This is a genomic window from Cypionkella sp. (assembly GCF_028290025.1).
Classification (GTDB): Bacteria; Pseudomonadota; Alphaproteobacteria; order Rhodobacterales; family Rhodobacteraceae; genus Cypionkella.
This window is the reverse complement of sequence record NZ_JAQGKQ010000099.1, coordinates 1-54,452: the sequence shown is the minus strand read 5'-3', so window position 1 is coordinate 54,452 and position 54,452 is coordinate 1. Positions and strand designations below refer to the sequence as shown.

Below are 54,452 nucleotides of genomic sequence, written 5' to 3'. Positions count from 1 at the left end.
ACGCCATCCATGCCTGGCATATTGATGTCCAGCAAAAGGCAATCGAAGGAGTCGTCACTGTTTGCCAGCGCGTCAAGTGCGCGTTGGCCCGACGGTGCTGTAGTGACATCAGGAAACCCTGATATGGCCACAAGCAAGGGCATCAACTCAAGTATGCACGGGTCGTCGTCGACAGCGAGAATTCGCATGCTTGCCTCTAGGTGGGTTATGACGGTCAATCTTTAAGGAGCTCAACCTTTGGTAGAATATCTGGTTCCAAATGTGAAGCCAACCACCGGATGGCGCGAGGCGCGACATCCTTCAGTCTAAGCGGCTGATGTGAGGAGGACAGTGACCCGCATGGGCAAATGATCGATCAGATCGGGGTTGGGAAAACCAGGGGCGTGCAAAGAGCCACGAGCTCGGAATTTTGATCTGAACCCGACCTGCGCATCACCATACCGGCCCGCGGCATGTGAAAAGCCGCACCATGAGGCCTGACACATGAACGCACCCGATCACATGTCAGAAAGTCAGAAAAGTCATTGCATCATAGGGGGCATCCACACATGCACGCCGAAGCACATGCTGTAGAAGTGGCCTTGAAGCCCTCGATCCAAAGCTCTCGGGCTTTGCCGTTGGCCTCCTGAACCACGGGGCCCGGGTATTTGAGCACTCCTTGCGCGTCCAGAAGGCCGTTGACCTCACCCTTTGAGGTGTCGTCGTCGGGATCGTTGCCGGCGTCGCGGGTCTGGGTCAGGACGTATCCGCCACGGACGAAGGCGAACGTTCCCATAAGGGTGATGAGTTCGGCGAGCTCCGCTGCCCAGACCTCTGGGTCTGTATGGGTTTTGCCATAGGCAAAAACGCCTTTGGAGGGGCGGTTGAGAAGCGCGCGACCGCCGATCTCGGACATCATAATGGGAGTTTGTCCATCGTAGCCATAGCCGTGTGAGTGGAAGACGTGACGAGGGTTTTCGCCCCAGGTGTCACGATCGGGCCAACACTCGATCCTACCGTAGATATGCTTAAGAAGGCTATTTTCGGCGTAATCATGGATGTTCAGCATGAGCCTTTCGCGAGCAAGCGTTTCCACTGGCATGCCAAACTTTCGAGATGTGATGACACGCCACCCGTCGTTGGCTGCGTAGGGCATTCCGGGCGGAGCGATCTCCTCCGTGACGAGCCCGAGCTCGATCTGGAAGGCCTCCCGGTCTGTGTCGGTGGCCTTGACCTCGTGATGCCTGTGCTCGAGCATGCCCCAGTCTTCGTTGATGGGAACCAGAAAAAACACACAAGGGTGGTTCCAGGCATACGCGCGAATAATCCGGCCCCATTCCGCGATGGCGTTGGCCCGGGAGCCTAGCTTGAGAAGGTCGCGGGCCGATGGCAACTCGATCGAAAGCCAATAGCCCATCTTGTCAGCGAACCAAAGATCGCGATGCCTTGGGGTAGTCTGATGGCGCCGTTCCCCATTGAAGCCCTGCTCAAGCGTGTGCTCGAAGTCGGTCAAGGTGTGCTGGTCCGTGGGCGTGTAGAGCGTGTCTGGGTAGATAGCCTGATTGAGAAGGCCCTGGAAGTAGAAGGGCTGACCGTTGAGGCGGTAGTAGCCGGAATCCCAGTCCATGACGAAAGTGCGGAAGCCGACGTAGGTCTCAATGGAGTCCACGAGACGGCGGTCGTGGTCGAGAAGCGTAAGAGTTCCAAAGTAGAGGTTGGGGTCTTGGAGCGACCAGGCCCGGACATCGTCGATATGTTTCTTGAGGACGGCCCGACCGCCCTCTACCGCGCCGGAGACAGAGAAAGTCAGCCCCTCATGAGCAAGGGTCAAAAGCACGTTCTGGCCGTCCTGGGGCGATGCGACGTCGATGGTAGCTGTCAGATCTCCGGTGCCGCTGGCAACAATCTTGAAGTCATTGATATGGCTGGTCTGGGCCCGCTCGATCCAGACAGACTTCCAGAGACCGGACATGTTGCCGTAGAAAATGACCCCTTCGCTCGTTTGGCGCTCCTGCTTGCCCGAGATGATCGAACGACGCCCGGAATAGTCGCGAACGGCCACCGTTAAGGAGTGGAGTTTGGTGCTGTCGCCGTCGACACCCAAAGCAAGGACACTGGCTGGCACGAAGATCCCGATGGGGTCATAGGCGCCCTTGTGGCGGCAGAGCTTGACGCCATTCATCAGGACGTCGGCCTCATGGTCGGCACCCTCGATGTGGAGCATCCCGCCCTCCCAGTCGAAGGGAAGCTCGACGGTGCGGTCATAGCGAAGATCGGCCTTTCCCCTCGGGACTGTGATTCCGTTGACCTTCGACTGAGGGGCAAAAGGAACGACGACAGGTTCGGACGGGCCGCCGCAGACTGACAGATTCCACACCCCGTCGAGGGGCAGGGTTTCACGACGAATCCGCGCCGGGTTCGGAGCTGTGTCGCGCGTCAGGATCGGCAAGGCCGCAGGGTAAGCAATATCGGCAGTGAACAGCATGTGAAACCTGTCAAGGCTTGAGGAGACTGATGCCGGTCGGAGAGGTTTTTCTTCGAGGTCCGGCCTGAAAATGATTCGTTCGTCTTTGTGTCCTATTGGTGGTTTTTTTTCGACCTCGGCATGGTTGCTGGCCTTCTTTGTTAAAGGCGGCTAGTGATTGAGGTCTTCGGTGAGGCCCGCCTTTTCCTGGATATTAGAAACGCGGCTCCGGCCTGGTCCCATAGCCCGTCGACCGGATCCTCGGTCTCTCCGGGGCCTTGATCTAATCGGAAATCTCTTAGGGGCCGCGACGCCCCGGTGATTAAGATATCGCGGCGGGGACGTGATCCTCGATGCGGAACCGGTAAAACAGCGCCTCCTGAACCTCTTGCCGACCCATCATCGCCTGATCCTCCAGCCCGTCTGAACCAGTTGAATCAGTCCGTTAGGCCCAGATCAAGCGAAGAGTTTTTCACCACCATCGACCGTTTTGACCCCCTGCCCCGCCCTACCAAAAATCAGGGACTTACTAGGGACAAAATGCCGTGGCAATACCTTTGCGGTTTCGGGAGGTTTCGTCACAATGAAGCATGATCATGGCTACACCCCTGTGTCGGCGAACGACCAGACACTTGGTCCCCGAAAAGTGGCAGGTGCGCTGCACATCTTGTCCGACAATATCAGTGGCTCGCTGCGCAAGCGTCCTGAGCTCAATCGCATGCTCGATCAGTTCCACAACGGCATGTCGTTGTCGTCACAACGTAGAATAAAAGATGGCGCAATCTGTCAGAAACTGCGCAGCTGTCTAGGGTAACACGAATACCATAAAGCCGGGGGCTGCAGTACAGAAGCGGCCGTGATTTCGGCCGTTTTTGCATTATTGCACGGCTGATCAGCTCAACTGTCTTCACGCTTTGCTGGACCTATTTTCTTCGACGTTCAATATGCCATAGGAAACCGATCGTGAGACCAGCCCATGCGCGGTGACTGTCAGTTCAACTGCTAAAACTTTGCCGAGAACTACCCCGTCGATCTTGACGCGCGCCTCGACATCGCCTTCAACTTGCGCCGCAGCCTAAATCGAAACGTCATCAGCTGCGACATTTCCTCTGGATTTTTGCCTCGATCACGATCTGACCCGTGCATCTCACGTCGCCTGTAATTTCGAGGTCTGCTGCGAGAACCGAAGTCTTGGCGCGTTGCGCAATTAGGGATATCATAGGTGCTGGCCTTTTCACCTCGACCGATGCGCCGTTGAGAACGATCGAGGTGATTCTATGTGTGATTCTCGCCCCAGCTCGGAAAGCAACGCGCTTTTATGCTGATCGCAAATTCCACGACCGAGAGCGGGCAGCATCTCATGGAGCCGACAGGCCCGCATCGGCGAGTTGTTCCGGATCGGCCAGATCCCGCAAGCCCTCCAACCCGAAAGCAGCAAAGAACGTCTCGGTAGTAACAAGCGTATAGAGCCCGCCCCGAAGGGGGGCGCGGGGGCCTGTGGTGATCAGCGCGCGTTCGGCCGGCCGTCCGATCAAATCCCGGCTGATCTCGCGCCCGAATATCTCCTTCAATCCGTCACGGCTGATCGGCTGGTGGTAAGCAATGGCGGCCAGCACGGGGAGGTCGAATGCGTTCAAATCCAGCGCCTGTCCGCTCAGATCTGCTGCAGCCCGGATTGCCGGTGCATAGACTGCCTTGGTGCGCAGCATCCAACCCGACCCAATCCGCGCCACCTCATAGGGCCGGTCGGCCAGATCAGCGGCAAGATCCGCAATCAACACATCGGCCGAAGCCCCCTGCCCCACCACCCGTGCCGATCGTCACGCGCAACTGGCGTCGCGGAGGCAAAAAGCACTGCCTCGATCCGCAGCATCTATTCACGCCAACGCAGATTTATCGGCAATGCTGGATCAGACCCTAACTCTGGGTAACTCTATTCCGCTGCGTGAAGCGTGGAAATAGATCACACATCAACAGCGCGCTCCGCCTGCCATGCGTCGAAAGCCCGGTGCAACCGAACCTCCGGGGTATTAGCGTAAAACGTTTGGGTCGTGCTATCGCTGAACAGCCGCTCCATCGTCGCCGCCTTCTCGGATTTCTTCATCTTGGCAAAGGCTTTTACACAAGCGTCGCTCGCTTCGGCAGAAAGCAGATCGGCAAGCAAGGCGTCCAGATAGCTGCCAGACACGCGGCCAAAGAAGCTCGCGGCGGTCGGGGTCCAGACGGTGCGAATAGATGCGCCTGCCACTTCCTCGATGTGATCAAACAGGTTTGAGGGTCTTGAACAGGTGCTGAAACCATAGTGCAGACCGCGCGCCAAAGCTTCGGTGATTGACGCATTTCGGGCCTTCTTGCCCTGACCCTGAAACCCGACAAACGCCTCGGCCTGATCCTGCACCATATTGTGCGGCTGCGGTTCGGACAGGCGCGCATCAACCGCAAAGCCCTCCTCAACGCTCGGCGTGTTGGTCGGGTTGCCAAGGCGCATATCGAAGATTGTGGCGTAGGCGCCGCTCGCCGATGAGAGCGAGAAAGCCATCAGGTCCGACACCAGTTCGAGCTTAGCCAGCAAAGCTTGCTGTAACGCGGCAAGGCGCATCGCGTGAATATCTACCACCAAAGCCGCAGAGTACGGGGATTTCGGGGCAGCTTCGCCGGGTACCGCGCCGCGCTGTTGAGGCGGTCGGCTGCAATCACGCCCTATTCAACAGCCTCAGCGCGATCCTCTGGGCGAACAACGCCCATTTCAAATTGCAACTCGCCATCGTGCCCGACAAAAACAAACCCACCTGCCGCTCCGCGTTGCTCAGGGCTTAAGACTGGCGCGCGCTTCGCGTCGAAGATGTCCAGCTTGGCGTGGCCTTCTTCGTGCAGCCCGTCCGCGTTGGCAAGTTCGCACAAGGCATCGTATTCCTCGGCTTCATCCTCGGACAAATCCGGCACTTGCGGATAAAGCCGGGTCAGTTTGTCCTTCTCGGACCAGTCCACACAGTGATCAAGACGCGACACTGCCACGTTCGCACAGCTCTACGCCATCCATGCCCGGCATATGATGTGCAGTAAAAGACAATCGAAGGAGGCGTCACGGTTTGCCAGCGCGTCAAGTGCGCGTTGTTACGACGATGCTGTAGTGACATCAGGAAACCCTGATATGGCCACAAGCAACGGTATCAACTCAAGAATTCACGGCTCGTCGTCGACAGCGAGAGTTCTCCTCCAGGCTGGGTAATAACGGTCAATCTTTAAGGGACTCAACCTTTGGTAGAATATCTGATTCCAAATCATGCGGACCTATCGCAGTCTACTCTACCGCAGGCGCGGAACAAGCAATCGCGCAATTCTCGCAGTGCTGCGAACGCCCACTTCATCCCGCATAGCTGGCGACCGGGAAAAAGGTCGTTTTAACCCGACACCCGAGGATGTGCATCCTTAGATTGACTTATCGACCGCGCAATGCAACTTAGGATAAGCGCGCAAAATTACTATTGTTGTACCGCAGCGTAAATGAGATTGCTGTTGTGCCCAATCTGCCGAGTAGCACCGAAAGTTGGAGGACTGTGTGGTGGATATCGTTAAGAACGACAAATTTTCCGTCCCTGTGCGAATGACACTTGTCGGCGGAATACAAGTATATGGCGTCGTCTTTTTAGAAAGAGATCAGCGCATCCTCGAAATGGTATGCGGAGAAGCGAAATTCTTTCCCTTCAAATCTAGCAGCTCACTGAGTTTAATGAATAAGGACAATGTCTTGCAAATCGACATCCTGTCTGTTGACGATATGAAGCAGCTTGTGAACCAATTTCCGAGAGTTGATTTCCAGTATATCGCCAATAATCAGTGGTAGTCCTAATCGGCGTGCTTTCCCTGATTGTTAAGCCAGGTGTCGTGAACGCAGATTATATCATTCACAAACCTTCTAGGACCGGTCAATGATGCTCGAACTCGGCGCTTTATTTCGTAGCAATCTTGGTAATTCTGAGAAATAAACCGTGGGAGGTAGTGTCAATGCCGCAAAGACTTTCTAAAGGCGGGGTCGCAGACAAGGTGCTTATGATCGGTTTGGACGCAAATCAACATCGGAGTTTGGGAAGGATTGATCACGATGGTCTGAATGCCGCGTCGGATGTGCAGCAGAGGCGGATCGCCACGCTCGAAGCTGAAGCAACACGGCTCGCGATGGTCATTGACAACATCTCGCAGGGCGTCTGCTTATTCGGCGCCGACGAGCGCCTGATGCTTTTTAATCGTCGCTACGCCGAAATCTACCGCGTGGCACCAGAGAGCTTGCTCGTGGGAATGACTCTCGGGGAAATCGTCGAGCGCCGCCTTTCCGCCGGGACGGCACCGATGGAAAGCGAGGCTTATATGGATTTGGCCCGCTCGATCAATTTGAAGTCCGTATCGCGAAATTGGTCCGTCGAGCTCAAAGATGGTCGCACGATCCAGATAGTTCATCACCCGATGCCCGAGGGGGGGTGGCTCGCAACCCACGAGGACATCACCGAAATCGCTGCCAGTCGCGTTATCGCCAGCGAACGTGTGTCGCTGCAGACGCTGATTGACTGGGTACCTGATTATCTGTGGGTCAAGGATACCGAAAGCCGCTTTTTGGTCGTCAACAAGGCCCTTGCCGACGACTGCGGCCGCCAGACAGGAGATATGATTGGCCTGACCGATTTTGATTTGCATGGTCACGAACTCGGACAAAAATTTCGCGTAAGCGAGCAGGACGTGCTGCTCAGCGGTCAACCGATGATTGGCAAAGAAGAGTTTGTTGTAGGAACCTTTGGCGCCGACAAGTGGCTCGCCTCGACCAAAATTCCTGTCCGAAACGCCCAGAATGAAATTTTTGGCCTTGTGGGTATTGCCCGTGATATCACCGAGCGCAAGCGAGCCGACGATCTTCGCATCGGGCAGGCGATCATACTGGAAATGATCGCCACAAGCGCGCCGCTTCACGATGTGCTTGACCGCACGATGCGCCTCATAGAGTCACAATTGACAGCGATATTCGGCTCAGTCATGCTTCTGGACAAAGACAGTGTCCATTTGCACCATGGCGCAGCGCCGAGCTTGGCGAAAGCCTATACAGATGCCATCGACGGCATGCGCGTCGGTCCGTGCGCGGGTTCTTGTGGTACGGCTGCCTATAGGCGTCAGTCCGTCATTGTCGCGGACGTAATGACTGATCCTCTTTGGGATGATTATCGCAATTTGGCGAGCGCTTACGGCTATCGGTCATGTTGGTCAACTCCGATCTTATCTCACTCGGGCGAAGTGCTGGGCGTCTTTGCAATGTATTCCATGACTGTACGCACACCGACGGAGGATGAGAGCAATCTCATAGATTTCACGGCCCGCCTCGCAGGCATTGCAATTGAGCGCAAGCTCGCTGAAGACCGCATCCATTTCATGGCCAACCATGATGCGTTGACGGGACTTCCCAATCGTGCCTTGCTCAGAGACCGCCTTTCGCAAGCGATCCTTTTTGCGCAACGAAATGAGCGCTGGGTAAGCGTGGTGTTCATTGACCTAGACTATTTCAAGCTCGTCAACGACACCCTTGGTCACAACGCTGGAGACGTCCTGCTGAAAACCATCGCTGGCCGGATGGTGGAATGCGTGAGAACGACCGACACCGTCGTGCGGCTTGGTGGAGACGAATTTGTGATCCTCCTCTTTGACCAAGCCCCGGACGTCGATCACGTGGCCGAGACCGTGCAAAAGATCCGAACGGTGATTGGCTACCCGGTTGATCTTGGCGAGCATCATTTGAAAACCACAGCCAGCATGGGCGTTGCAAATTACCCACGGGACGGTGCGGATGTTGAATCGCTGCTGGCCAATGCCGATGCTGCCATGTACCGCGCCAAAGAGCTCGGCCGAGACAAGTTCCTGTTCTACGCGCCCGAGTTTAACGCAATGGTTCGGGAAAAATTTCTGCTGCAGGAGGAGTTGCGTAACGCACTCGCTCGCGCTGAATTTACGTTGCTATATCAGCCTCAAGTTGACCTGCGCTCAGGTAAGGTCCTCGGCGTCGAGGCGTTGATCCGCTGGAATCATCCGCGCTTGGGCTTAGTCGCGCCGATCAGCTTCATTCCGATGGCCGAGGAGAACGGCTTGATCGTGCCGATCGGCGATTGGGTGCTGCGGGAAGCGTGCCGGCAAAACAAGGCTTGGCAGGCCGCGGGCTTGCCGTCGATGGTGGTAAGCGTCAACGTCTCAGCCAGGCAGTTCAAGGAAACCAACTTCGTCAACCACGTTACTGACGCCCTAACCAAAAGCGGTCTCGAGGGCCGATACCTTGAACTCGAACTTACCGAAAGCCTGATCATGCAGGATGTGGACCGGGCGATCGACACAATGAATGTGTTGCAAAAAGTGGGCGTTCAGATAGCAATCGACGACTTTGGAACAGGCTATTCGAGCTTAACCGCACTGAAAACGTTTCCCGTGGCTCGGCTAAAGATCGACAAGTCTTTTATACGCAATCTGGCGACGGACGCGAACGATCAGGCGGTTGCAAGTGCCGTCATATCGCTAGGTCAAAAGCTTAATATGCGAGTGATTGCCGAAGGCGTTGAAACCGACGATCAGATCGCGTTCCTCCGAAAAAACCATTGCGATGAGATGCAAGGCTACCATTTCAGCGAGCCAGTCTCGTCGTTAGAGATCGTACAGTTCCTTTACACATCTTGCACAAAGGATGAATCGGGCTCAGTCAGAGAAATGTCGACCGCCAGCGTTGACATGGCCGACATGGGTTAGGCTATGGTTGGCGCAGTATTTTTACTGCTTCAAAAGTCGTAACCTATTTTCGGATCGGGGCTGCTGTTCAGACACTGTTGCCGCGACGAGCGAGCACGTTATGCGGCAGCGATCGGTTCGGGGCGGACAGGGGACGAAGCAATAGTCGATCATCAGCTCAGCATCGGCCGAAGGCCGACCTGCAGCTGTTGTCTGTGAACAAATTGACCTGTTATTAACTGACATCGGCTGGCCGACATTGCTGTCGCCGTCCTGGCCGAAAGGCTTACCAAATTATGCGCGCATTGCCCGTTTTTTTCGCCACTGGCCGGATGGATCTGCGAAGTTTGGTTCAAAATGTTACTTGCGCGGTGACGTTGCCCCTAACTTTTATCCAGCGTGAGCGAGACTCTGGGTTTGAGTTTTGCCCATTTGGGCGGGTTGGGCAACGGGGGCTGGCGCGGAGCTTTGCGAGTCGCGCAGCGTCAGGCCCTGTTGCGGGGCGAATGCCTGGGCGATCTCGGAGGCGTTGCCAGCCCAGCCGGGAGTGGGCCGTTCGGTGTTGTAGGCTTTTGCGTCAAGCGGCCAGCGTGACGCGGGCGTGGTGTAGTGAAGGGAACAGGGTTTCGTTCATGAGCTCATCGCGAAGTCGACCGCTAACGCGAACGCATCCGGTGCAGGAAATAAAAAAACCCGCGAAGAAGCGCGCCGCGAGGTGTTCGATTACGTTGAGTTCTTCTACAACGCACAACGCAAACACGTTAGGAACGCGATGCTGTTGCCAATCAACTTCGGGCAGCAACAGAAACGGAAGCTGCAGAGCGTCTAGCAAACCAGGGGCTTTTCACTCACGCCAATTTATGCTCTTTTTGTCTCTCAAGTAATGCTAACAAAGGACAACATCCCATGAAGCTGCGCACTCTGTTCCTGCCCCTCGTCGCATTTTTGACATTGACCGCTTGCGAGACGATCCAAGGTGCCGGTCGCGACATTGAGGGCGCCGGTGAAGCGATCACAGATCAAAGTCAAGAAACCCAGGCTCAGATGTAAGAGGGTGACCGGCGGCAATTCAGCGCGACCAGAGCCCGCTGACATGAGGCCCGGCCCCGACATCCCGATAGGGATCACCATAGGGGAAATCCTTGTTCGAGAAATGCACTTGGCTGAATGAGCCGCGTAACTGGGCGATAACCGAGGAAGTGCTGGACATGAAAACCGACAAGGGGTCGGATTTCTGGCTAAACACCTATTATGGTTTCACCCGCGACTCTGGGCATTTTTTCGGGGCTCGCCGGGAGGGCGATTTTACGGCTTCGTTGTGCATCAAGGGCGACTATACCGATCTATATGACCAAGCCGGACTCATGGTGCGCGTGGACGAGACAGCGTGGGTTAAGGCAGGGATCGAACTCTCGGACGGCGAGGCTTGTCTTGGAAGCGTCCTGACGGTCGGTCAGTCGGATTGGGCAACCTCAGTTCACCACGGACCTGCCTCTATACTCCATCTGCGGATTACTGTTGAAAAGGGCGTCTTGCGAATACAGTGGTCACAAGACGGAATGCGCTGGCCGCTGTTGCGTCTCTGCCGTTTTCCAAAGGCATCGACTTACCTTGTCGGCCCCGTAGCCTGCAGCCCCGAGCGGGAGGGCTTGAAAGTGCAGTTCTCAGAATTTCAGCTCGGGGCACCGAATGGCAAGGCTCTTCATGATCTGACCTGACCCAGCTCTAGATGTTGAATGCCCGCGTGAACAAAGCCGTTGAGGCTGCCAAACTGCGAATAGGGCGCGGTCGTCGAGATCAGGATGGTGGCTGCCATCGAGGCAAACTGATCCGAGCGGCCACTTTGCGCTTGCCGCATCACAATGCCGAGCGGCATCATGATGACGCGCCGTTCACCATCGAAGTATTCGCAGTTGTGATCTCGTAGGCCTGATAGAAATCGCAACATGGTGCGACGGGGTCGTTACGCCAACCGGCCGCTTTCCTGGATCATGCTCCCACTACCGCGCGGTTCACTGACCGCTTTCCGCCCCTTTTTGACCCTTGTCTTCAACCTAGTCTCTCGAGCAAGTTCCTCATATTAGAAACCTGCCACTGCCCGCCGCGTCGCGTAAGCATGCCTCGGGCCGTCAGCGCCCTTGCTATTGCCCTGAGGCTGATTGCGCCACTAGTTCGTATATCGGAAACCACCTTCGCCAGATCAGCCTCGTGCTGGTCCGCGTTGGCCGCAGCCGCCTCACGCAGCGCGGATCCTCCCTTCCCCGCCCGCCTGAGTGCGGCAGCCCCATTCGGGTTGCCCAGCTTAGTGCCCCGGGCCTGGGCCACCGCCGGAGCATCTTTGGTGCGCGGGGATATGGCCTCCCGTTCCGCTTGGGCGACCAACGCCATGATACCACCGTCAGGTCGTTCGCCTCCGGCATGTCGACGGCAAGGAATCGCACGCCACTGTCCCGCAAGGTTAGCAGGAAGGCCGCGTTACACGACAGCCTGTCCAATTTGGCAATGACAAGCGTGGCACCGGTGAGCCTCGCCAGGTGAATCGCTGTCGTCAGTTTGGTTCGTTCGCCGTGCTTGTTGTCCGCCAGCACGTAAGCGCACTTCTGAGACGCGCTGAGATGACTGAGTTCGATTAGCGGCACTTGGGGCAGCCCCAACAGCCACGCCGCCATCACCAGGCCATGGCCCGCAATGATACCGTTCTCGCCGTCGACCAGCTCCTGATTGGTAAAGCCGAACTCTCAAATTTAGCCTGCGATCAGCGCCACCTAAGCTTCGTCATGCGTCCGCGCATCGCGCGCATAGGGGATCAAATCGCCTATAAGCCGATATGCGGTTGCCGGTCGCTGGGCGCCGTCCATCATTGCCTCAGAACAGCCCCAGCGGCCGTGCGGCCAGCTGCGCGCGAGCGGACGATCTGATCACCTTCTGGAGCCGTCGCAATCCTAACACTTCAACGCTTCAACCTCGGCCATCGCCGAGCGTAGCTGCCGGGTAGTATCGTCAAAATTGAGGGCACATAGCGCCGCGATGAAGTCGGCTTCGATGCGCGCCAGCGCGAAGATACGGCTGCCGTTATCCGCCATACTATCGCGGTACAGTTCGAACGACTTGTGTACCCAAGTGATAGGATCCCGGACAGGCGTGTGCGCCGTTCCCGACGATACCAGCCCGCAGGCTGGCAACGGCACAGCGACGGCGCGCAAGGCACTCGAGGTTCCACGCAACGTTTGGGAAGGCTTCGATCCGCGCCATGCTCAACTCCTGAGTACTGACAACATATGGCGAACATTAGCCTTTGTCAGTATGGCCTTTCAAGTCGGAGAATTCAGTCGATTGTGAGAACTGGGGATAATGCGCTACGAGGGAAAATGCTGATATGCCATAAGGATCTAACTAGAAGCGCCGTCGCGGCCTGCCAGCCCCGACGGCTACTGATACGAATTGCTCAACCACCACACCGGCAAGATCACACGGCAATAGGTCGCGGATGTGTCGAGGGGGTGGCAAGAAAATGTAGTGTCCCTGAAGAACTCCAATGCGCTTCCGGGCATCTGTACGTCCGCAGAACGCTTGGCGACAGAAGCAGGAAAAACCCGTTATCACGGCCGCACCAGAGCGCACGGTAACGCCTTAATTATTTCAGTCACGCAGGCCGAGCGCGTTGTGGCGCTTAGATTTGCGCCAGATCAAACTTGAGCCTAACCGCCAAAAGCCAGCCCAAGTGCGATCGCCCACATCGTCGCGCCGACAACAATCTCCAGCACCACCCAAGCTTTCGGATTGGCAAACACCGGAGCCAGCAACCGCGCGCCGTAGCCCAAAGCCGTAAAGAAGCTGAAACTACCTGCAGCTGCAGCCACCCCAAAAGCCAAGCGATGCCCCGGATACTGCGCCGAGATCGAACCGAGCAGCACCACCGTATCAAGATAAACATGCGGGTTGGCCCAAGTCAGCACCATCACTGTCGTAAGCACCTTCGCCACACTGGCTACCGATCCATCACCGGGCTGCAAAGCCTCTCCCCCCGCCAGCGCCGCCTTGAACCGCAGCGCGCCGTAAACCAGCAAAAACACCATCCCACCCCAGCGCATCGCCTCGCCGATCCAAGGCACCATCACCGAGACCGCGCCGAAGCCGCTGACGCCCGCCGCAATCAAAATCGCATCCGAAACAGCGCAGGCCAGAACAACGATGCCAACATGCTCGCGTCGCAGTCCCTGCCGCAGCACGAATGCGTTCTGCGCGCCAATCGCGAGGATCAGGCTGAGCGATAGCAAATAGCCATGCAGCGCGGCCTCATACACCGCTCAGCCCCCGCAAAGCCGCTATTGCATCCTCGCGGCGCTCCCACTGCACAAAAACGTGGTCATGGTAGAACCCGGCGACCACGTTGGCGCTAATCCCTTGCGCCGCCAAAGCCTGCGCAATCGCAGCCGTCAGGCCAACCGCCGCCAAATCAGAATGCACCGTCAGGCTAATACGCGCCCAAGCGGAGTCGGTAGGGATGCCATGCGCCGCCAGAACCGCCAGCGTTGCGATCACTGTCATCCCCTCAGGCTCCACAATCTGCGCAAAGGCTCCCGCAACAGCACGATCGCTCACCGCATAGCCGTATGGCTGCGCGTGCAGCTTCGGCCGCATCGTGCGCAACAACACCGTTAAATCCGCCTCGCCCGCCATTGTCTTCCCCTGTTTGCACTTGACCTAGCAGGTTGCCGCCAGCTTAATCAAATTAATCCTTCTGCCATCAGGTAAGCCCGGCTAATGTTTGACCCCGCCCAATTGGCAGCCCTTGCCGCTGTCCACCGCCGCGGGTCGTTCGACCTCGCGGCGGCCGAACTGCACGTCACACCTTCCGCGATCTCGCAGCGGTTGAAGGCGCTAGAGGAAACCGCAGGCGCTCTGCTGATCCGACGCGGCCAACCCTGCACCGCCACTCCGGCGGGCCTTCGGCTGATCCGCCACCATGACGAGCTGACGCTGCTGGAGCGCACCCTTGCCACCGACCTGCCGTGGCTGTCACCGCGCCCTGCCACGCTGCGGATCGCGGTAAATGCTGACAGTCTGGCGACTTGGGTGATCCCGGCACTCGCCGCCACCGATGGCTTTCTGTTTGATCTGGTGATTGACGATCAGGATGTCAGTCAGGATTGGCTGAAACGAGGTGAGGTCGCAGCCGCAATCACCGCACATCCCGGCCCGTTGCAGGGCTGCGATACCATCCCGCTTGGCGCGCTTCGATACCGCGCCACCGCCTCGCCCGCCTATATGGCGCGGTGGATGCCAGATGGGGTGACGGCGGCGGCTTTGGCTGCCGCCCCGGCGTTGCGGTTCTCGGACAAGGATCGCTTGCAGGATATTTGGGTGGAGCAGCAGATCGGCGCAAAGGCCAAGCGCGCGGCGTTCCCGAGCCACCGCCTCGCCTCCTCGCAGGCGTTCGTCGATGGCTGCCTCGCGGGCTTAGGCTGGGCGATGAACCCCGAGGTGCTGGCCGCCCCCTATCTCGCCTCGGGCGCGCTGGTCGAGATGGTGCCAAACACCCCGCTAGACGTCGCCCTGCACTGGCAATTCAGCCGCCTGACTGCCCCGGCTTTGGCTTCGCTGACCCGAGAGATCCGGGCCGCTGCGGGGAGAGTTTTGGTTGGGGGATAGGGGGGCTCCCAACTTGGGAGGTTTTTTTGTTGAGGTATATCAAAGGGATGCGGTGGGTAATTTAAGGGATTTTTAACGTTTTGACGGTGAAGCGCGGCAACAGAGCGTGATGTCGCTGCCCGTCGACCTGCCAAATCGGCACACTGCTTGGTTGGGAACCGAGCTGACGCGCGATTGTCATTTAGAGCCCGTTGTGTCGAAGTCCGATTGGCCGCTCTCAGGCGTTTGCATAGAGCCCCTCAATGAACCTCGCTCGTTGTTCGGGTCGAAAGTCGAGAATTAGAATGTCGTCCAGCTTCACATCCGAATATTGTGTGCAGTTCTTTGCGAATTCTATTGTTTCTTGGAGCGTGTTATTTTCATGCCATGTAGTTATGACGTATTTGTCGTCCGGGTATTCGCCGTAACCATAGTGCTCAAGAAATGCCCAATCGACGCTATCGTCCCATGTCGTGCAGTCAATGCCCCAAGCCAACGAATACAGGCATCCGGCTTCTATGAGGGCTCTGCTGACTTTTTGTTGAAATTCCCGGCTAACCCTACGCTCGATCAAGATCAGACACTTAAACTTGGTCATCTCTTTTGGGATCGAAAAGGGGGTATCGGTGGGAATAAATTGATATCGGAACATACTTGCTTTTGATGATGAAGCACCAACGCTGTCAAGCTCCCTCGATCTTTTGGTATGGCGGCGGATTAGTGTCAGGCATGCCGTTGATTGAAGATTTTTCAATCAAATTCGAAAGCCTGAGCAACCACGGAACGCCCGCTTTGTCCGCATCGCGGTCATTCAGCTACCCTACCCTGTCGCAACCTCCCAAGCAAAGCCCCCAGCCCGGAATCAAGGCGCTTGCGCCGCCGGGCAGCGCCTGACCGCCCCATCGGGCGGGCGCTTTTGCGGTGTCCCGCTTAGAACTTTTGGGGAGTTGGTTGGAGGATTAAGTGTGCAGAACTGAGGTTGCTGCGCCAGCCCGGCGGTCAGGCGTTGCCCTTTGTGGTGCGTGGGGCATTGGGAGAATGAAGAAAGCCGCGCGGGTGTGCGCGGCTTTTGGCGATCGTGGAGTAGAGGCGCGGTAGGTGAACCGAACCTCCGCCAATCTCACAAGATTTACCCCAGCTGCGCAGCCACTTCTTCGCTCATATCGAAGTTATGGGTGACGGTTTGCACATCGTCATCCTCTCCAAGCATGTCGATCAGGCGCATCAGTTTGGTGGCGGTGTCCAAATCCACATCGGTCAAAGCTTGCGCTTTCCAGATCAGCTTCGACTCCAACGACTCGCCCAACGCCTTTTCCAACGCATCGGAAACCTCGTTCAGGCTTTCGACCGAGCAATAGATCCAGTGGCCGTCCTCATCGGATTCCACATCATCCGCGCCAGCATCCAGAGCCGCCATCATCACATCGTCAGCCGAGCCGACCGAGGCGGGATAAGAAATCTCACCCACCCGATCAAAGCCATGCGACACAGAACCAGTCTGCCCCAGATTGCCGCCACATTTCGAGAAATAACTGCGCACGTTCGAGGCGGTGCGGTTCAGGTTGTCGGTCATAGCCTCAACCATGATGGCGATGCCGTTCGCGCCGTAGCCTTCGTAGCGGATTTCGGTATAATCCGCGCCATCGCCCATCTGCGATTTCTTGATCGCGCGGTCGATCACGTCTTTCGGCATCGACACGGCTTTCGCGGCCTTCACGGCCAGACGCAGACGCGGGTTCATATCCACATCGGGCATCCCCATCTTCGCTGCGACGGTGATTTCCTTCGCCAGCTTCGAGAACACTTTTGAACGAGCTTTATCCTGCTTACCCTTGCGGTGCTGGATGTTCGCCCATTTTGAATGGCCTGCCATGACCCGTCTCCGATCGCTACTTCAGTGTTGGATTGCCTTACACCAGCCAAGGCTGCGGGTGCAACCCCGCCTTAAAAACTGGCGCTATTCGTTCAAGGGTTGCAGGCTTTGAACCTTCATTTTCGGCTGCACAAGGCTGAGGCCCGCGAGCATCACGACGGCTGCGGCCCAGACCCACGGGCTAAAACGCTCACCCAGCAGAAGCATCGCCCAGATCACACCGGATGCAGTGACGATGTAGCTCGATTGCGAGGCGAACACCGCTCCGGCTTTGGAGGCCAGCCAGACGAAGGCGGAATATAGCAGCGCGTGTAACGACGACGACGCAATCAACGCCCATTCGGCTTTTCCGGGCGGCAGCGGCATCGGGAAGAAGTGACCGAGCGCCAGCATGATCGGCGTGCAAAGGATCAAGCCAACCAATGACGCGCCAAACATCGCCTGCAAAGCGTCCATCCCGGCGGTACCGGTTTTGGCAACATAGGTGCTTTCCATCGCGTAAAACAACGGGCCGATCATCGCGATGGGCAGGAAAGCCGCCATCGCGGGGTCTGGCAGGCTGGCGTTTGGCAGAGCGATCAACAAAACTCCGGCCAGACCAAGACCAAGGCCCGCGAGACGACGGGGTGAGAAGTTGTCCATCCCCAACGCCATCGCCATCGGAAAGGCCAGCAGCGGCACCATCGAAATCAGGATCGACATGATGCCGGACGGTAGGCGCGCGACCGAGATATAGAAGGTCGCGTTGGGCACCAGAGTGCCGAGAATCGCCACGACAACATAGAACCGCAGGGCTTCGGGGCGGCGCGACAGGCGTTTGCCGCGCAGCAAAGTCAGCGTGCCGAGCACTAGGGTGCAGACGGTCAACTGCCAGAAGATCAACCCGAACGGTTTGTGCCCGGTGGAGGCCGCGATCTTGCCTAAGGGCTGCGTCATGCCCCAGCCAAGGCCGAGGCAAAGCAAGATCAGCAGCAAATGCCAGCGTTTCGGTGTGCTTTGCGCGGTGGTATGCGAGAGCGGTGCGGTGGTCATGGGGAAGATTGCTCCAACACGCCGCCATTGCGGATCATCTTGATTTTCAGAGATTTACCGGTGCGATCATCGGTTTCAACATAAACGCCCGACAAAGTGGCCGGACCTTCGGCGGGAGTAAACCGCGCGCTCGACATGCCGGTGATAAAGCGACGCAAAGGCTCCAGCTTTTCCATGCCGATGACGGAATTATAATCGCCACACATGCCAGCATCACTCAGATAAGCCGTGCCGCCCGCCAAAATCTGCGCGTCTCCGGTCGGCACATGGGTGTGGGTGCCGACAACCAGCGAAGCCTGCCCGTCGCACCAATGCCCCATCGCCATCTTCTCGGACGTAGCCTCAGCATGGACATCAACCACCGCAGCTTGCACCGCTGCCCCCAGACGGTGCGTTTTCAGGATGGTTTCCACTGCGCTGAAGGGATCATCAAACGGACGCTTCATAAACACTTGGCCCAGCACCTGAGTCACCAAAACCTTGCGGCCTTGAGTGGCGTCAAAAATCTTCACACCGCGACCGGGGGCTACCTTGGAAAAGTTCAGTGGTCGGATAATGCGCGGTTCTTGTTCGATGAATTGCAGCATGTCCTTTTGGTCGAAGGCATGGTCGCCCAAGGTCAGACAATCCGCACCAGCCGCCAGCAACACCTTGGCATGTTCCGCGGTCAGACCCGCTCCCTGCGACGCGTTCTCGCCATTGACCACGACGAAATCGAGACCCCAATCGCGGCGCAGGCTCGGCAAGCGATCCACAATCGCCGCGCGCCCTGCCCGCCCCATTACATCGCCTAAAAACAGTATTTTCATGCAGATCGGCTTAGGGCTTGGCGCAGGCGGCGGCAAGCCTATCCGCGACATTGCGGCGGCGGTGGAAGCCTCCGGCGGGGATATTTATGAGCAGATGAAATTGCAAAGACCGGACTGTGGGGTTTTCTTTGGCGCGGCGGCGCTTAGGTTAGCGGGATGGAATTACCCGCCGCCTTGTTGGACTGGTTTGCCGCCCAAGGCTGGGGCCTGCATCCGCATCAGGTGGCGATGCTGGGGCGGGCGGATCAGCCGTCCACGCTGCTGATCGCGCCCACCGGGGGAGGCAAGACCCTCGCGGGCTTTCTGCCGAGCTTGGCAGAACTCGCAGACGGTGCGCACAAGGGCCTGCACACTCTGTATATATCACCTCTAAAGGCGCTGACGGCCGATATCCGGCGCAATTTGCGGCGTCCGGTTGAGGGCGCGAACCTGCCGATCCGCATAGAGGATCGCACCGGCGACACCACCTACACCCAGCGACGCCGCCAACGCGCCGATCCGCCGCATATCTTGCTGACGACGCCGGAAAGCCTCGCGCTGCTGCTGACCTACGAGGATGCGCCGCGGATTTTCGCTGGGCTATCCCGGGTGATTGTCGATGAAATTCATGCGCTTGCCGAAAGCAAACGCGGCGATCAGTTGATGCTGCAACTGGCGCGGCTGGAGACACTGTCGCCGGGTCTGCGCCGGGTGGGGCTGTCGGCTACGGTGGAAGACCCTCCGGCGCTGGCGGCTTTTCTGGGCGCGGATACGGTGATCATGCAAGCCGATCCCGGCCCTGACCCGGACATTTCCATGCTGGTCACCCCAGCGCCGCCGCCTTGGTCAGGGGGCGGTGCTGGCTATGCGATACCGGCAATTTTAGATCAGGTCCGCCAACATAAAACCACACTGATCTTTCACAACACCCGCGCTCAGGCCGAGATTTTCTTCTACAATCTTTGGCTGCTGAACACCGATGATCTGCCGATTGGCATCCACCACGGCAGCCTCGCGCGCGAACAGCGTGACCGGGTTGAGGCTGCGATGGTGGCGGGTCAGTTGCGCGCGATTGTTTGCACCGGCTCGCTTGATCTCGGCATCGACTGGGGCGACGTCGATCTGGTTATTCAGGTCGGCGCACCCAAAAACGTCAAGCGCCTCGTGCAGCGGATTGGCCGCGCCAACCACCGCTATAACGCGCCGTCAAAGGCGCTGCTGGTGCCCGCCAATCGCTTTGAAGTGGTCGAATGTCAGGCGGCCCTGCAAGCCGTCGTCGCACATCAGCTCGACGGAGAGCCGCGTGGGCCGGGGCCGCTGGATGTGCTCTGCCAGCATATCCTCGCGACCGCCTGCGCCGCCCCGTTCGATGCCGATGCGCTTTATGCCGAGGTGATCACCGCTGGCCCCTATGCCGGACTTTCGCGGCAAAATTTCGACGATTGCTTGGAGTTTGTCGCCACCGGCGGCTATGCCCTGCGTGCCTATGACAAATGGCAGCGGCTGATGATCAGGGCCGGCAAATGGTCGCTGCGCGATCCGCGCGCGGCGGTGGTGATCCGGCAAAACCTCGGCACCATTATTGACACCGAAACCCTGAAAGTGCGGCTGAAGGGTCGGAGCGGTGGCACTCCATTGGGTGAGGTTGAGGAGGCTTTTGCGAGCACGCTCACCCCCGGCGATACCTTTCTGATCGGCGGCCAAGTGGTGCGCTACGATGCCTTGCGCGAAATGACGGTGGAGGTTACGCGGCAGCCAGGGCGTGACCCTCGGGTGGCGGTGTATGGCGGCACGAAATTTGCCACGTCTACCCAACTGTCCGAGCGGATTTTGCAGATTTTCCAGCAACCGGACTGGCCCAACCTGCCCTATCATACCGCCGAATGGCTGGCCTTGCAGCGAGATGTATCGCGCCTACCACAGCCGGGGCGGCTGTTGGTGGAGACGTTCCCGTATGAGCGGCGAGAGCATCTGGTTTTGTATGGCTTTGCGGGCCGCAACGCGCAACAAACCCTCGGCCTGCTGCTGACCAAGCGGATGGAGGATCAGGGCCTTGCGCCGCTGGGCTTCGTTGCAACCGACTATGCCACCCTGACTTGGGGGCTGGAGCCCGCGTGCGACCCCGCAGCACTGCTGGATCGAACCACCTTGCGGCACGATCTGGAAACATGGCTTGGCGGCAATGCGGTGATGAAACGCACCTTTCGCAACGTGGCAATTGTGGCGGGGCTGATCGAGCGCAGCCATCAGGGCCGGCGCAAATCGGGTCGGCAGGCGACGTTTTCCTCCGACATTCTATATGACACGTTGCGCAAATATGACCCAGACCATCTGATGTTGCAGATCACCCGCGACGAGGCGATGCGCGGGCTAATCGATTTTGGCAGGCTGGATACGATGCTGGAACGCATTGGCGACCGCATTGACCATATCCAGCTGGAACGCCCCTCCCCCTTGGCGGTGCCGCTGTTTTTGGAAATGGGGCGGGTTCCGGTCGAAGGGGCGGCGCGCGAGCGGTTGGCAGCGGATGCAGCGGCGCAGCTGATGCGGGATGCCGGGCTGGCTTGAAACCACGGCCACTTCGGGGGGCTTCGAGCCCCCGCTCAGCGGCGTTGCCACGGAATAAGGCGTGGTCTTGTCAAGCCTGCAACGCTCTGGCAAAGCTGCCGCGATGTATCGTTTCACCCTTGCCTCCGCCGATCTGATTGCCCTCGCCTCAGGGGCGTTGTTCTGGCCTGCCGAGAAATTATTGGTAGTGTCAGACCTGCATTTCGGCAAATCCGAACGCCTCGCCCGACGCGGTGGCGCGCTACTGCCACCGTTTGAAACCCGCGATACCCTGCAACGGCTGGACGATGATCTGGAGTCCACCGGCGCGCGGCGGGTGATCTGCCTTGGCGACAGTTTTGACGATCTCCACGCAGCCGACGCGATGGAAGCTGGCGATCAGCTCTGGTTGACCCGACTTATAGCAGGGCGGGATTGGGTGTGGATAGAGGGCAACCACGATGCCGGACCATTCGCGTTGGGAGGCAGTCATCTCGCCGACATGCAACTGGGGCCGCTGGCGTTTCGCCATATCGCCAGCGGGGATACGCCTGAGATTTCAGGGCATTACCACCCAAAGCTGCGGCTGGCAGGGCGTGCGCGGCGGTGCTTTCTGCTCGACGCCACGCGGGTGATCATGCCAGCCTATGGCAGCTATACCGGCGGGCTGTGGACATATGACGCGGCGCTAACCAACCTGATGCAGCCACAGGCTTTGGCTGTGGCGATTGGCAAGACCGCGCTGGCGCTGCCGATGCCCCGGACAATGCCGCAGCTATAGCAGGCCGCGCTCGACCAGCTTTTGCTGATGAACCTTCGACACCGGTAGTCTGGTGCCATTGCTTAATGTGACAAACACTTTGCTACCGTCACGCTCCGCCGCACGGACCGCGTCCCACGCCACCCAATGCGAGCGATGGATTTGCGCGCCTTCGACCGGATCAGTTTCCGCGATGGCATCGCTTAGCCGCATCAGAAGGCCAGCCACGCCGTTGCTGGTCTGCACATCGACATAATGATTACGCACCGAAACCGCCAACAGATCGCCACGCGCATAAGCCTCTATCCGCTGTAGCAAACGCGGGTGGCGCGGCACTTCGGGCTCGGCTTCGGGCTCGGCTTCTAGCAATGCTTCTGGCTCGGGCGTGGGTGCGGCTGTCGGTTGCGGCAACGCTCCGGGCGGAAATGATTCCCAATAAGACTGCGGTGCGACCGCGCGACGCAATGAAGACATTCCCAAGGAAAGCGAGAACACCAGCAACAGCAACTCGCCCATGTCGGGAACCGTCACGGCATTATTATCAGAAATGTACCGCATGAATTGATCGAGGATGGGCGCAATGATCAAGGCTGCCACGACCGCATTCAGCGTGCAGGCCCATCGAAAACTCCACGGTCGCAATATGCTGAACACCAGCGTACGGATCACCGCAGCCAGCATCAGCGTCGCCAACATTATTGGCGTAAACGTCAGCAATCGCTGCACAAAGCCAAAGGCAGCATAGGTGCCAAACGGGCCAGTCACAGCCACGAACAAAATCAGACAAGCCCAAAATGAGAGGGCAACGCCTGATGTTACTTCAACCTTAAATCTTTTCGAAAACGCCGACATTGTTCCTCGGGCGCGCTACTGGTTACTCACATTTGCTTACCGAGAGGTTTACGCAGAGGCAATCGGGGGATTGTCGCAAGCGGTCGCCAATGACTTTTTAGCAACGCTTAGGCCGTCAAACCCTCAGGCTCGGGCAGACCGTTGGCGCGGCAGCAGGCCGTAAGCGCGTTGGCAAGCAGGCAAGCGATCGTCATCGGCCCTACGCCACCGGGCACCGGAGTGATCGCGCCTGCAACTTCGACCGCAGATGCATAATGCACGTCGCCGACCAGCTTGTTTTTGCCGTCGCGCTCGATGCGGTTGATACCAACGTCGATCACCGTGGCACCCGGTTTGACGAAATCTCCGGTGATCATCTCGGGGCGACCAACGGCTGCGACAAGAATATCGGCACCACGACAGACCGCCGCCAGATCCTTGGTGCGGCTATGTGCGATCGTCACCGTGCAGCTGTCGCCAAGCAACAGCTGCGCCATCGGTTTGCCGACGATGCTACTACGCCCCACCACCACCGCATTCAGCCCCGCCAAACTGCCGTGATGGTCGCGCAGCATCATCAGGCAACCAAGCGGCGTGCAGGGCACCATGCTTTTCTGACCCGTGCCAAGCAGGCCAACATTGGAAATGTGAAAGCCGTCCACGTCTTTGGTCGGGTCGATGGTGTTGATAATCAGCTCGGAATTCAGGTGAGCAGGCAACGGCAACTGCACGAGGATAGCGTTAACTTTCGGATCGCTGTTGAGCGATTTAACCAGCGCCAGCAGATCAGGCTCAGACGTATCCACAGGCAGGCGATGTTCGAAAGATGCCATTCCAACCTCAACGGTTGAGGCATGTTTGTTGCGCACGTAAACCTGCGACGCCGGGTCTTCCCCCACCAAAACCACCGCCAACCCCGGCTGAATGCCATGATCCGCTTTCAGCTTGGTAACATGCGCCTGCACTTGCGCGCGCACCTTGGCCGCGAAAACTTTGCCGTCGATCACAGTAGCGGTCATATTCGTCTCCTAGTTCGCGGCCGCGAAGGCGCTGCGATAATGGTCCATTTGCATCCGCGTCGCCAGCACGGCGTTCTTCATCAATGTGGCCACCGTCACCGGCCCCACACCGCCGGGCACCGGAGTGATCCAGCCCGCAACCTTAGAGCAGCTTTCAAAATCGGCATCGCCCACGGTCTTACCGTCAACCCGGTTAATCCCAATGTCGATCAAAGCCGAGCCGGGTTTCAGCATAGCACCTGTCACCAGCCCCGGCTTGCCCACCGCCACAAACACCGCATCCGCGGCACGGCTATGCACCGCAACTTGCCGGGTCAGATGGTGGCACACCGTCACCGTCGCACCAAGGCTCATCATTAGGAAAGCAATCGGTTTGCCGACGATTTCACTGTGGCCAATGACGCAAACGTCCAAGCCCTCCAGCTTCAGGGGCAGAGTTTTCAAAATCTCCACCGCAGCCACAGCCGTGCAAGGCCCGAGTGCCAGATCGTTGTAAACGATATTGCCGATGCTCGCCGGATGCATCCCCTCAACATCCTTCAACGGATGCACCGCCTTTTGCAGCGCCTTCACCGGGATATGGGCAGGCAAAGGCCGCTGGATGATGATGCCATTGACCCGAGGATCAGCGTTCAGCCCCGCAAGAACCCCGGTAAGCTGCTCTAAACTAATGCTTTCAGGATAATTCCGCGCCTCAAACCCGACGCCCGCCTCACTGGCTTGCCGCTGCTGGTTGCGCACATATATCTCTGCCGCAGCCACATCGCCGACCGAGATCGACACCAGTTTCGGCGCCCAACCACTTTCGGTCAACGCCCGCGCATCGCGCAAAGTCTCGCCCCGCATCCGCGCCGCGATGGCTTTTCCGTCAATCAGCGTCGCCGTCATATCGCCCTTTCAGGGGCTGTCCGGCCCCAGAACCTGTTCCTCTCGGGCGATGGACCACTCCATCAACCGCCGCCAGAGGTCTTCCGTCAACGCAGGATCCAGCCCTTCGAGCAATGCCCGCGCCCGCACCCGATCCACCACCTGCTCTATGCGATCATCAATCCGGGCGGGCAGCAGTTCTATCTGTTTCAACTCAATCGCGCGGTCGATGTAACCCGCCCGCAGCGCCAGTTTTTCCACGATTTCCGCATCCAGCAGATCAATCTGCACGCGGAGTTCCTGCATGGTTTGGCAATCAGCCGGGGCTTTCATCGCGCTCTCCTTTGGGCTGACACGGAGTTAATTCCGATGCAGCCCAAAGGCAAGGTGACGTAGCGGTTTGCGTTTTTCTTGACACCGAATTCGCCCATAGATCGGGCGAATTCGGGGGTTTTATCTTAAACCAAACGCAATCCGCTTTGCCCCAGCCATTTTCGCGGCGGTTTAGAACAGCCCTTCGACGTTGCCATCCGCGTTCAGGCGGATCACTTCGGCAGAAGGCACTTTCGGCAGACCCGGCATGGTCATGATCTCACCGCAGATTGCGACCACGAAACCAGCGCCAGCCGACAGCCGCACTTCGCGAACCGGCACAGTGTGGCCAGTCGGAGCCCCCCGCACGGTCGGATCGGTGGTGAAGCTGTATTGAGTTTTTGCCACACAGATCGGCAGATGGCCGTAGCCCGCAGCCTCCCAAACCCGCAACTGATCGCGGATCGACTTGTCAGCGATCACCGCATCAGCATGGTAAATCCGCTTTGCGATGGTTTCCAGCTTTTGGAACAATGGCATGTCGTCAGGATACAGCGGAGCGAAGTTCGCGGCACCAGACTCGGCCATTTGCACGACTTTATGCGCCAGTTCTTCGATGCCTTCCGACCCCAAAGCCCAATGTTTACACAAGATCGCCTCTGCGCCCTGCTCGGCCACGTAAGCTTTAACCGCTGCAATCTCGGCATCGGTATCGCTGAAGAAGTGGTTGATCGCGACCACAACTGGTACGCCGAAACCTTTGACGTTACCGATGTGACGGCCCAAATTCGGGCAGCCCTTTTTCACCGCATCAACGTTTTCCGCACCCAAGTCAGCCTTAGCCACGCCGCCGTTCATCTTCATCGCGCGCACAGTGGCGACGATCACAGCAGCCGATGGCTTCAAACCAGCCTTGCGGCACTTGATGTCGAAGAATTTCTCAGCGCCCAAGTCAGCACCGAAGCCAGCTTCCGTCACCACGTACTCGCCGAGTTTCAGCGCAGTTTTGGTGGCGATAACCGAGTTACAGCCATGCGCGATGTTGGCAAACGGGCCGCCATGCACGAAGGCCGGGTTGTTTTCCAGCGTTTGCACGATATTCGGCTGCATCGCGTCTTTCAGCAGCACGGTCATAGCGCCGTCAGCCTTGATATCGCGGGCATAGATCGGAGTTTTCGCGCGGGTATAGGCCACAACGATATCGCCGAGACGCTTTTCCAGATCTTCCAAGTCATTGGAAAGGCACAAGATCGCCATGACTTCCGAAGCCACGGTGATATCAAAACCGGTCTGACGCGGGAAGCCGTTCGACACGCCACCCAAGTTTACCACGATATCGCGCAAAGCCCGGTCGTTCATGTCCATCACGCGACGCCAAACGATACGGCGCGCGTCAATCTCAAGGCTGTTGCCCCAGTAGATGTGGTTGTCGATCATCGCCGACAGCAGGTTGTGGGCAGAAGTGATGGCGTGGAAGTCGCCGGTGAAATGCAGGTTCATTTCTTCCATCGGCACGACTTGAGAATAACCGCCGCCCGCAGCGCCACCCTTCATACCAAAGTTAGGGCCCAGCGAGGCTTCCCGGATACAAACCACTGCCTTTTTGCCGATACGGTTCAGGCCATCGCCCAAACCAACCGTCGTCGTGGTTTTGCCTTCGCCAGCAGGCGTCGGGTTGATCGCGGTCACAAGGATCAGCTTGCCATCCGGGCGACCCGCAAGCGATTTGATGAACTCTTGGCTCACCTTGGCTTTGTCATGGCCGTAGGGCAGCAGATGCTCCGCCGGAATGCCAAGTTTCGCACCAATCTCCATGATCGGCTTTTTCTTGGCTTCGCGTGCAATCTCGATGTCGGTTTTGAAGGCCATTATTATCTCCAAGGGGTGCGGACTATCCCGTTGGCGACGTGATAGCGGAGAAAACTGCAATTCAAACGCGCTTTTCCGACTTCTTCCCATGCAAAATCGCCGTGAATGGTTTCCGATCGGAAAGACCGGAACGGATCAGGGTAATATTCCGCGCTGGCTCAGATTCCACGCGCCATGCCCGGCGGCTGTGCCATGCGCCCTTCGCCTCGAAACGCTTGAGCGAACGCGCATTTTTTGCGTAATTACAAACGCAGTTTTAACGTGACAATTTTTGCAGCGACCCTTCCACCGCCCAATTTTCATAGGGGCTTTCCAATATCGGCAAGACCGGACACTGCCGAGTGCCACGCGCAGCGGCGGGCACGCGCAGGGCGATATGATCGGCGGCTTTGCCGATGTCTCGTCGATACCGAGAACGGCACCATTGCGGGCAGCTGTAACGCCAAGATTTTCAGTACCGTGGCTTGTCGGTGGCGCAGGCTCGGATCAGTTGCGCGGAGGGTCTGGCTGGATCATTTCGCGTTTTTCACCGCCTCGGACTGCACCGCTTCGGCTGCTGGCCGCGATCTAAACTACGGTTTCAGCCGCGCCGAAGCCGACCATATCAAGCTGACCGCCATCGACGCCAATCCGTTGCTGGCGCAGAATAAAAGCTTCGTCTGGTGGCGGTCTGCGGCCTTTAACGGCGCGCATGGCGCGGTGTGGGCGATCAATTCAGGAGCTAACACGTTGGTACAAGCCGATCTGAATGGTGACAAGACCGTCGATTTCAGCCCCACGGTGATCGGCGTCAACGACATGATCGCCAACGATTTCCTGCGGTAGCCGCCCTTACAAACTGAGCGTGCCGCGCGCCTGATGAAACTGCGCCCAGACCGGCTGGTCTGGGATAAACAGCCGCATCTTCGCCCCCAACCGCAGCACGCCCTCTGCCTCAACCCAAGCGGTCAACCCGCGCAGGCCAACGGCGGCGCGTTTGAAGCTTTTGCCATAGCCCGGATGGTTGTTCTCAATCGGCCGCGCGGGCAGCGTGCAGGGGCGGTTTTCCATATCGACCACCAAGGTAGCACCACCCTCGGCTTGCAGACGGCTGGACGGCGGCAGATGGCTGAAATCCGGGATGCCTTCGATCACCAGACTGGTGCCCAGCAGCGCCGGGTCAAGCTGCGCGAGCTTCATATTTGCCGCGATCTGCGCCAAATCCTCGGCCGACATCACCGCAAACTGCCGGGTGTTGCGGATGATCAGGTTGCGCTTGTATAGCCCCGCCACCCGGCTACAAGCGGGTCGGTTGACCCCGCCATGCGCCTCGCCTTGCGGCCCATCGAAGCCCGCGAAAATCTCGTTCAGCGCCGCACTTTCCAGTGCCGCATCGCGGTCAGCAACGCGGCCCAGCCAGGTGATCGTGCCGATAAAGTCGGTGGCAATAAGTGCTGGCATCTCAGACCTTTAATGTGAAAAATACCCGCTTAAATGGAAAAAGCACCGCGCCATCCGGTTGCAACGGATAAGCAGCAGACAGCGTCGTGTCATAAGCCGCACAGAATGCCGCAAGCTCTGCCGCGTTCAGCTTTTCGGCAATCGGGCGCATCGCGGTGGCTTGGGTGAAAGCCCGCACCGGATGCATAGCCGTGTCGGGCTCCAGCCGCTGCACATATTCGGTCTCCCACGCCTCTACCGTGCCCAATGGCGACAGCATCGCGTGACACTCCTCGGCCTTTGCGCAGGGCGAGGTTTCATGCGAAAAATCAAAACGGTCACTAAACATAGACCCTGCGAGATCGCGCAGAAAACGATGCGACGGCGCTTTGAATTGCCGTGGCATCTGCACCGCCAGCATACCACCCGGCGCAAGATACCCCGCGAGTTTCGGCATCAGCGCCGCATGATCCGGCAGCCATTGCAGTGCGGCGTTTGAAAATATCAGCGCTGGCGGCTCAGCAGGCCACCATTCAGCAATATCGCGGACCTCAACGCTGCGATAAATCCCCAACGCGCCAGCCTTTGCCAGCATGGCTTGCGAGTTATCCACTCCGCGCAATGCCCGATCCGCAAACCGAGCCGCCAAAGCCCCTGCCACCGCGCCATCGCCGCAACCAAGGTCAACCACTTCACCATCCGGCAAATCACCCACCTGCGCCAGCAAATCCAGCGCTGGCCGCAAACGCAAACCCCGAAACCTTGCGTAGGTCTCGGGGTTCCAGTCATTTTTATCGTTTGCGCTCACGCAGAAGGCTCCATCGGGGCCTGCGGAGGCTCAACCAGTTTTGGCTTACGCGGCCGGGTTTTCGGGATCGCGATCACCCCACTGCCGCCGCTTGGCCCATCGCCCATGCCATCATCGACAGCACTCGGCAACTCGCCCGCGACCACCTTGCGGATTTCTTCACCCGTCAAGGTTTCATACTCCAGCAAACCCTTGGCCAGCCGCTCAAAGCCCTCGGCCTGCTCGGTCAAGATACGGTGCGCGGTCTCATAACCCTCGTCGATCAGGTGCTTCACTTCCTTTTCGATCAGGATTTTCGTCTCTGCTGACACCGAAAGCCCGGCGGTTTTGCCCTGATAGCCTTCATGCGCTTCGGCGTAGTCGATGTTGCCAACCGCATCCGACATGCCCCAGCGCATCACCATCGCGCGCGCCAGACCCGAGGCTTGCTGAATATCGCCCGACGGCCCGTTAGAAACCGAGGCATCGCCCCATTTCAAAATCTCGGCAGCTTTACCCGCCATCGTCATCGCGATCTTCTGCTTGCACTCATCCTTGTGCCAATTCAGGCGATCAATCTCGGGCAAGCTGACAACCATACCTAATGCGCCACCGCGTGGGATGATCGTCGCCTTATAAACCGGGTCACATTTTGGCAAAGCCATGCCGACAATCGCATGGCCCGCTTCATGGTAAGCGGTGTGCTCTTTTTGCTCATCCGTCAGCACCATAGAGCGGCGCTCGGCCCCCATCATCACCTTGTCTTTGGCAGATTCAAAGTCAGACATTGTGACAAAACGGCGGCCGACACGCGCAGCCAACAGCGCTGCTTCGTTCACCAGGTTTGCCAGATCGGCACCCGAAAAACCCGGGGTGCCACGCGCGATAACCCGCAAGTCAACATCCGGGCCCGATGGCACTTTACGGGCATGCACCGACAGGATTTTCTCACGGCCTTTGATATCGGGGTTCGGCACGTGGATGGTGCGGTCAAACCGACCGGGGCGCAGCAAAGCCGGGTCGAGCACATCTTTGCGGTTGGTGGCCGCAACGATGATCACGCCCTCATTGGCGTCAAAACCGTCCATCTCAACCAGCAACTGGTTCAAGGTTTGCTCACGTTCATCATTGCCACCGCCGACGCCAACACCCCGGGCGCGGCCCACGGCGTCAATCTCGTCAATAAACACGATGCAAGGAGCGTTTTTCTTAGCTTGCTCAAACATATCGCGGACACGGCTTGCACCAACACCAACGAACATCTCAACAAAATCTGAACCGGAAATTGAAAAGAACGGCACGCCAGCCTCACCAGCAATCGCACGCGCGAGCAAAGTTTTACCGGTGCCGGGAGGTCCAACCAACAAGGCACCCTTCGGAATCTTGCCACCAAGACGCGAGAATTTCTGCGGATTGCGCAGGAACTCCACAATCTCTTCCAGCTCCTCTTTCGCCTCATCAATGCCCGCCACGTCGTCAAACGTCACGCGGCCCTGCTTTTCGGTCAACAATTTAGCCCGCGATTTGCCGAAGCCCATCGCACCGCCTTTGCCGCCGCCCTGCATCCGGTTCATGAAGAAAATCCACACGCCGATAAGCACGATGAACGGCAACCAAACCGACATCAGCGACAGAATACCGGATTGTTGCTGGCTTTGCGCTTCAACCACAACGCCTTTGGCGAGCAGCCGATCGGTCAGCATCGGATCGCTTGGCGCGATGGTGGCGTAAGAGGTGCCATCCTTGGCCTTCACGACCACGCTTTCGCCGTCCAGCTTGACCGAGGCGACATCGCCGGACTCAACCCGCTGAATGAACTCAGAATATGGCACATTGCGCGACGCCGAGGTGCCTGCGCCGCCGTTAAACATTTGGAAAAGGGCAAGGATCAACAGAAAGAGGACGACCCAGAATGCGATGTTTCGTGCGTTACCCACGACGTCTCCGTTTGATTGGCCGGGCGGCCCGTTTGGGGCCAGTATTGGCGATTGTTGTTAAGATAGAGATAACGCGCGCGGGTTCAATGCGATAAGACAAATGATCCGAAGCTGGGGCTGCAAATCGCGCACCAATCATTAGGAAATCCGGCAAGGGGTGCGGCAATAAGCGTCTGGCCCTGCCAAATCGCAGGCGTGACCAACAACGCATCCCGGGCATGTCCGGTCGCGCGCCAGTCTTTGCAGGAGCGCAAACCCTCAGCCCCAAGCGCGCGGATGGTCAGGTTTGGGGCATGGGGGCCGGTCAGTTGCCAGCGGTTGTCCCACGGTTGCGTGGTCGGCGACTCCAATGCATCCACCGCCCTCGCCTCACGCAAAACCCAGATCGCATCGCCCTTAACCCGAAACCGCACACCACCGAGCGTCGCGTCTTTTTGCACAGCAAGCGCCCGTTGCACCGCCCTCAGCCCAGCTTCTCGCGGCGGATAACTGACGCCCGAAATCCACTGCAGCGCGGCGATCAGCAGACGGCGCTGCATTTCCGTGGGCAGTCGCAGAAATTCTTCGCGCGGAAGGCTCAAACTGCCCGCCTCAGTCTGCGTGACCATTCGCGCCGCATCGACAAACTGCCGCAGCAAAGCCAAGCGCGCGGATTCGAGATTATCGCTCACCGTCGCCAGTGTCGTCGCGGTGATGCCTAAGTTCGCCAGCACGGCCAGAGCGTTGCGGGCTTTGACGCGGGTATAATGGGCGTTGTCATTGCTGGGATCATCGACCCATGTGATCGCTTGGCGCACCAGATAAGCCCGCAGATCGGCACGTGGAACGCTCAACAAAGGCCGCGCAAAGGTCACGCCGCCCTGCTGCCAACTGCCGCGCATCCCCGACAGCCCATCGATCCCCGCTTGCCGCGCCAAACCGATCAGAAAAGTCTCCGCCTGATCATCCGCAGTGTGACCCACCGCGACATGGCTAAGCTCGCGCGCCTGCGCCCAGTCCGTCGCCAATCGGTATCGGGCTTGCCGAGCAAGGTTCATCAGGTTGCCAGTATTGTCTTCACGCTGCCAAACGCTGGTCTGGTGCGCAATCCCAAGCCCTGCACAAACTCGCGCGACCATTTCAGCCTCTGCCGCAGCCTCGGTGCGCAACCCGTGATCAATGGTGATTGCTTCCACCAGCCAGCCGCGCAATTCTCCGGCCCTATGCACCAAATGCAGCAGCGCCATCGAATCGCCGCCACCCGACACCATCACGCCAATACGCGCGGTGTCCGGAAAACTATGCGCCGCCAATTCAAGCAGTTGCGCGTCAGGATCAGGCGAAGCTAAGTCGCCTACTGGCACCCCAGTCCCTGCATCGACACCTGCGCATTGGTCGCGTGAACCGTGCCCGGAAAGCGATTGCCGACCTCGGCCAAGGTCACGCAGGCATCGGGCGTCTGCCCCAAAGTGCCCAACGCTTGACCCAGTTTCAACAGCGACTCCGCCGCAAACGGCCCATCCGGCTTGCCGGAAAACGCTTCAAGATATGCCCGCGCGGCGTTGGGGGTGTCGTTCAGTTTCGACAAAGCCTCGCCACGGTCGAAATTGGCCTCCTCGCTTAACGGGCTGCCAGGATAGGATTGGGTAAAGGCCGCAAAGAGGTCCGCGGCGGTGCGAAAGTCACCTTGACCGAGCACCCCCTTGGCCCGGTCAAAATCGTTCTTTTCACCCATTGCCAATTCCGGCGCATCGCTGCCCGTATCCGTCGCGACCGGAGCACTCGCAACCGGAGCACTCGGAGCAGCCCCAGCACTATCGCCACCCAACACCGGAGTTTCCGGGATGTTCGAGGGATCACAGCCCTCGGTCTGCTCGCACAGACGAAACTCAATATCGCCGATCCGGTTGGTGCCATCACTGATCACCCGGTTCAGCTTGAGCTCGATTTCCTCGGCCTTCGCGGTCACCCGCGTCAGTTCCGCCTCCATCGCGTCCATCCGCTGCAAAGCATCACCGCCGCCAGCCCCGTTAGAGGCCGCACCCGATTGCACCAGTTCGGCCTTCAAGCTATTGAACTGGGCCGACAATTGGCCCAGTTCCGCCTTCAAATCCGCAAGGGTCTGCGCCTTGTCCTGCGCAAGCGCGGGCAAGGGCAGTAACACCAAACATAAAGCCAGCCAACGCATCAGATCGGGCTCCCGCTGCAACTCAAGCTTCGTTTCACATCAAACCTCGCAGATTAAGCGCCGGTGCCCATCGACAACACCGTCACAGCGCGGCGGTTCTTCGAATAGCACGCCTCGTCCGAGCACACTTCAATCGGACGCTCTTTACCATAAGAAATCGTCCGCATCCGGCCTGCCGACACGCCTTGGCTGATCAGATAATCCTGCACCGAGGCCGCACGACGCGCGCCGAGTGCAAGGTTATATTCGCGGGTGCCCTGCTCATCGGCATGGCCCTCGATAATGATGGCGTAATCGCCGTTGGTCGCAAGCCAAGACGCCTGCCCCGCCAACACGCCACGCGCTTCCGCCGTCAACGTCGATTGATCCACCGGGAACAACACCCGGTCGCCAACCGACTGATTGAAATACGCAATCGAGCGCGGATTGCTTGGATCACCAAGACCGTTGGTGTCTATGGCCGTGCCGACACCAGTGTTGGCGCCGTTGGCAGCATTGCCGTTTTTATAGCGGTCGGGGTTGTTACAGGCGGCCAAACCTAGCGCGGCAACGATCAATAGGGCTTTCGGAAGCAGGGTCATTTGCGGGCAATCCTTTTCTTATGGGCTCGAATTTGGCCCGTTATATCAGCTTTGCGTCGCGATGGGAATCTGCCCCGCGCGCGTAGACGCGCAAAGTTTCAAACCAGCACGCTAAGACGTGCAAACTTTGAAACCCACCGCGACGCTCTAATTCACGGCAGCATCGGTGACCATGACGGGTCTGATGCCGGCCCATCGGTCGGGATGGTTTTCAGGTTACGCCCAGACACATCGACCGACATCAGCCCCGCCTGACCGCCAGCGCCAGCGCCTTCACGGGTGAACATGATCACCCGGCCATTCGGTGCCCAAGTCGGGCCTTCATCGAGGAACGACGCCGTCAACAAGCGTTCTTCGGTGCCATCGGTCAACATCGCGCCGATATGGAAACGGCCCTCGTTTTGCTTGGTAAACGCGATCATATCGCCGCGCGGGCTCCACACCGGGGTCGAATAACGCCCCTTGCCGTTGGAAATCCGCTCACCCTCGCCGCCACCTGCGCCCATCATGTAAATCTGCTGGGTGCCGGAACGGTCGCTCTCAAACACGATCTTCGACCCATCCGGGCTAAAGCTGGGAGAGGTTTCAATCGACGGCGCATTGGTCAACTGCGTCATTGAACCCGAGCCGATATCCATCGAATAAATGTCGCTGTTGCCGCCTTTTTCTAAGGAAAATACCACGGTATTGCCATCCGGGCTAAAGCGCGGCGCAAACGTCATCGTGCCGGGAACCTCACCCAAGTTGCGGGTCTTCAAGCTGCCAACGTCCATCAAATAGATCGCCGGAAAACCCGAGGCATAAGAGGTGAACAGGATACGGTCGCCGGAAGGCGAGAACCGCGGCGCCAGCACGATGCTGCTGCTGTCGGTCAGATATTTCACATTCGCGCCGTCATAATCCATCACGCCAAGCCGCTTCTGGCGCTGGTTCTTCGGACCACTTTCCGAGACATAAACCACCCGGCTGTCGAAATATGGCCCCTCGCCGGTAATGCGGGAGTAAACCGCATCCGCCACCTTATGCGCCATCCGCCGCCAGCTGCCCGGAGTGCCCGCAAATTGAAGACCCTCGCCTTGCGGCTGGCCTGTGGTCACGTCAAACAGGCGGAACTTCACCACAATCCGGTCGCCGCCCGCTTGCACAGCGCCGGTGATCAGGGCTTGGGTGTTGATCGCCTGCCAATCAGGATATGAAATCGGCGCATCAAACGAGGTGACGCGGCTGATATAGGCATCCTTCGGCGTCTCAATGAACAAACCGGTTCCGGCCAAATCCGCCGCAACAACCCGCGCGATATCAGCGGCCAGCCCATTCGCGCCACCTTCGTCAATGAAGTCGGGCACCGCAAACGGCATCGGCTCAATCACACCCTCGGTAAACGGTGGCAGCGTCAGCTCGGCTTGGGCAGGTGCGGCGATGAAGCCAGACAGCCCGAACATTAGGGCAGCGGTCAGCAATTTGGTTGGGGTCATCTTGGCCTCGTTTTTCAAGGGCGACTTATATGGCCTGCTCTGGCCTTGCGACTTTAAGGGATCACAATGGCCCGCGCAGGGGAAAGATTTCAAACTCATCTCATCCTCATCCCATTGGGATCAAAGGTCATGTTCAACACGTTCCATTCGCCATATTTGGCCGGGTCAAGTTTGGACTTTTTAGCGCAACGGGTAACGGCCGATCTCGCCGCCGCAAACGCACTTTGCGCCGCAGCTTCCGAGCCGCCCTCAAAGCCCGTCATTGTGATACTTGACGGCGTGCCATCTTCGCGCATCTCGGCGCGGACCGTGATTGTGGTGTTTAGGGCTTCGGTAGAAAGCGCACCCACGTTCCAACATTTGTTGATCGCAACGTGCAGCCCTTCGATCTCGCCCCGCGTCATTGGTGGGCCTTCGGGAATATCGGTCTGCCCGCCATCCTCCGCCGGAGCATCACTCGCCGCATCCGCCAAAGCCGCGTCAATCGCCGCTTGATCAGCCGCCTCTTGCGCAGCGGCCTCAGCCTTAGCTTCCTTAGCCGCCTTCGCATCGGCCTTCGCCTGTGCCACCTCAGCCGCCTTGGCATCCTTCTCAGCCTGCGCATCCAACGCCACTTGCGGGTCTTCCACAGGCGTCTCCACCGCCGGCTTATCCGGCCGGGTTTGCGGACGACGGCTAGAGGTTGGCGCGAGATCGGGCTGATCAGATGGCTCTGCCTCTGGAATGATTGCAGTAGCACTATCCTCCGGCGCTGCGGCGGGCTTTTCTTCCTCCACCACAGGCTGATCGGATGGCTCATCCGTCACTTCCGGCGTCGCCACATCCGCCACTTCCGGAGTTTTCTCTGGGCTCACCACCGGAGTATCCGTGATCCGCGTCGCAGGCCGGGGCTTTGGCTTCACGGTAATCACAGGCACCGGCACCGGCTGTTCTTCCTCGGCAATCGGTGCCACCACAGGCGGCGCTTCGATGGGCTGCGGATCAGCAGCGACCGGAATATCTGGTGAGGGCTGCACAGGTGCCGCAGTTTCTACCGGAGCAGGTTCTACCGGAGCAGGTTCCGCCACAGCCACTTCAGGCTCTACCGGCGCAGGCGCTTCAACCTGCGGCTCCGGGGGTTTCGCCGCAGGCTTCACCTCGGGCTTATCCGCTGGCGGCTTCTCAGTCTTCGCCGCCGCATCCTGCATCGCCTTCAAATCGGACTCCGACACCATCGACACCGTCACCGCATCCGGCGGCGGCAGTTCGCGCGCCGCAAACAGCCAGTCCCCGAGGACAATCCAGGTCAACACAATCGCATGGCCGATACCGGATATGATCTGGCTCTTGTCCATCGCCGTCTAGTTGCCGTCCATGCTCGGCCCACCGGTATCGGTAACCAGACCAATGTTGTTAAACCCGCCCGCCGACAGCGCCCCCATCACCTCCGCCACGCGGGTGTAAGGCAGTGCCCCATCGGCCCGCAGGAAAATCTTGTTATCGGCACGCTGCGACGCAATCGCCTTCAGCTTCGGGATCAAATCCGCCTCCGCCACTTCCGAGGTCTGGATCATCACCAAACCCTCCGCCGTCAAGGAAACCGTCAACGGCTCCTCTTGTTCCGTCGGCAAACTTGTCGCCGCCGTCTTCGGCAACTCGAGCGGAATCCCAACCGTCAGCATCGGCGCTGTCACCATGAAGATGATCAGCAGCACCAGCATCACGTCCACGAAAGGCGTGATGTTGATATCAGCCATCGCAGCCGACGTCCCACGCCTACGCCCCCGCCGCCCGCCGCCACCGGATTTCTTTGCAACCCCCGCGCCCATATCAGGCGTCCAACTGGCGCGACAGAATGGTGGCAAACTCATCGGCAAAGGCTTCATAGCCGCTGATGATATGCTCACTATCTGCATTGAGTTTGTTATAAAAAATAACCGCTGGAATAGCCGCGATCAGACCGATACCTGTCGCCATCAAAGCCTCGGCAATACCGGGGGCCACCGTGGCAAGGTCGGTGTTCTTCGTCGCCGCAATCTGGGTAAACGAGTGCATAATCCCGTAAACCGTGCCGAACAAACCGATGAACGGAGCAGTCGCCCCAACCGTCGCCAAGAACGACAACCCTTTGTTCAACGCCTCAGACTCGCGCGCAATCGCCACGTCCATCGCCCGATCAATCCGCGCCTGCGCGCCCGCGATCAAACCGCCATCCTGCCTATGCGAGCGTCGCCACTCCAACATACCGGATGCGAAAATCTTCTCTGACGGCCCCTGCGGATCGCCACCGATCTTCTCAAACAAACCGTCCAGCGGCTCACCTGACCAGAACTCCCGGTCAAACACCGTCGCCTCGCCGCGCGATTTGCGGAACAAGATGTGTTTTTGCACGATGATCGACCATGACCAGAAGGACATTGCCATCAACAGGATCATCACGAGTTTAACCGTGAAAGTGGCACGAATAAATAGCGCCAAGACAGAGAAATCAATCTCTTGCGCCACGCCGATGGCTTCAGTGTTCATTACGCCTGCTCTTGTTATCGGGGCTCTTTGGCCGCCTATTGCGCTATTTCTAACAAGAATTGAACCCGATTGCCAACACAATGGCGCGATCAAAGCAACAAACCGCCCCGAAAGCGGTAACGCGTGAGCGATCGCCCAAATTTGACGCGCGGATTTAAGCCCGCGCCGACAACACCTTAGCGCGGATTTCCGGTGGAATGCGCGATGCAAGCCCGGTGTCGCTTAGACATACAAGTGTAACCAAAGCGACGAATAGCCGCTCTTGCGCAAGCTGATCTGACCCCAGTTCATCTAACCTGCGCAAAACTTCCTGCCGCAACTCAATCCGCGCGCCCGTCACGGCAAGACACTCCGTCACCACTTGCAACTCATCGTCGAACCGCGCCGGGCGCAGATAGTCCGCCGCCACCCGGCGCACCGCAAAAACCAATCCCTTCTCGGCTTTCAACCGCGTCTGATCGACACCCAGACTGCGCACCCATTCGCTGCGACCGCGCTCGATGAACTTCAGGTAATTGGCGTAATAGACGATGCCAGCAAGGTCGGTATCCTCATAATACACCCGCAAATCAAAGCTGTGCATGATCGCCCCCTAACCGTAAAATCTCGGCGGCTTCCGCCACAATCGCCGCGCGACCCTGCGGCGTCAAAACATAAATCCCAATCGCCACCCGCTCAAACCAGCCATAGTGATCCGCCCGCATCAGTGCGGCCGCCCGCCCAACACCCGCAGCCCTAGCCACCTCAGACGCTTTCATCGGGCCACCCGCTAGCACCGCCAAACACCGCAGAGCATCCTGCCGATACGCCGTCACCCGCTTGATCCCGGTGGTGCCGCCCAAATTCGGATCGCCCACCCGCCGCTCAAACTCCCGCAGCAACCGCCCCGCCCGCAGGGTATTCTTGCGCGGAGAATACGGCCCCGGGTCCAAATGCGCCTCCACCTGCCCCGGTTTTACGGCCAGCAAGCCCAGCCCCAAGCGCCGACACAAAGCCACAATATCCTTATAACGCAGCTTCCAGCCTTTTTCCGTCACCGGAACCGCCAGATACACATCGTCAAACAACGCCTGCCGCGCCACACCCTGCATCACCAAAGCGAGGCTAAACGACAGCTTCATTTCCACCACGACAGCAGGCTCGTCTCCGCGCCGCGCCAGAATATCACACGCGCCGATTTCGGCCTTCACCACATAACCTTGGCGCTCAAGATAAGCCTTCAGATCAGGGTAAAGATCGGCCTCTTTCACAGCCGCGCCGCGAGCCGAAACGCGTGAGAAGCATCGCGCGCCACAACCGGCATATGCCGCGCATAGCCCGCCCGGATCAGCCCCGCCACATCAGGCCGCAAGATCACCGTCCCATCAATCAAAGCCAACGGCGAGACCTCGGCAAACGCGCGGTCTGACCACAGCAAAATCACCTGCGCCGCCTGCGCCAAAGCCAAATCCTCGGCCGCAATCGCTTCAAGATGCGCGTCCATCCGCAAAAACACAAAAGCCGCCCTTATCGCGCCATCGGGGTCAAACCGGAAAAACCGATACTGGTTCGCGCACGCCTTCTCGAGCCGTTCGCACAGCGGCAAAAGGTCCGGCACCAGCCGCTCAAGATTAGGAACCTGCGGTAACTCTGCCCAATCACGGAAGAAAAAAACCATCAGGTTCGCGCCAAGCTCCGGGTCATGCTCCGCCATCTTGTGATTGGCCAAGGTCACAACCGCCTCAATCGCCCCTTTAACCACCCGCAAAGTTGCATCTTCGACGCCAAAAACCACCGGCACAATCGGCCGTCCCCAGCGCGCAAACAGATAGCTGCCGTCCGACCGAGTGAAAAACGTCTGAACCTGTTCCGGCGTCATGCGGGCCTCCCATCTTACGCCCCTCCGATAGCGCGGCTGCAGCTTGTGCTCAATCCTGAACGGCTGATCAGGCTGAAAGCTGCGTCTCCGACGGGGATATTCAAGCAGAGAGGATGACCCAAGAGCCTACTTCTACCAATTTCGCATTGCCTCAAATATCCCCGCCGGAGGCTCTTAGGCATACCCAAGCGCCACACCTCAAACCTTAACAATCCATGAATCACCGCCGTCTAACGCATTGATTTCATATAAACCACAACTGCGCCACACGTGGACACTAGCCCTCGAACAAATCAGACTGCCCGGGCAGACGGGGCGCATCCAGCCCCAAATGCCGCCAAGCCCGAGCCGCCAACATCCGCCCGCGCGGCGTCCGCTGCAACAATCCCTGCTGGAGCAGATAAGGCTCGATCACCTCCTCCACCGCATCCCGAGCCTCCGACAACGCCGCCGCAATCGTCTCCACCCCGACAGGCCCGCCCCCATAGTGTTCGGCGAGCAGCATCAGATACCGCCGATCCGCGCCATCCAAGCCGATCTCATCCACCCCCAACCGCGTAAGCGCCCGATCGGCAATCGCCCGCGTCAGCCGCCCATCGCCCTCAACCGTCACAAAATCCACCACCCGCCTGAGCAACCGCCCCGCAATCCGAGGCGTCCCCCGCGCCCGCTTCGCAATCTCTCGCGTCCCTTCAGGGTCAGACGGAATGCCCAACAATCGCGCCCCCCGCGTCACGATTAAATCCAGCTCATCTTCGGTATAAAACTGCAACCGCATCGGAATCCCAAACCGATCCCGCAGCGGCGTCGTCAGCAGTCCCAGCCGAGTCGTAGCCCCCACCAGCGTGAACGGCTGCAAATCAATCCGCACCGTGCGCGCCGCTGGCCCCTCTCCGATCACCAGATCGAGCGCGAAATCCTCCATCGCCGGATACAACACTTCTTCCACAATCGGGGAAAGCCGGTGAATCTCGTCGATAAACAGCACATCACGCGGTTCCAGATTGGTCAGGATCGCCGCCAGATCGCCCGGTTTTGCCAGCACCGGGCCAGATGTCATCCGAAACCCCACCCCCAACTCGCGCGCCATAATCTGCGCCAGCGTGGTTTTGCCCAGACCGGGGGGCCCGTGAAATAGCGTGTGATCCATCGACTCGCCGCGAATTTTCGCGCTCTCAATAAACACCCGCAGATTGGCGCGGGCCTCTTGCTGGCCAACGAAATCCTCCAACACCTGCGGGCGCAAAGCCCGGTCGAGGTCTTCCGGCAAAGCTTCGGGGCGCAGATCGGGTTCAGATTTCATCAGCGCGCCTTCGGAGCCAGCAGTTTCAACGCCGCCCGGATCAGGCTCGCGGTGTCAGCCTCAGGTTGATCCAGCACGGTGGTCGAAATCGCCTGCGCCGCCTCGCCATGCGCGTAGCCCAGGTTGACCAGCGCCGACAATGCATCTGCCGAGAAACCCGCGCGATTTTGCGCAACCGTAGGCACTGCAACTTTACGCGGCGCCATCAGCGTCACCGGTTCCAGCACAGAATCGTCCGCCTCAGCCGCGACCGCCAAATTCGCCCCCATCGCCATGATGCTCGGCGCTTTGGCTTTCAACTCCAGAATAATCCGCTGCGCCAGTTTCGGCCCCACCCCCGGAGCCGCCTGAATGGCCCGCTGATCGCCCAAAGTCAGCGCGCGGGCCACGCCATCAGCGCCCAAAGTTCCCATGATCGCCATCGCAGCCTTCGCGCCAACGCCCTGCACCGTGGTCAGCAGTTTGTGCCACTCCTTATCCAGCAGGGTCGCAAAACCGAACAGTTGCAGCAAATCCTCGCGCACCAGCAGGTCGGTATATAAAGACACCGCCTCACCCACCGAAGGCATCGCGGCCAAGGTGCGATCGTTGACATGCACTATATAGCCAACCCCGCGCACGTCGATCAGCACTTGGTCCGACCCACGCCAATCAAGCCGACCCGAAAGTTTACCGATCATCCAACCGCCCTTTTCATCGCCGCCTGCAAGCGACCCGCGCTTTGCAGATGATGCGCGTGGCAGATCGCGATCGCCAGCGCATCTGCCGCATCCGGCCCCGCAATCTTGATGCCGGGCAGCTGCACCCGCACCATATGGTCAACCTGCCCCTTATCGGCATGGCCCACGCCGACGACCGTCTTCTTCACCGCATTCGGGGCATATTCGCCGACCGTCAAACCAAACTGCGCAGGCACCAGCAGGGCAATGCCGCGCGCTTGGCCCAGCTTTAGCGTCGCTACTGCGTCCTTGTTGACAAAGGTATGCTCCACCGCCGCAGCATCCGGCAGGTATTGCCGCAAAACTTCGGTCAGTTGGCTATGCAACGAGAACAGCCGCAGCGCCAGATCGCCAATTTCCTGGCCGGGGGCCGAATGGCAAATGCCGTTGGCGACATGGCTGAGCTTCGATCCCACCACATCAATCACCCCCCAGCCAAGGTTGCTCAAACCGGGATCGATTCCCAAAACCCGCATTCCCGCCCCTTTATTCCTGTATTCGCAGATTTTTTCTGCTTTCGTCAGAATTAGCACGAAAAGTGAACATCCGCCAAGCGCCAAATCGGCTTCCCATCGCCGCGAAGAAAACACTTTGCAGTCGCAGCAAAACGACTATACGCATACGAAAAGCGACGGATTTGGTCGTCGTTTTCAAAACGCCTATTAATTAACGCAAAATCAAGCGAGCCCGGCTATGCAATAGGCGCAATGCAGACATGCTTGCGGCCCCATTGCTTCGCATTCGCAGCATAGATAGATAGGCGTCACCGGGAGCAAGGTGCTGACCGGAAACAAAGTTTTGAAAAGGAATACCGCTATGGCCGCCTATGAGTCGTCCCGCGCGGCGCCACTTGGCGCCATCTCGATTTTCCGTTCTGTTCAGTTCGTTTCGACGTTCGTGAACAGCTTCGCTGCTTGGAACGATGCGCGTATTACGCGCCACGCTCTGGGCAAACTGACTGACCGTGAACTTGATGATATCGGTCTGTGCCGTGGTGATGTGGAATTGATTGGTCGTTAACTCCTTTTGCATTGATCTTAATTTAGATCAATTCATACGGAGACCGACTGATCTGATCGGATGAAAAAAAGGGTCGGTGCCGCAAGGCATCGGCCCTTTGCGTTTGTGCGCTCGCACCGAAACAAAATAAACGCAGGCAAGGCCGCCGTGGCCCGCCTGCGTTTTTCGTTCTGTCAAAATTTGATTGCCGGACGTACTTGCCAAATTCACTGAAACGCCGCGACACCGGCTTTAATTTTGCCCGCCACAAACACCGTGACCGGGTCAGCCTGCATCAGCCATCCACCGAGACGGTCAAAGCCTTCGCCAACCTGCAAAGCCTGCACCCGGTGATCATAAGATTTTGCGCCAACTGAGTGGTAAATCATTGCCTTCAGCCCGAAGCCTGCGCACAGCATGAATGCAATCGGCATAAGATACGAGCGGCGCTTGCGGTGTATTTGATTGAAATGCGAACGCCCGAGCGTTCCGGCTGCATCAAAGCCATAGCCCTGGGCACGCTTCTTTTCAAAGCGCGCAACATTGCTGTAAAAATCTACAAGATTCGGGTCGGCCATCCGAATATCTCCACATTCTCTGGCCCCCGCCTGCATTCAGGCTAGCTGCAGATTATGGCAAAACTTGGGCAGATCGCAAAAGCTGCCGTCATTTTGCCGCTAATCTGCGCCAAACCGTCTTAGTTTCGGCGCATCACCAAGCACGACCATTCGCCCAAATCCTCGCGGGCTTCCGGGCTGAAACCGTTGGCTACATAAGCCGCCGTGATCGAATCGGCCTGCACCACCAGCAAACCTGACAGAATAATAAGCCCGTTTTGCGCCAGATGTTTGGCCATATCGGGCGCGAGTTCGACCAGCGGGCCTTTCAGGATATTGGCGAACACAAGATCATAGGGTGCTGCCTCGGCCAGACGCGGATGTGCGAAGCCCGCCGCCTCCATCGTCTCAATCAGGCCCTGCATGTTGTTGATCGCGACGTTCGCTTCGGCCACCGCCACCGCGACCTCGTCAATATCCGATGCAATAATCAGCGCATCGGGTAGCACGGCAGCGGCGGCAAGCGCCAGAACTGCGGTGCCACAGCCAATATCCGCGACCTTTGATGGCCGGAAGCCCTCACCATACAGCCGATCAAACGCCCGCAAGCAGCCCAGAGTGGTGCCGTGATGGCCAGTGCCAAACGCCACCGTCGCTTCAATTTGGAGCGCGATCTTGTCGTCGGGCACTTTATCAGCGTCGTGGCTGCCATAGACAAAGAACCGGCCAGCGACGACGGGGGAAAGCTCGCGGCGCACTTTTGCCACCCAGTCAATCTCGGGCAGTTCTGACAAAGCGAACGGCTTCGCGTTGAACGCCATCGCCAGCAGTTCCAACACGGCCTCCGACGGAGCCTCTAGGAAATACGCGCCAACCTCCCACAGCCCCGAGTCGTCCTCGATCTCAAACACGCCCACACCCGTGGGTTCAGGCTCCATTTTCTCGATGGCCTCGGCCAAAGCATTGGCGGCGTCTTCGCCCATCAGGGTGGTCAAAGCGGTATAAGTGGGCATTTTGGCGTCCAATCTAGGGTCGCGGACCTAGTAAAAGCTTTGCGGGTCAATGTCGATGGAAAGCCGCAGATTGTTCGGCAGTTTGAACTGGCCCACCCATTCGGCAATCGCGGCTTGCAGGGGCGCGGTTTTCTCGGCCTTGATCAACAGCCGCACCCGATGCCGCCCCCGCACGCGGGCAACCGGAGCAGGCGCTGGCCCATAAACCTGCGCGCCGATTTTGCGCAAAGGCCCATCACGGCGGGCAAGTTCCGCACCGAAATCGAACACCTGCGCCACATCGGGCGACGACAAAATGATCCCCGCCATCCGGCCATAAGGCGGCACCCCCGCCATCCGCCGCTCGGTGGCTTCGGCCCGCCAGAACGCCTCTTCATCGCCGCCCAAAATCGCGCGGATTACCGGATGCTCGGGTTGAAAGGTCTGCAACAGCGCGGTCCCCGGCTTATCCGCTCGCCCCGCTCGCCCTGCCACCTGCCGCATCAGCTGGAAAGTGCGTTCAGCCGCGCGTAAATCTGACCCTTGCAGCCCCAAATCCGCGTCAATCACCCCCACCAGTGTCAGCAGCGGAAAGTTATGCCCCTTGGCGACGATTTGCGTGCCGATGATGATATCCGCAGCGCCTTCGGCAATCGCCACGATCTGCTCTTTCAACGCCCGCGCCGAGCCGAACAGATCCGAAGACAGCACCGCCACCCGCGCATCCGGGAACAAAGCGGTGACTTCCTCGGCCAACCGCTCCACCCCCGGACCAACCGGAGCCATCTTGCCCTCCACCTTACAGGCCGGACATTCGGTTGGGATCGGCTTGGTCGCGCCACATTGGTGGCATTGCAGACGGTTCAGAAACCGATGCTCAACCATCCGCGCATCGCAATCCTCACAGCCAACCTGATGCCCACAGGCACGGCACAGGGTAATCGGCGCAAAGCCACGACGGTTCAGGAACAGCAGCGATTGCTCTTTACGTTCAATCCGCACCTTGATTTCTGCCGCGAGCTTCGGCGAAATCCATGCGTTTGAGGCGAGCTTCTGGCTGCGCATATCAATCGCCTGCATATCTGGCAGTTCCGCAGCACCAAACCGCGCGCCCAAATCCAAGCGGCCATACTTGCCCGCCTCAACATTCGCCCAAGTCTCAAGGCACGGCGTCGCACTCGCCAGAACGATCGGCGCACCGACGATTGCCGCCCGCAGCACCGCCATATCGCGGGCGTTATAGAACACGCCTTCTTCTTGCTTATACGAGGTGTCGTGCTCCTCATCGACCACGATCAGCCCCAGATCGCGGAACGGCAGGAACAGTGCCGAGCGCGCGCCGACCACAAACGAAGCCTCGCCCTGCCCCACCATCCGCCACAGCCGACGGCGTTCGGTCATCGTCACGCCAGAATGCCACTCCGCAGGCCGCGCGCCAAACCGCGCCTGCACCCGCATCAGGAAATCGGCCGTCAGCGAAATCTCGGGCAACAGCACCAACGCCTGCCGTCCCTTGCGCAGACATTCCGCCACCGCCTCCAGATAAACCTCGGTTTTCCCCGAGCCAGTAACGCCCTTCAGCAGCGTCCCCGAATACCCACCCTGCGCGACCAAAGCGACCAGAGCATCCCCCGCCGCCACCTGATCCCCCGCCAACCGCGTATTCGTCACCGGGTTCAACGGAGGATACGGCAAATCGCGCGGCGCGTCCTGCTCCAGCACCACGCCCAGCTTCACCAGCCCCTTCACCACCGAAGGCCCACAGCCAGCTTCCTCGGCCAACTCGCCCAACGTCACCGGAGCCGAGCCAAACCGCCGTAAAGCCTCCACCACGCGAAACCGCGCTTCGGTCATCTGGTTCGGGATCACCGAACCCAAAACGTAGGTTTTCTTCATCGACGGCGGATCGCCCAACCCCGGCGCTCGTGTCGCCAACCGCAGCATCGCGGCCATTGGCGTCAGCGTATATTCAGCCGCACGCGTCAGAAACGTCCGCAATTCTGCCCGCATCGGCGCTGCATCGAGCACGCGATAAACCGAACGCACGCGCGCGGGGTCAAACTTACCGTCGCCCGGCCCCCACACCACACCGATCACCCGGCGCGGCCCCAGCGGCACTTCGACGAAATCGCCGTCGCCGCATCCACCCTCGGGTGCCTTATAATCCAAGCTACGGCCCAAAGGCTCGGTGGTCAGCACGCCAACCAAATCCCCCGCCTGATAGACCCGCTCAACCGCCATCCACTCTTTTCCTTTGTGCGCTGGCCTTTGTGCGCTGGTTTGAGGTAAACCCCGACCCAACCAGTCGCAACCCATCCTGAGGATACGCCGATGAAATTCTTCGTAGATACCGCCGATGTCGCCGCTATTGCCGAGCTGAACGATCTTGGCATGGTAGACGGCGTCACCACCAACCCGTCGCTGATCCTGAAATCGGGCCGCGATATTCTGGAAGTCACCAAAGAGATTTGCGCCATCGTTTCCGGCCCGGTTTCCGCCGAAGTGGTGGCACTCGATGCCGAAACCATGATCTCTGAAGGCCGCAAACTCGCCGAGATTGCACCGAACATCACGGTGAAAGTGCCGCTGACCTGGGACGGTTTGAAAGCCTGTAAGGTGCTGTCGGGCGAAGGTAAAATGGTCAACGTCACCTTGTGTTTCAGCGTCAACCAAGCCCTGATCGCCGCCAAAGCTGGTGCTACCTTCATCTCACCTTTCGTCGGTCGGCTAGACGACATCAACATGGCCGGGATGGAGCTGATCTCTGACATTCGCCAAGTTTACGACAACTTCGGCTTTGACACCCAAATCCTCGCCGCCTCTATCCGCACGGTGAACCACATCACCCAATGCGCACTGATCGGTGCCGACGTGATCACCGCACCGCCTTCGGTGATCAAACAACTCGCCAGCCACCCGCTGACCGACAGCGGCATCGCGCAGTTTATGAAAGACTGGGCGAAAACCGGTCAGAAGATACTGTAAGGCTCACGGTTTTTAAGCGCTTAATCAGAATTTGCTCACGCAATCGGGCGAATTCTGATTCAATATAGTGAACGATATCTGTTCGTATTGGTGAAAAACCGGGATAGGCCAAGCATGATCGACCAAGAGCTGCGCGACAAAATTCTCGCGGAACCCGAGGTTCTGCTGGAAGACCGCGATGTGATGAACGCGCTGATCGGCGCGAATGAGCGGTTGATGGGCAGCAATATCGTCGATCTGCGCGGCATCGCGATGGAGCGGCTGGAGGGGCGGCTTGATCGCCTAGAAGACACCCATCGCACAGTTATCGCTGCGGCTTATGAAAATCTGGCAGGCACCAATCAGGTGCATCGCGCGATTTTGCAGATGATGGACCCGCTCAGTTTCGAAGAATTCCTCAAAACCCTCGCTTCCGATGTGGCGGGCACGTTGCGCGTCGATTGCGTGCGCTTGGTGCTGGAATCGGTGCAAGACGCCGAAGACCCCGCTTTGCGCAAACTGGGCGATGTTCTCTATGTCGCGGCTCCGGGCTTCGTCGGCGAATATATCTCCGGCGGGCGCAATGTGCCGCTGCGGCCAGTGGTGCTGCGGCAAGTGCTGCCGCAATCCGACGCGCTTTATGGTGAGCGTTCGGGCTGGATCAGGTCAGAGGCGCTGATGAAGCTCGATTTCGGCAAGGGACGTTTGCCGGGGATGTTGGTGCTCGGCGCGGAAGATCCGCATCAGTTCAAGCCCACCCACGGCACCGATTTGCTGGCCTTTTTCGCGGGCGTGTTTGAGCGGACGATGCGCCGCTGGCTACAATGAGCCTGACGATCCCGCCCGCACAGCGTGACGCGCTGACGCGTTGGCTGGATCATTTGCGGGCACTGGATGCGGCGGCAACGAATACGTTGACCGCCTATGCCCATGATGTGACAGGGTTTCTCAGCTTCATGGCAGGCCACCATGGCGGCGGCGAAGGCTTGGGCGCTGTGGCAAGGGTCGATCAATCCGACCTGCGGGCTTGGATGGCATATGAACGTGAGCGGGGCATTGCATCGCGCAGTTTGGCGCGTGAACTCTCTGCCGTGAAGAATTTCGTTGCTTGGGTTGCTGACCGCGAGGGCGTCGATGCCACTACCGTGCTGTCGCAGCGCGGTCCAAAATTCCGCCGCAAACTGCCGCGTCCGCTGTCGGTGGAAGGCGCGCGCGATATGATTTCTCAGGTCGGCGAACAGGCTCGTGAAGATTGGGTTGCTGCCCGCGATATCGCCGTGGTGACGCTGCTTTATGGCAGCGGCCTACGGATATCCGAGGCTTTGGGTCTGACCGGGGCCGCCCATCCAATGCCTGAAACTTTGCGGATTATCGGCAAAGGCGGCAAAGAGCGCATCGTGCCGACGCTGCCCGTCATTCGGGCGGCGGTTGCCGAATACGCGCGGCTTTGCCCCTATGATCTGACCCGCACCGAGCCGTTGTTTCGCGGCGTGCGCGGTGGCCCGTTAAACCCGCGGCTGATCGCTTTGGTGATGGAAAAGGCCCGGAAGCAGCTTGGCCTGCCCGCCACCGCGACCCCCCACGCGATGCGGCACAGCTTTGCCACGCACCTTCTGTCGGCGGGTGGTGATCTGCGCTCCATCCAGGAACTTTTGGGCCACGCCTCGCTTTCCACCACGCAGGCTTATACCGCTGTCGATGCCGCTCGCTTGATGGAAGTTTACGAAAAAGCGCATCCCCGCGCCTGATCTGCGCCGCAACCCTTGCCCCGAATCCCTATTTGAGCGATCACAAGACCATGGATATTCGACTTAAAGCTCTTTCCGTTCACTTGCTAACCGCCACCGGCGCGGTGCTCTCAATGTTTGCCATGCTCGCAGCGGTTGAGGGCAATTGGCGCACGATGTTCCTCTGGCTGGTGTTTGCGCTCATCGTCGACGGCATTGACGGCCCGCTAGCGCGGCGCTTCGATACGCCGAAAAACTTTCCAATTTATGACGGCGTGTTGATGGATCTGATCGTTGATTACCTGACCTACGTCTTCATCCCCGCTTATGCTTTGTTCAAGTCCGGCATGTTGGATGGTTGGACCGGCTGGTTCGCGATCATCGCTATCTGCTACGGCTCGGTGATCTATTTCTCCGATACCCGCATGAAAACCAAAGACAAATCCTTCTCGGGCTTTCCTGCCTGCTGGAACATGGTGGTGCTGGTTCTGTTTGCCGTGGCCCCCTCGCAGTGGGTGATCTTGATCGCAGTGATCTTGCTGACCGTGGCGATGTTTCTCAACCTGAAATTCGTCCACCCCACCAGAACGGCGCGTTGGCGCTGGATAACGCTGCCGATGTCGCTCGCTTGGGTGATCTTCGCAGGTTGGGCTGCTTGGATGAACTTCGCCGAAGGCTCACTGGCGCATTGGGGGCTGGTGATCACGTCGCTTTATCTCTGCCTCGCCGGGATCGCGCAACAGATCGTGCCGGATCGGACGACGCGTTAATCTGCCTTACGTGGCCTAACAAAGATTAACCACAACATGTGGTAGAGAACGCCCTAAAAGTCCGCCCCAGCACAAGTCTTTTCCAGCTGGGAGGGTTCAAAGCCGCGTCAGGATCACCCCCGCCACGATCACCGCTGAGGCTATCGCCTTGCCCTTGGTCATTTTCTCGCCAAACGCCAGCCACCCTATCAGCACCGCGAACAGGATCGAGGTTTCGCGCACCGCCGCCACCACTGCGATCGGAGCCTTTGTCATCGCCCAAACCGACACGCCATATGCCCCGTAAGACGCCGCCGCCGCGATCATTCCAACGCCCCACGCTTTGCGATCACGCGGCAACACATCAAGCCCCCGGTAGGCCAGCATTCCGGTCGCAAACAGCAAACCATCCGCCAAAAAGACCCACGCCACATAGGCAATCGCATCGCCAGCCACCCGCGCGCCGTGACCATCGAGCAAGGTATAGCTCGCCGTAGCACAAGCCGACCCCAGCGCAAACGGCAGCATCTTGCGACTTTCCCCGTTAGAGAAAATTCCCTGCGCCATCAGCAAAATCCCGCAGCCGAGCACAAAGATCCCGGCATATTCGTGCAGGGTGAGCGCATCGGCTGGCATCGCCGTCGGCCAAAGCATCGCCAGCACCGGCCCCAACAGCGCCACGATCAACGGCGCAGAGCCGCGCGCAATCGGATAGACCCGGCTCAGGTCGCCATGCTCATAGGCGTAGGTCAGAAACGACTTGTAAAAGAAATGCGCGCAACCCGCCATCAGCACCCATTTCCACACCTCTGGCGCAGGCAATGGGCAGAATGCGGCGACCGCCAGACCGATCGGCACCTCACCAATCGACAGGATAATCATCGCCCCCATCCGCGAGGTGCCGGTTTTGATCAGAGCATTCCAGAGGGCGTGCAGGAAGGCTGAACCTAAGACGGCCAGCAGAATAGCTAAACTCAAAATCAGCCCGCCCTGAATAATTTTACAGAACTGTTACAGAGCCTTTGCGGCGGCGGCAATATCCGGCGTTGCCTTGCCGATAAGGCCAGATCATATCAACAAACTGGCAGCTCCCTCCAGCTTCAACAGAAAGACTTTACTCTCCACGCCACCTTTGGCCGAAAACCCGCCCAAACCCTTGGCCGCCAAAATGCGATGACACGGGATCAACACCGGAATCGGATTAGCCCCGCAAGCCTGCCCAATCGCCTGCGCAGGCGCTCCGATCTCCCTAGCCAGATCGCCATAAGCCCGTGTCTCGCCATAAGAAATAGCCGCCATTGCTCGCCGCACCTGCTCGGCAAAACCGCTGCCATACTCCAACGGCAGATCAAACCGCGTCAACCGGCGTTCAAAATACGCCGTCAGTTGGCGGATAGCCTCAACCAGCAGCGGCGAGTCCGCCTCTGGCCCCTCGTGCCAATGCAGCGCCGTGATCACCCCATCGACCTCCGTGACGCTGATCGGCCCCAGCGGGCTGTGCATCCCCGCTTGCATCATGCCGCCACCGCTAGCGGACGAAACGCCTCGCGCAGCATCTCAGCCAGCCCCTCAATCGCCGCCGAACCGCCGCGCGGATTGCGCTTCAGCACAACGCGGGCACGGTCAACAATGGAGAACCCATCGGCACCAGTCAACTCGCGGCACCCCGGTGGTATCGTGCTTCGCGACAGAGGTGAGATCGCAAGCCCCGTGCGCGCCGCCACCCGTAGGCTGGCCGAAGTGTCACATTCAAACGCCGTCCGCCACGTGATGCTTTGCTGATCCAGACTGCGCAAAGCGAAATCGCGGCACCAATCCGAGCGGAAATAAACCCCCACCGGCACCGGCTGCTGCAAGTGCTGCGCGTGGGCAATTGACGTCACCCACACCGTCGGATCAACACACAAAACCTCATCCCCAGAAGTGTGGCTACTGTCATAAATCACCGCTAGATCAATCTGATCATCGTCCAAAGCCGCTTGCTGCGGTGCGGTGAAATCGCAACGCACCGTCACTTCCACTCCAGGATGGCGTTCAGAAAACGCAGCCAAGGCGCGCGGTAAAATTGTCTCGGCGTATTCATCCGGAATGCCAATCCGCACCGGCCCCGCCAACGGCTTTTCCCGCAAAGCCGTCGCCGCCTCCTCTAGCAAACTCGTGACGCGCCGCGCATACGGCAGCAGTTGCAAGCCCCGTGGCGTCAGCGCCACACCGCGCGGTAGCCGTATGAACAAAGGCTGGCCAAGACTTTCCTCCAGCTTGCGAATTTGCATCGACACCGCCGATTGCGTCCGCCCCACCCGATCCGCGGCAGCCGTCACCGAACCGGTATCCGTCACCGCCAAAAACGCACGCATCAAGTCGCTGTCGAGAGGGATCATCACGTGCTGCCATCTATGAAACCGATGGCAGGCATAATTTCTATTCGTTTGTCTTATGTCAAGGATTCGAGCAAAACAGGCTATCCGAAACGATCCGCACTTTTGCCCGATCCGCCTTTGAAGGAGTCCGCCATGATCCGTAATATCCTCGCCACCCTGCGCCAGCGCCACGCTTTGCGTCAGTCCATCGCCAGCCTTTTGCGCCGCGCCGATGATCATCTGCTTGAGGATATTGGGCTGACCCGCTGCGAAGTGCGGGCTCTGATCGCAGGCAGCGCCGCCGCACTGCCAAAAGCTGGCAATTTTGCGCCGTTCTACGCCTAAGATTTCCCTGATTTGCGGGGGCAGAGGCACACCCTCTGCCCGTTTTTTTTGCCTTTATTCCCAAGCTATGCCCAAAACCCAAGCCGCCCCGGACTTGATCCGGGGCCTCATGGTCAGCCCGGAGGCCCCGGATAAGTCCGGGACGACGATGGCATGCTTAGCCCAAAGCCTCGTTACACCGCTGACACGTCCCCGGATGCTTGTGGCTGCCCACATCCGGCAAAATCCGCCAGCAACGCTGACATTTCTCCCCCTCTGCACGTTCAAACACCACGCCGATGCCCGGCGTATCAGGCAAACGGAACGCCTCAGCCGGTTCAGGATCGGCAGTCAGTTGCAGATCGGAGGTGATGCAGATCTCTGCAAAATCCAGCGATTTCAGCGCAGCCAAGATCGCGGTATCGGCCACATGCACAACAGGCGCAGCCTCAAGACTCGCCCCAATCACCTTCGCCGTGCGCTGCACTTCCAAAGCCCCCGTCACCACACGACGCACCGTGCGGATGCCCTCCCACTTCGCCGCCAACTCAACGTTCAACCATTCCGCAGGCGTTTCCGGCATATCAACCAGATGTACCGAGCTGTCCTCGCCGGGGAAGCGGCACAGCCAAACTTCCTCCATCGTGAACACGAGCACCGGAGCCAGCCAAGTCGTCAAACGGTGGAACACGATGTCCAAAACCGTGCGCGCGGCGCGGCGGCGTTGGCTGTCCACCGGGTCGCAATACAAGCAATCCTTGCGGATATCGAAGTAGATCGCCGACAGATCGGTGGTGGCAAAGGTGAACAGCTTTTGGAACACGCCTTGGAAGTCATAGCGCGCATAGCCGCTGCGCACTTCGGCATCCAACTCCGCCAAGCGGTGCAAAACCCACTGCTCCAACTCGGGCATGTCGGCATAGGCGACCTTCTCGGCCTCATTGAACCCCGCCAAATTCCCCAGCAAAAACCGCATAGTATTGCGCAGGCGGCGGTAGCTGTCGGCGACGCCTTTCAGGATTTCCTTACCGATGCGCAGATCGACGGTGTAATCCGACTGCGCCACCCAAAGCCGCAGAATATCCGCGCCATACTCGTCGATCACCGCTTGCGGGGCGACGGTATTGCCGACCGATTTGGACATTTTCATGCCCTTCTCGTCCAGCGTGAAACCATGCGTTAGCACGCCCCGGTAAGGCGCGCGGCCCTTGGTGCCACAAGCTTGCAGCATCGAGCTATGGAACCAGCCGCGATGCTGGTCGGTGCCTTCCAAGTAAAGGTCCGCAATGCCGTCGCTGCTGCCATCCTCACGGTCGCGCAGCACGAAAGCATGGGTCGAGCCGCTATCAAACCACACGTCCAGCACGTCGAACACTTGGTTATAATGCGACGGATCAACGATGCCATGCAGCACCTTTTCCTTGAATCCTTGCACATACCAAACATCCGCGCCTTCAGCCTCGAACGCCTCCTTGATCCGCGCGTTCACATCATGGTTGCGCAACAGGAAGTCCGCGTCGGTCGGCTTCGCGCCGACTTTCGTAAAGCAAGTCAGCGGCACACCCCAAGCGCGTTGGCGCGACAGCACCCAATCGGGGCGCGCCTCAATCATCGAATGCAGCCGGTTGCGCCCCGCAATCGGCGTCCACGTCACCAACTGGTTGATCGAGTTCAGCGCCCGTGTACGGATGGTGTCGCCATAGGTCGACATGCCATCGTCGAGCGGCTTGTCGATTGCGACAAACCACTGCGGCGTGTTGCGATAAATCACCGGAGCCTTCGAGCGCCACGAATGCGGGTAGGAATGCTTGACCTTACCTTTGGCAAACAAAGCGCCAGCCGCGTGCAGAGCCTTGATATTGCTGACGTTCGCCGCGCCCTCTTTGCCCTCGGCATTGATGATGAACTGCCCACCAAACAGCGGGAGATCGGCGCGATAAGAGCCATCCGCCTCGACATTGTAGGTCATCGGCAGGCCGAATTTCAGGCCCATCTGATAGTCGTCATCGCCGTGGCTGGGGGCAGTATGGACAAAGCCCGTGCCTGCGTCATCGGTGACATGATCGCCGGGAAGAAGGGGGACATCATAGTCCCACTCGCCAGCACCACCTTCGATGCCGCGATAGGGGTGGGCAAGAATCTCAATGGCTTCTGGTCGAACGTATGCGATACGAGAGAATTGCTCGACCTTGGCAGCTTTCATCACATCGTCAGCCAACTTGGCAGCAACGATTAAAAGTTCGCCAACCTTAGCTTGACTGCCTTCTCCAACATCTTCGATTCGCACAAGCTGATATGAGATACCTTCGT

56 protein-coding genes and 2 pseudogenes are annotated in these 54,452 nt (G+C 58.9%); 16 read left to right on the top strand and 42 right to left on the bottom strand.

The genetic code is table 11. From position 1 onward, the window contains the following. Together JWS10_RS18165 and JWS10_RS18160 are read right to left on the bottom strand one after the other, a co-directional pair. A partial coding sequence (locus JWS10_RS18165; RefSeq protein WP_299509206.1) for a response regulator occupies positions 1-188 on the bottom strand: 188 nt, incomplete at its 3' end. A gap of 341 nt (positions 189-529) precedes the next feature. Next, positions 530-2,464: a hypothetical protein gene (locus tag JWS10_RS18160; protein WP_299509205.1), complete on the bottom strand. Its 1,935-nt coding sequence runs from the start codon at positions 2,462-2,464 to the stop codon at positions 530-532. A 562-nt stretch (positions 2,465-3,026) separates the two neighbouring features. Between JWS10_RS18160 and JWS10_RS18155 the strand changes: the two genes are divergently transcribed. Further along, positions 3,027-3,257: a hypothetical protein gene (locus tag JWS10_RS18155; protein ID WP_299509204.1), complete on the top strand. Its 231-nt coding sequence runs from the start codon at positions 3,027-3,029 to the stop codon at positions 3,255-3,257. A gap of 544 nt (positions 3,258-3,801) precedes the next feature. Here the strand turns inward: JWS10_RS18155 and JWS10_RS18150 are convergent. The 3 genes and pseudogenes from JWS10_RS18150 to JWS10_RS18140 all read right to left on the bottom strand — a co-directional run bounded on the left by JWS10_RS18150 (position 3,802) and on the right by JWS10_RS18140 (position 5,431). Continuing rightward, a pseudogene (locus JWS10_RS18150) lies at positions 3,802-4,316 on the bottom strand (SMC-Scp complex subunit ScpB). A 90-nt stretch (positions 4,317-4,406) separates the two neighbouring features. After that, a complete protein-coding gene (locus JWS10_RS18145; RefSeq protein WP_299509203.1) occupies positions 4,407-5,060 on the bottom strand; it encodes a hypothetical protein in 654 nt (217 codons plus the stop codon). Positions 5,061-5,143: 83 nt separating this feature from the next. Continuing rightward, positions 5,144-5,431 carry a hypothetical protein gene (locus JWS10_RS18140; RefSeq protein WP_299509202.1) on the bottom strand — a complete coding sequence of 96 codons (288 nt, stop codon included), beginning with the start codon at positions 5,429-5,431 and terminating at the stop codon, positions 5,144-5,146. 571 nt (positions 5,432-6,002) lie between these two features. Between JWS10_RS18140 and JWS10_RS18135 the strand changes: the two genes are divergently transcribed. The 5 genes and pseudogenes from JWS10_RS18135 to JWS10_RS18115 all read left to right on the top strand — a co-directional run bounded on the left by JWS10_RS18135 (position 6,003) and on the right by JWS10_RS18115 (position 10,908). After that, positions 6,003-6,287 carry a hypothetical protein gene (locus tag JWS10_RS18135; RefSeq protein ID WP_299509201.1) on the top strand — a complete coding sequence of 95 codons (285 nt, stop codon included), beginning with the start codon at positions 6,003-6,005 and terminating at the stop codon, positions 6,285-6,287. Between the two features lie 161 nt (positions 6,288-6,448). Next, on the top strand, positions 6,449-9,211 hold the full coding sequence (locus tag JWS10_RS18130; protein ID WP_299509200.1) for an EAL domain-containing protein: 2,763 nt from the start codon (positions 6,449-6,451) through the stop codon (positions 9,209-9,211). A gap of 670 nt (positions 9,212-9,881) precedes the next feature. Then, a pseudogene (locus JWS10_RS18125) lies at positions 9,882-10,019 on the top strand (IS3 family transposase); the annotation flags it as partial. A 77-nt stretch (positions 10,020-10,096) separates the two neighbouring features. Further along, a complete protein-coding gene (locus JWS10_RS18120; RefSeq protein ID WP_299509199.1) occupies positions 10,097-10,240 on the top strand; it encodes an entericidin A/B family lipoprotein in 144 nt (47 codons plus the stop codon). A 92-nt stretch (positions 10,241-10,332) separates the two neighbouring features. Continuing rightward, positions 10,333-10,908, top strand: coding sequence for a DUF1349 domain-containing protein (locus JWS10_RS18115; protein WP_299509198.1), 576 nt, complete (start codon positions 10,333-10,335; stop codon positions 10,906-10,908). On the opposite strand, the gene JWS10_RS18110 is transcribed toward JWS10_RS18115, so the two are convergent. The 5 genes from JWS10_RS18110 to JWS10_RS18090 all read right to left on the bottom strand — a co-directional run bounded on the left by JWS10_RS18110 (position 10,893) and on the right by JWS10_RS18090 (position 13,870). Next, on the bottom strand, positions 10,893-11,069 hold the full coding sequence (locus tag JWS10_RS18110; protein ID WP_299509197.1) for a hypothetical protein: 177 nt from the start codon (positions 11,067-11,069) through the stop codon (positions 10,893-10,895). The two genes, JWS10_RS18115 and JWS10_RS18110, sit on opposite strands and share 16 nt — an antisense overlap. Before the next feature lie 170 nt (positions 11,070-11,239). Beyond that, positions 11,240-11,308 (bottom strand): hypothetical protein, encoded by a 69-nt coding sequence (locus JWS10_RS18105; protein ID WP_299509211.1) that lies wholly within the window; start codon positions 11,306-11,308, stop codon positions 11,240-11,242. Between the two features lie 824 nt (positions 11,309-12,132). After that, complete coding sequence (locus tag JWS10_RS18100) at positions 12,133-12,273, bottom strand: hypothetical protein (RefSeq protein WP_299509196.1); 141 nt, start codon at positions 12,271-12,273, stop codon at positions 12,133-12,135. A gap of 615 nt (positions 12,274-12,888) precedes the next feature. Continuing rightward, on the bottom strand, positions 12,889-13,494 hold the full coding sequence (locus JWS10_RS18095) for a LysE/ArgO family amino acid transporter (RefSeq protein WP_299509195.1): 606 nt from the start codon (positions 13,492-13,494) through the stop codon (positions 12,889-12,891). After that, positions 13,487-13,870, bottom strand: a complete 384-nt coding sequence (locus tag JWS10_RS18090; RefSeq protein WP_299509194.1) for an ACT domain-containing protein — start codon at positions 13,868-13,870, stop codon at positions 13,487-13,489. Before JWS10_RS18090 ends, JWS10_RS18095 begins: the two co-directional genes overlap by 8 nt. 84 nt (positions 13,871-13,954) lie before the next feature. On the opposite strand from JWS10_RS18090, the gene JWS10_RS18085 reads away from it, so the two are divergent. Then, positions 13,955-14,842 (top strand): LysR family transcriptional regulator ArgP, encoded by an 888-nt coding sequence (locus JWS10_RS18085; protein WP_299509193.1) that lies wholly within the window; start codon positions 13,955-13,957, stop codon positions 14,840-14,842. A 217-nt stretch (positions 14,843-15,059) separates the two neighbouring features. Here JWS10_RS18085 and JWS10_RS18080 read toward each other — a convergent pair whose 3' ends face one another. The 4 genes from JWS10_RS18080 to JWS10_RS18065 all read right to left on the bottom strand — a co-directional run bounded on the left by JWS10_RS18080 (position 15,060) and on the right by JWS10_RS18065 (position 18,535). Then, entirely contained in the window at positions 15,060-15,575 is a 516-nt protein-coding gene (locus tag JWS10_RS18080) for a hypothetical protein (protein WP_299509192.1), read from the bottom strand. A gap of 375 nt (positions 15,576-15,950) precedes the next feature. Continuing rightward, positions 15,951-16,694: a YebC/PmpR family DNA-binding transcriptional regulator gene (locus JWS10_RS18075; protein ID WP_299509191.1), complete on the bottom strand. Its 744-nt coding sequence runs from the start codon at positions 16,692-16,694 to the stop codon at positions 15,951-15,953. Positions 16,695-16,778: 84 nt separating this feature from the next. Then, entirely contained in the window at positions 16,779-17,726 is a 948-nt protein-coding gene (locus tag JWS10_RS18070) for a DMT family transporter (protein WP_299509190.1), read from the bottom strand. Then, positions 17,723-18,535, bottom strand: a complete 813-nt coding sequence (locus JWS10_RS18065; protein WP_299509189.1) for a TIGR00282 family metallophosphoesterase — start codon at positions 18,533-18,535, stop codon at positions 17,723-17,725. The genes JWS10_RS18070 and JWS10_RS18065 overlap by 4 nt, the downstream gene beginning before the upstream one ends. Positions 18,536-18,691: 156 nt before the next feature. Between JWS10_RS18065 and JWS10_RS18060 the strand changes: the two genes are divergently transcribed. Together JWS10_RS18060 and pdeM are read left to right on the top strand one after the other, a co-directional pair. Beyond that, the gene (locus JWS10_RS18060) at positions 18,692-21,082 is read left to right on the top strand and encodes a ligase-associated DNA damage response DEXH box helicase (protein WP_299509188.1); all 2,391 of its coding nucleotides are present in this window, start codon (positions 18,692-18,694) and stop codon (positions 21,080-21,082) included. Positions 21,083-21,185: 103 nt separating this feature from the next. Continuing rightward, entirely contained in the window at positions 21,186-21,842 is a 657-nt protein-coding gene (gene pdeM / locus JWS10_RS18055) for a ligase-associated DNA damage response endonuclease PdeM (RefSeq protein ID WP_299509210.1), read from the top strand. Here pdeM and JWS10_RS18050 read toward each other — a convergent pair. The 5 genes from JWS10_RS18050 to JWS10_RS18030 form a co-directional block, all read right to left on the bottom strand. Then, positions 21,837-22,673 carry a LytTR family DNA-binding domain-containing protein gene (locus JWS10_RS18050; RefSeq protein ID WP_299509187.1) on the bottom strand — a complete coding sequence of 279 codons (837 nt, stop codon included), beginning with the start codon at positions 22,671-22,673 and terminating at the stop codon, positions 21,837-21,839. The genes pdeM and JWS10_RS18050 overlap by 6 nt on opposite strands. A gap of 107 nt (positions 22,674-22,780) precedes the next feature. Continuing rightward, positions 22,781-23,671 (bottom strand): bifunctional methylenetetrahydrofolate dehydrogenase/methenyltetrahydrofolate cyclohydrolase FolD, encoded by an 891-nt coding sequence (folD, locus tag JWS10_RS18045; protein ID WP_299509186.1) that lies wholly within the window; start codon positions 23,669-23,671, stop codon positions 22,781-22,783. Between the two features lie 9 nt (positions 23,672-23,680). Beyond that, on the bottom strand, positions 23,681-24,559 hold the full coding sequence (locus tag JWS10_RS18040) for a bifunctional 5,10-methylenetetrahydrofolate dehydrogenase/5,10-methenyltetrahydrofolate cyclohydrolase (RefSeq protein WP_299509185.1): 879 nt from the start codon (positions 24,557-24,559) through the stop codon (positions 23,681-23,683). A gap of 9 nt (positions 24,560-24,568) precedes the next feature. Next, the gene (locus JWS10_RS18035; RefSeq protein WP_299481261.1) at positions 24,569-24,871 is read right to left on the bottom strand and encodes a chorismate mutase; all 303 of its coding nucleotides are present in this window, start codon (positions 24,869-24,871) and stop codon (positions 24,569-24,571) included. A gap of 171 nt (positions 24,872-25,042) precedes the next feature. Further along, positions 25,043-26,719 carry a formate--tetrahydrofolate ligase gene (locus JWS10_RS18030; protein WP_299509184.1) on the bottom strand — a complete coding sequence of 559 codons (1,677 nt, stop codon included), beginning with the start codon at positions 26,717-26,719 and terminating at the stop codon, positions 25,043-25,045. 459 nt (positions 26,720-27,178) lie between these two features. Here JWS10_RS18030 and JWS10_RS18025 point away from each other — a divergent pair, with 459 nt between their 5' ends. After that, entirely contained in the window at positions 27,179-27,544 is a 366-nt protein-coding gene (locus JWS10_RS18025) for a hypothetical protein (RefSeq protein ID WP_299509183.1), read from the top strand. A gap of 6 nt (positions 27,545-27,550) precedes the next feature. Here the strand turns inward: JWS10_RS18025 and JWS10_RS18020 are convergent, their stop codons facing one another. The 16 genes from JWS10_RS18020 to ruvC form a co-directional block, all read right to left on the bottom strand. After that, a complete protein-coding gene (locus JWS10_RS18020) occupies positions 27,551-28,159 on the bottom strand; it encodes a sulfurase (RefSeq protein ID WP_299509182.1) in 609 nt (202 codons plus the stop codon). Between the two features lies 1 nt (position 28,160). Beyond that, positions 28,161-28,946 carry a methyltransferase domain-containing protein gene (locus tag JWS10_RS18015; RefSeq protein ID WP_299509181.1) on the bottom strand — a complete coding sequence of 262 codons (786 nt, stop codon included), beginning with the start codon at positions 28,944-28,946 and terminating at the stop codon, positions 28,161-28,163. Then, a complete protein-coding gene (gene ftsH, locus JWS10_RS18010) occupies positions 28,943-30,862 on the bottom strand; it encodes an ATP-dependent zinc metalloprotease FtsH (protein ID WP_299509180.1) in 1,920 nt (639 codons plus the stop codon). The genes JWS10_RS18015 and ftsH overlap by 4 nt, the downstream gene beginning before the upstream one ends. Positions 30,863-30,945: 83 nt before the next feature. Then, positions 30,946-32,205 (bottom strand): tRNA lysidine(34) synthetase TilS, encoded by a 1,260-nt coding sequence (gene tilS / locus JWS10_RS18005; protein ID WP_299509179.1) that lies wholly within the window; start codon positions 32,203-32,205, stop codon positions 30,946-30,948. After that, a complete protein-coding gene (gene ybgF / locus JWS10_RS18000) occupies positions 32,196-33,029 on the bottom strand; it encodes a tol-pal system protein YbgF (protein ID WP_299509178.1) in 834 nt (277 codons plus the stop codon). The genes tilS and ybgF overlap by 10 nt, the downstream gene beginning before the upstream one ends. A gap of 53 nt (positions 33,030-33,082) precedes the next feature. Continuing rightward, entirely contained in the window at positions 33,083-33,610 is a 528-nt protein-coding gene (gene pal, locus JWS10_RS17995) for a peptidoglycan-associated lipoprotein Pal (RefSeq protein WP_299509177.1), read from the bottom strand. A 152-nt stretch (positions 33,611-33,762) separates the two neighbouring features. Then, entirely contained in the window at positions 33,763-35,085 is a 1,323-nt protein-coding gene (gene tolB, locus JWS10_RS17990; RefSeq protein WP_299481234.1) for a Tol-Pal system beta propeller repeat protein TolB, read from the bottom strand. Positions 35,086-35,180: 95 nt separating this feature from the next. Continuing rightward, positions 35,181-36,374 (bottom strand): cell envelope biogenesis protein TolA, encoded by a 1,194-nt coding sequence (locus JWS10_RS17985; protein WP_299509176.1) that lies wholly within the window; start codon positions 36,372-36,374, stop codon positions 35,181-35,183. A 51-nt stretch (positions 36,375-36,425) separates the two neighbouring features. Next, entirely contained in the window at positions 36,426-36,893 is a 468-nt protein-coding gene (gene tolR, locus JWS10_RS17980; protein ID WP_299481228.1) for a protein TolR, read from the bottom strand. Between the two features lies 1 nt (position 36,894). After that, positions 36,895-37,590, bottom strand: a complete 696-nt coding sequence (gene tolQ, locus JWS10_RS17975; RefSeq protein ID WP_299481225.1) for a protein TolQ — start codon at positions 37,588-37,590, stop codon at positions 36,895-36,897. A 154-nt stretch (positions 37,591-37,744) separates the two neighbouring features. Next, positions 37,745-38,176, bottom strand: coding sequence for a tol-pal system-associated acyl-CoA thioesterase (gene ybgC / locus JWS10_RS17970; RefSeq protein WP_299509209.1), 432 nt, complete (start codon positions 38,174-38,176; stop codon positions 37,745-37,747). Continuing rightward, on the bottom strand, positions 38,160-38,840 hold the full coding sequence (locus JWS10_RS17965; protein WP_299509175.1) for a DUF2161 family putative PD-(D/E)XK-type phosphodiesterase: 681 nt from the start codon (positions 38,838-38,840) through the stop codon (positions 38,160-38,162). Before JWS10_RS17965 ends, ybgC begins: the two co-directional genes overlap by 17 nt. Then, a complete protein-coding gene (locus JWS10_RS17960) occupies positions 38,837-39,448 on the bottom strand; it encodes a hypothetical protein (protein WP_299509174.1) in 612 nt (203 codons plus the stop codon). Before JWS10_RS17960 ends, JWS10_RS17965 begins: the two co-directional genes overlap by 4 nt. 277 nt (positions 39,449-39,725) lie before the next feature. Further along, a complete protein-coding gene (gene ruvB / locus JWS10_RS17955; RefSeq protein ID WP_299509208.1) occupies positions 39,726-40,754 on the bottom strand; it encodes a Holliday junction branch migration DNA helicase RuvB in 1,029 nt (342 codons plus the stop codon). Further along, positions 40,751-41,431 (bottom strand): Holliday junction branch migration protein RuvA, encoded by a 681-nt coding sequence (ruvA, locus tag JWS10_RS17950; protein ID WP_299509173.1) that lies wholly within the window; start codon positions 41,429-41,431, stop codon positions 40,751-40,753. The genes ruvB and ruvA overlap by 4 nt, the downstream gene beginning before the upstream one ends. After that, positions 41,428-41,946 (bottom strand): crossover junction endodeoxyribonuclease RuvC, encoded by a 519-nt coding sequence (ruvC, locus tag JWS10_RS17945; protein WP_299509172.1) that lies wholly within the window; start codon positions 41,944-41,946, stop codon positions 41,428-41,430. The genes ruvA and ruvC overlap by 4 nt, the downstream gene beginning before the upstream one ends. A gap of 340 nt (positions 41,947-42,286) precedes the next feature. Between ruvC and JWS10_RS17940 the strand changes: the two genes are divergently transcribed. Beyond that, complete coding sequence (locus tag JWS10_RS17940; RefSeq protein WP_299509171.1) at positions 42,287-42,490, top strand: DUF1127 domain-containing protein; 204 nt, start codon at positions 42,287-42,289, stop codon at positions 42,488-42,490. Positions 42,491-42,696: 206 nt separating this feature from the next. Here the strand turns inward: JWS10_RS17940 and JWS10_RS17935 are convergent, their stop codons facing one another. The 3 genes from JWS10_RS17935 to JWS10_RS17925 all read right to left on the bottom strand — a co-directional run bounded on the left by JWS10_RS17935 (position 42,697) and on the right by JWS10_RS17925 (position 46,259). Beyond that, entirely contained in the window at positions 42,697-43,047 is a 351-nt protein-coding gene (locus tag JWS10_RS17935; protein ID WP_299509170.1) for a hypothetical protein, read from the bottom strand. A gap of 119 nt (positions 43,048-43,166) precedes the next feature. Next, complete coding sequence (locus JWS10_RS17930; RefSeq protein ID WP_299509169.1) at positions 43,167-44,039, bottom strand: 50S ribosomal protein L11 methyltransferase; 873 nt, start codon at positions 44,037-44,039, stop codon at positions 43,167-43,169. Between the two features lie 27 nt (positions 44,040-44,066). Beyond that, positions 44,067-46,259, bottom strand: a complete 2,193-nt coding sequence (locus JWS10_RS17925) for a primosomal protein N' (RefSeq protein ID WP_299509168.1) — start codon at positions 46,257-46,259, stop codon at positions 44,067-44,069. A gap of 90 nt (positions 46,260-46,349) precedes the next feature. Here JWS10_RS17925 and fsa point away from each other — a divergent pair, with 90 nt between their 5' ends. The 4 genes from fsa (at position 46,350) to JWS10_RS17905 (ending at position 49,479) form a co-directional block, all read left to right on the top strand. Beyond that, positions 46,350-47,003 (top strand): fructose-6-phosphate aldolase, encoded by a 654-nt coding sequence (gene fsa / locus JWS10_RS17920; RefSeq protein WP_299509167.1) that lies wholly within the window; start codon positions 46,350-46,352, stop codon positions 47,001-47,003. Between the two features lie 114 nt (positions 47,004-47,117). Continuing rightward, the gene (locus JWS10_RS17915) at positions 47,118-47,810 is read left to right on the top strand and encodes a DUF484 family protein (RefSeq protein WP_299509166.1); all 693 of its coding nucleotides are present in this window, start codon (positions 47,118-47,120) and stop codon (positions 47,808-47,810) included. Further along, positions 47,807-48,730 carry a tyrosine recombinase XerC gene (locus tag JWS10_RS17910; protein ID WP_299509165.1) on the top strand — a complete coding sequence of 308 codons (924 nt, stop codon included), beginning with the start codon at positions 47,807-47,809 and terminating at the stop codon, positions 48,728-48,730. Before JWS10_RS17915 ends, JWS10_RS17910 begins: the two co-directional genes overlap by 4 nt. 50 nt (positions 48,731-48,780) lie before the next feature. Beyond that, positions 48,781-49,479, top strand: a complete 699-nt coding sequence (locus JWS10_RS17905; protein ID WP_299509164.1) for a CDP-alcohol phosphatidyltransferase family protein — start codon at positions 48,781-48,783, stop codon at positions 49,477-49,479. 96 nt (positions 49,480-49,575) lie between these two features. On the opposite strand, the gene JWS10_RS17900 is transcribed toward JWS10_RS17905, so the two are convergent. From JWS10_RS17900 to JWS10_RS17890, 3 genes are all read right to left on the bottom strand, one after another. Then, positions 49,576-50,436, bottom strand: coding sequence for an EamA family transporter (locus JWS10_RS17900; protein ID WP_299509163.1), 861 nt, complete (start codon positions 50,434-50,436; stop codon positions 49,576-49,578). A gap of 90 nt (positions 50,437-50,526) precedes the next feature. After that, positions 50,527-50,973, bottom strand: a complete 447-nt coding sequence (locus JWS10_RS17895; RefSeq protein WP_299509207.1) for a methylated-DNA--[protein]-cysteine S-methyltransferase — start codon at positions 50,971-50,973, stop codon at positions 50,527-50,529. Beyond that, entirely contained in the window at positions 50,973-51,839 is an 867-nt protein-coding gene (locus tag JWS10_RS17890; RefSeq protein ID WP_299509162.1) for a LysR substrate-binding domain-containing protein, read from the bottom strand. Before JWS10_RS17890 ends, JWS10_RS17895 begins: the two co-directional genes overlap by 1 nt. 132 nt (positions 51,840-51,971) lie before the next feature. Here JWS10_RS17890 and JWS10_RS17885 point away from each other — a divergent pair, with 132 nt between their 5' ends. Beyond that, positions 51,972-52,163, top strand: a complete 192-nt coding sequence (locus JWS10_RS17885) for a DUF1127 domain-containing protein (protein WP_299509161.1) — start codon at positions 51,972-51,974, stop codon at positions 52,161-52,163. 157 nt (positions 52,164-52,320) lie between these two features. Here JWS10_RS17885 and JWS10_RS17880 read toward each other — a convergent pair. Beyond that, on the bottom strand, positions 52,321-54,452 hold a 2,132-nt coding region (locus tag JWS10_RS17880; RefSeq protein ID WP_299509160.1), incomplete at its 5' end, for a class I tRNA ligase family protein.

Coding starts and splice junctions, on each gene's coding strand:
- JWS10_RS18090 (WP_299509194.1), bottom strand. CDS start 13,870: ATGGCGGGCGAGGCGGATTTAACGGTGTTGTTGCGCACGATGCGGCCG.
- JWS10_RS18110 (WP_299509197.1), bottom strand. CDS start 11,069: ATGATGCCGCTCGGCATTGTGATGCGGCAAGCGCAAAGTGGCCGCTCG.
- ruvC (WP_299509172.1), bottom strand. CDS start 41,946: ATGCGGGTTTTGGGAATCGATCCCGGTTTGAGCAACCTTGGCTGGGGG.
- JWS10_RS18075 (WP_299509191.1), bottom strand. CDS start 16,694: ATGGCAGGCCATTCAAAATGGGCGAACATCCAGCACCGCAAGGGTAAG.
- JWS10_RS18020 (WP_299509182.1), bottom strand. CDS start 28,159: ATGCCAGCACTTATTGCCACCGACTTTATCGGCACGATCACCTGGCTG.
- tolQ (WP_299481225.1), bottom strand. CDS start 37,590: ATGAACACTGAAGCCATCGGCGTGGCGCAAGAGATTGATTTCTCTGTC.
- JWS10_RS18100 (WP_299509196.1), bottom strand. CDS start 12,273: ATGGCGGATAACGGCAGCCGTATCTTCGCGCTGGCGCGCATCGAAGCC.
- pal (WP_299509177.1), bottom strand. CDS start 33,610: ATGACCCTGCTTCCGAAAGCCCTATTGATCGTTGCCGCGCTAGGTTTG.
- tolR (WP_299481228.1), bottom strand. CDS start 36,893: ATGGGCGCGGGGGTTGCAAAGAAATCCGGTGGCGGCGGGCGGCGGGGG.
- JWS10_RS18070 (WP_299509190.1), bottom strand. CDS start 17,726: ATGACCACCGCACCGCTCTCGCATACCACCGCGCAAAGCACACCGAAA.
- JWS10_RS17915 (WP_299509166.1), top strand. CDS start 47,118: ATGATCGACCAAGAGCTGCGCGACAAAATTCTCGCGGAACCCGAGGTT.
- JWS10_RS17890 (WP_299509162.1), bottom strand. CDS start 51,839: ATGATCCCTCTCGACAGCGACTTGATGCGTGCGTTTTTGGCGGTGACG.
- JWS10_RS18130 (WP_299509200.1), top strand. CDS start 6,449: ATGCCGCAAAGACTTTCTAAAGGCGGGGTCGCAGACAAGGTGCTTATG.
- tolB (WP_299481234.1), bottom strand. CDS start 35,085: ATGACCCCAACCAAATTGCTGACCGCTGCCCTAATGTTCGGGCTGTCT.
- JWS10_RS17940 (WP_299509171.1), top strand. CDS start 42,287: ATGGCCGCCTATGAGTCGTCCCGCGCGGCGCCACTTGGCGCCATCTCG.
- JWS10_RS17910 (WP_299509165.1), top strand. CDS start 47,807: ATGAGCCTGACGATCCCGCCCGCACAGCGTGACGCGCTGACGCGTTGG.
- folD (WP_299509186.1), bottom strand. CDS start 23,671: ATGACCGCTACTGTGATCGACGGCAAAGTTTTCGCGGCCAAGGTGCGC.
- JWS10_RS18085 (WP_299509193.1), top strand. CDS start 13,955: ATGTTTGACCCCGCCCAATTGGCAGCCCTTGCCGCTGTCCACCGCCGC.
- ruvA (WP_299509173.1), bottom strand. CDS start 41,431: ATGATCGGTAAACTTTCGGGTCGGCTTGATTGGCGTGGGTCGGACCAA.
- JWS10_RS17885 (WP_299509161.1), top strand. CDS start 51,972: ATGATCCGTAATATCCTCGCCACCCTGCGCCAGCGCCACGCTTTGCGT.
- JWS10_RS18060 (WP_299509188.1), top strand. CDS start 18,692: ATGGAATTACCCGCCGCCTTGTTGGACTGGTTTGCCGCCCAAGGCTGG.
- JWS10_RS18155 (WP_299509204.1), top strand. CDS start 3,027: ATGAAGCATGATCATGGCTACACCCCTGTGTCGGCGAACGACCAGACA.
- JWS10_RS17895 (WP_299509207.1), bottom strand. CDS start 50,973: ATGCAAGCGGGGATGCACAGCCCGCTGGGGCCGATCAGCGTCACGGAG.
- fsa (WP_299509167.1), top strand. CDS start 46,350: ATGAAATTCTTCGTAGATACCGCCGATGTCGCCGCTATTGCCGAGCTG.
- JWS10_RS17960 (WP_299509174.1), bottom strand. CDS start 39,448: ATGACGCCGGAACAGGTTCAGACGTTTTTCACTCGGTCGGACGGCAGC.
- pdeM (WP_299509210.1), top strand. CDS start 21,186: ATGTATCGTTTCACCCTTGCCTCCGCCGATCTGATTGCCCTCGCCTCA.
- JWS10_RS17925 (WP_299509168.1), bottom strand. CDS start 46,259: ATGGCGGTTGAGCGGGTCTATCAGGCGGGGGATTTGGTTGGCGTGCTG.
- JWS10_RS17905 (WP_299509164.1), top strand. CDS start 48,781: ATGGATATTCGACTTAAAGCTCTTTCCGTTCACTTGCTAACCGCCACC.
- JWS10_RS18035 (WP_299481261.1), bottom strand. CDS start 24,871: ATGAAAGCCCCGGCTGATTGCCAAACCATGCAGGAACTCCGCGTGCAG.
- JWS10_RS18050 (WP_299509187.1), bottom strand. CDS start 22,673: ATGTCGGCGTTTTCGAAAAGATTTAAGGTTGAAGTAACATCAGGCGTT.
- JWS10_RS18160 (WP_299509205.1), bottom strand. CDS start 2,464: ATGCTGTTCACTGCCGATATTGCTTACCCTGCGGCCTTGCCGATCCTG.
- JWS10_RS18065 (WP_299509189.1), bottom strand. CDS start 18,535: ATGAAAATACTGTTTTTAGGCGATGTAATGGGGCGGGCAGGGCGCGCG.
- JWS10_RS17935 (WP_299509170.1), bottom strand. CDS start 43,047: ATGGCCGACCCGAATCTTGTAGATTTTTACAGCAATGTTGCGCGCTTT.
- ybgF (WP_299509178.1), bottom strand. CDS start 33,029: ATGCGTTGGCTGGCTTTATGTTTGGTGTTACTGCCCTTGCCCGCGCTT.
- JWS10_RS17930 (WP_299509169.1), bottom strand. CDS start 44,039: ATGCCCACTTATACCGCTTTGACCACCCTGATGGGCGAAGACGCCGCC.
- JWS10_RS18030 (WP_299509184.1), bottom strand. CDS start 26,719: ATGGCCTTCAAAACCGACATCGAGATTGCACGCGAAGCCAAGAAAAAG.
- JWS10_RS18040 (WP_299509185.1), bottom strand. CDS start 24,559: ATGACGGCGACGCTGATTGACGGAAAAGCCATCGCGGCGCGGATGCGG.
- JWS10_RS18120 (WP_299509199.1), top strand. CDS start 10,097: ATGAAGCTGCGCACTCTGTTCCTGCCCCTCGTCGCATTTTTGACATTG.